The 57,671-nt window shown below is 52.6% G+C and carries 41 protein-coding genes (1 of these 41 cut by a window edge); 22 read left to right on the top strand and 19 right to left on the bottom strand.

Annotated elements, in window-relative coordinates; translation table 11 throughout:
• From AC23NW_RS28485 to AC23NW_RS28470, 4 genes are all read left to right on the top strand, one after another.
• Nucleotides 1-168, top strand: the 3' end of a protein-coding gene (locus AC23NW_RS28485; RefSeq protein ID WP_487453846.1) for an efflux RND transporter permease subunit. It extends 2,934 nt beyond the left edge of the window; only the last 168 of its 3,102 coding nucleotides appear in the window; its start codon lies off the left edge, out of view; the stop codon is at nucleotides 166-168.
• Nucleotides 161-1,522 (top strand): TolC family protein, encoded by a 1,362-nt coding sequence (locus AC23NW_RS28480; RefSeq protein ID WP_487453844.1) that lies wholly within the window; start codon nucleotides 161-163, stop codon nucleotides 1,520-1,522. Before AC23NW_RS28485 ends, AC23NW_RS28480 begins: the two co-directional genes overlap by 8 nt.
• A 277-nt stretch (nucleotides 1,523-1,799) precedes the next feature.
• On the top strand, nucleotides 1,800-3,167 hold the full coding sequence (locus AC23NW_RS28475) for a Gfo/Idh/MocA family protein (protein WP_487453842.1): 1,368 nt from the start codon (nucleotides 1,800-1,802) through the stop codon (nucleotides 3,165-3,167).
• 310 nt (nucleotides 3,168-3,477) lie between these two features.
• On the top strand, nucleotides 3,478-4,512 hold the full coding sequence (locus tag AC23NW_RS28470) for a glycoside hydrolase family 43 protein (protein ID WP_293841336.1): 1,035 nt from the start codon (nucleotides 3,478-3,480) through the stop codon (nucleotides 4,510-4,512).
• Between the two features lie 101 nt (nucleotides 4,513-4,613).
• Here the strand turns inward: AC23NW_RS28470 and AC23NW_RS28465 are convergent, their stop codons facing one another.
• Entirely contained in the window at nucleotides 4,614-6,476 is a 1,863-nt protein-coding gene (locus AC23NW_RS28465; RefSeq protein WP_487453840.1) for an outer membrane protein assembly factor BamB family protein, read from the bottom strand.
• Nucleotides 6,477-6,558: 82 nt separating this feature from the next.
• Between AC23NW_RS28465 and AC23NW_RS28460 the strand changes: the two genes are divergently transcribed.
• Together AC23NW_RS28460 and AC23NW_RS28455 are read left to right on the top strand one after the other, a co-directional pair.
• Entirely contained in the window at nucleotides 6,559-7,566 is a 1,008-nt protein-coding gene (locus AC23NW_RS28460) for a nucleoside hydrolase (RefSeq protein WP_487453839.1), read from the top strand.
• Between the two features lie 87 nt (nucleotides 7,567-7,653).
• Entirely contained in the window at nucleotides 7,654-8,469 is an 816-nt protein-coding gene (locus AC23NW_RS28455) for a hypothetical protein (protein WP_487453837.1), read from the top strand.
• Nucleotides 8,470-8,576: 107 nt separating this feature from the next.
• Here the strand turns inward: AC23NW_RS28455 and AC23NW_RS28450 are convergent, their stop codons facing one another.
• The gene (locus AC23NW_RS28450) at nucleotides 8,577-8,945 is read right to left on the bottom strand and encodes a winged helix-turn-helix transcriptional regulator (RefSeq protein ID WP_487453836.1); all 369 of its coding nucleotides are present in this window, start codon (nucleotides 8,943-8,945) and stop codon (nucleotides 8,577-8,579) included.
• 102 nt (nucleotides 8,946-9,047) lie between these two features.
• On the opposite strand from AC23NW_RS28450, the gene AC23NW_RS28445 reads away from it, so the two are divergent.
• The gene (locus tag AC23NW_RS28445) at nucleotides 9,048-9,971 is read left to right on the top strand and encodes an NADP-dependent oxidoreductase (RefSeq protein WP_487453834.1); all 924 of its coding nucleotides are present in this window, start codon (nucleotides 9,048-9,050) and stop codon (nucleotides 9,969-9,971) included.
• A gap of 272 nt (nucleotides 9,972-10,243) precedes the next feature.
• On the opposite strand, the gene AC23NW_RS28440 is transcribed toward AC23NW_RS28445, so the two are convergent.
• The 10 genes from AC23NW_RS28440 to AC23NW_RS28395 all read right to left on the bottom strand — a co-directional run bounded on the left by AC23NW_RS28440 (nucleotide 10,244) and on the right by AC23NW_RS28395 (nucleotide 18,432).
• Nucleotides 10,244-10,951, bottom strand: a complete 708-nt coding sequence (locus tag AC23NW_RS28440; protein ID WP_487453833.1) for a hypothetical protein — start codon at nucleotides 10,949-10,951, stop codon at nucleotides 10,244-10,246.
• Between the two features lie 92 nt (nucleotides 10,952-11,043).
• On the bottom strand, nucleotides 11,044-11,172 hold the full coding sequence (locus tag AC23NW_RS28435) for a lipid II flippase family protein (protein ID WP_487453858.1): 129 nt from the start codon (nucleotides 11,170-11,172) through the stop codon (nucleotides 11,044-11,046).
• Nucleotides 11,173-11,232: 60 nt separating this feature from the next.
• Nucleotides 11,233-12,303 carry a bile acid:sodium symporter family protein gene (locus AC23NW_RS28430; RefSeq protein WP_487453831.1) on the bottom strand — a complete coding sequence of 357 codons (1,071 nt, stop codon included), beginning with the start codon at nucleotides 12,301-12,303 and terminating at the stop codon, nucleotides 11,233-11,235.
• Nucleotides 12,304-12,378: 75 nt separating this feature from the next.
• Nucleotides 12,379-13,173 carry a class II aldolase/adducin family protein gene (locus AC23NW_RS28425; protein WP_487453830.1) on the bottom strand — a complete coding sequence of 265 codons (795 nt, stop codon included), beginning with the start codon at nucleotides 13,171-13,173 and terminating at the stop codon, nucleotides 12,379-12,381.
• Nucleotides 13,174-13,178: 5 nt separating this feature from the next.
• Complete coding sequence (locus AC23NW_RS28420) at nucleotides 13,179-13,610, bottom strand: MarR family winged helix-turn-helix transcriptional regulator (RefSeq protein WP_487453829.1); 432 nt, start codon at nucleotides 13,608-13,610, stop codon at nucleotides 13,179-13,181.
• Nucleotides 13,611-13,944: 334 nt separating this feature from the next.
• A complete protein-coding gene (locus AC23NW_RS28415; RefSeq protein WP_487453827.1) occupies nucleotides 13,945-14,196 on the bottom strand; it encodes a hypothetical protein in 252 nt (83 codons plus the stop codon).
• A gap of 168 nt (nucleotides 14,197-14,364) precedes the next feature.
• Nucleotides 14,365-15,165 carry a lipid II flippase Amj family protein gene (locus tag AC23NW_RS28410; protein WP_487453826.1) on the bottom strand — a complete coding sequence of 267 codons (801 nt, stop codon included), beginning with the start codon at nucleotides 15,163-15,165 and terminating at the stop codon, nucleotides 14,365-14,367.
• A gap of 382 nt (nucleotides 15,166-15,547) precedes the next feature.
• A complete protein-coding gene (locus AC23NW_RS28405) occupies nucleotides 15,548-16,036 on the bottom strand; it encodes a hypothetical protein (protein ID WP_487453824.1) in 489 nt (162 codons plus the stop codon).
• Between the two features lie 177 nt (nucleotides 16,037-16,213).
• Nucleotides 16,214-17,140, bottom strand: coding sequence for a serine aminopeptidase domain-containing protein (locus tag AC23NW_RS28400; protein WP_487453823.1), 927 nt, complete (start codon nucleotides 17,138-17,140; stop codon nucleotides 16,214-16,216).
• 347 nt (nucleotides 17,141-17,487) lie between these two features.
• On the bottom strand, nucleotides 17,488-18,432 hold the full coding sequence (locus tag AC23NW_RS28395; protein WP_487453822.1) for an SH3 domain-containing protein: 945 nt from the start codon (nucleotides 18,430-18,432) through the stop codon (nucleotides 17,488-17,490).
• A gap of 209 nt (nucleotides 18,433-18,641) precedes the next feature.
• Here AC23NW_RS28395 and AC23NW_RS28390 point away from each other — a divergent pair, with 209 nt between their 5' ends.
• From AC23NW_RS28390 to AC23NW_RS28345, 10 genes are all read left to right on the top strand, one after another.
• The gene (locus AC23NW_RS28390) at nucleotides 18,642-21,230 is read left to right on the top strand and encodes a glycosyl hydrolase (protein ID WP_487453820.1); all 2,589 of its coding nucleotides are present in this window, start codon (nucleotides 18,642-18,644) and stop codon (nucleotides 21,228-21,230) included.
• A 383-nt stretch (nucleotides 21,231-21,613) separates the two neighbouring features.
• A complete protein-coding gene (locus AC23NW_RS28385) occupies nucleotides 21,614-23,026 on the top strand; it encodes an FG-GAP repeat protein (protein ID WP_487453818.1) in 1,413 nt (470 codons plus the stop codon).
• Nucleotides 23,027-23,036: 10 nt separating this feature from the next.
• Nucleotides 23,037-27,029: a hypothetical protein gene (locus tag AC23NW_RS28380; RefSeq protein ID WP_487453817.1), complete on the top strand. Its 3,993-nt coding sequence runs from the start codon at nucleotides 23,037-23,039 to the stop codon at nucleotides 27,027-27,029.
• 65 nt (nucleotides 27,030-27,094) lie between these two features.
• Nucleotides 27,095-30,409 (top strand): fibronectin type III domain-containing protein, encoded by a 3,315-nt coding sequence (locus AC23NW_RS28375; RefSeq protein WP_487453815.1) that lies wholly within the window; start codon nucleotides 27,095-27,097, stop codon nucleotides 30,407-30,409.
• 217 nt (nucleotides 30,410-30,626) lie between these two features.
• Nucleotides 30,627-32,228, top strand: coding sequence for a hypothetical protein (locus AC23NW_RS28370; protein WP_487453814.1), 1,602 nt, complete (start codon nucleotides 30,627-30,629; stop codon nucleotides 32,226-32,228).
• A 73-nt stretch (nucleotides 32,229-32,301) separates the two neighbouring features.
• On the top strand, nucleotides 32,302-32,982 hold the full coding sequence (locus tag AC23NW_RS28365; RefSeq protein WP_293837610.1) for a response regulator transcription factor: 681 nt from the start codon (nucleotides 32,302-32,304) through the stop codon (nucleotides 32,980-32,982).
• Complete coding sequence (locus AC23NW_RS28360) at nucleotides 32,979-34,358, top strand: sensor histidine kinase (RefSeq protein ID WP_487453812.1); 1,380 nt, start codon at nucleotides 32,979-32,981, stop codon at nucleotides 34,356-34,358. The genes AC23NW_RS28365 and AC23NW_RS28360 overlap by 4 nt, the downstream gene beginning before the upstream one ends.
• 85 nt (nucleotides 34,359-34,443) lie before the next feature.
• Nucleotides 34,444-34,632: a LapA family protein gene (locus tag AC23NW_RS28355; RefSeq protein ID WP_487453811.1), complete on the top strand. Its 189-nt coding sequence runs from the start codon at nucleotides 34,444-34,446 to the stop codon at nucleotides 34,630-34,632.
• A 23-nt stretch (nucleotides 34,633-34,655) separates the two neighbouring features.
• Nucleotides 34,656-35,900: a cation:proton antiporter gene (locus AC23NW_RS28350; RefSeq protein WP_487453810.1), complete on the top strand. Its 1,245-nt coding sequence runs from the start codon at nucleotides 34,656-34,658 to the stop codon at nucleotides 35,898-35,900.
• A 111-nt stretch (nucleotides 35,901-36,011) separates the two neighbouring features.
• Nucleotides 36,012-37,385 carry a cytochrome-c peroxidase gene (locus AC23NW_RS28345; RefSeq protein WP_487453809.1) on the top strand — a complete coding sequence of 458 codons (1,374 nt, stop codon included), beginning with the start codon at nucleotides 36,012-36,014 and terminating at the stop codon, nucleotides 37,383-37,385.
• A gap of 47 nt (nucleotides 37,386-37,432) precedes the next feature.
• Here the strand turns inward: AC23NW_RS28345 and AC23NW_RS28340 are convergent, their stop codons facing one another.
• The 5 genes from AC23NW_RS28340 to AC23NW_RS28320 all read right to left on the bottom strand — a co-directional run bounded on the left by AC23NW_RS28340 (nucleotide 37,433) and on the right by AC23NW_RS28320 (nucleotide 46,269).
• Complete coding sequence (locus AC23NW_RS28340; protein WP_487453807.1) at nucleotides 37,433-39,763, bottom strand: hypothetical protein; 2,331 nt, start codon at nucleotides 39,761-39,763, stop codon at nucleotides 37,433-37,435.
• A gap of 30 nt (nucleotides 39,764-39,793) precedes the next feature.
• Nucleotides 39,794-41,176 (bottom strand): FGGY-family carbohydrate kinase, encoded by a 1,383-nt coding sequence (locus tag AC23NW_RS28335; RefSeq protein ID WP_487453806.1) that lies wholly within the window; start codon nucleotides 41,174-41,176, stop codon nucleotides 39,794-39,796.
• On the bottom strand, nucleotides 41,173-42,453 hold the full coding sequence (locus AC23NW_RS28330) for a sugar isomerase (RefSeq protein ID WP_293837617.1): 1,281 nt from the start codon (nucleotides 42,451-42,453) through the stop codon (nucleotides 41,173-41,175). Before AC23NW_RS28330 ends, AC23NW_RS28335 begins: the two co-directional genes overlap by 4 nt.
• Nucleotides 42,454-42,701: 248 nt before the next feature.
• On the bottom strand, nucleotides 42,702-43,793 hold the full coding sequence (locus tag AC23NW_RS28325; RefSeq protein WP_487453805.1) for a GntR family transcriptional regulator: 1,092 nt from the start codon (nucleotides 43,791-43,793) through the stop codon (nucleotides 42,702-42,704).
• A gap of 364 nt (nucleotides 43,794-44,157) precedes the next feature.
• Nucleotides 44,158-46,269 carry a bifunctional aldolase/short-chain dehydrogenase gene (locus AC23NW_RS28320; protein WP_487453804.1) on the bottom strand — a complete coding sequence of 704 codons (2,112 nt, stop codon included), beginning with the start codon at nucleotides 46,267-46,269 and terminating at the stop codon, nucleotides 44,158-44,160.
• A 377-nt stretch (nucleotides 46,270-46,646) separates the two neighbouring features.
• Between AC23NW_RS28320 and rhaT the strand changes: the two genes are divergently transcribed.
• Nucleotides 46,647-47,684, top strand: a complete 1,038-nt coding sequence (gene rhaT, locus AC23NW_RS28315; RefSeq protein ID WP_487453803.1) for an L-rhamnose/proton symporter RhaT — start codon at nucleotides 46,647-46,649, stop codon at nucleotides 47,682-47,684.
• 470 nt (nucleotides 47,685-48,154) lie between these two features.
• Here rhaT and guaA read toward each other — a convergent pair whose 3' ends face one another.
• A complete protein-coding gene (gene guaA, locus AC23NW_RS28310; protein WP_487453801.1) occupies nucleotides 48,155-49,687 on the bottom strand; it encodes a glutamine-hydrolyzing GMP synthase in 1,533 nt (510 codons plus the stop codon).
• Between the two features lie 311 nt (nucleotides 49,688-49,998).
• Between guaA and AC23NW_RS28305 the strand changes: the two genes are divergently transcribed.
• Together AC23NW_RS28305 and AC23NW_RS28300 are read left to right on the top strand one after the other, a co-directional pair.
• Entirely contained in the window at nucleotides 49,999-51,231 is a 1,233-nt protein-coding gene (locus tag AC23NW_RS28305) for an ABC transporter permease (RefSeq protein WP_293843151.1), read from the top strand.
• A gap of 71 nt (nucleotides 51,232-51,302) precedes the next feature.
• Nucleotides 51,303-54,605 carry a methylmalonyl-CoA mutase family protein gene (locus AC23NW_RS28300; RefSeq protein ID WP_487453798.1) on the top strand — a complete coding sequence of 1,101 codons (3,303 nt, stop codon included), beginning with the start codon at nucleotides 51,303-51,305 and terminating at the stop codon, nucleotides 54,603-54,605.
• Nucleotides 54,606-54,664: 59 nt separating this feature from the next.
• On the opposite strand, the gene AC23NW_RS28295 is transcribed toward AC23NW_RS28300, so the two are convergent.
• Nucleotides 54,665-55,462, bottom strand: coding sequence for an NIPSNAP family protein (locus AC23NW_RS28295; protein ID WP_487453796.1), 798 nt, complete (start codon nucleotides 55,460-55,462; stop codon nucleotides 54,665-54,667).
• Between the two features lie 173 nt (nucleotides 55,463-55,635).
• Between AC23NW_RS28295 and AC23NW_RS28290 the strand changes: the two genes are divergently transcribed.
• Nucleotides 55,636-56,982, top strand: coding sequence for a D-arabinono-1,4-lactone oxidase (locus tag AC23NW_RS28290; RefSeq protein ID WP_487453794.1), 1,347 nt, complete (start codon nucleotides 55,636-55,638; stop codon nucleotides 56,980-56,982).
• A 184-nt stretch (nucleotides 56,983-57,166) separates the two neighbouring features.
• Complete coding sequence (locus AC23NW_RS28285; protein ID WP_487453793.1) at nucleotides 57,167-57,472, top strand: rhodanese-like domain-containing protein; 306 nt, start codon at nucleotides 57,167-57,169, stop codon at nucleotides 57,470-57,472.
• Nucleotides 57,473-57,671: the final 199 nt, after the last annotated feature.

Genomic DNA, 57,671 nt, shown 5'->3' with positions numbered 1-57,671 from the left:
TCGGGGTCGCCGATGTGGAGCCCGCTGGCGAGCGTCATTGCCGTCGGGGTACTCTGGTCGATGGTCATGGCCCTGCTGACGGTGCCGGTTCTGTATATCGCCTGGGTTAAGCCGTCCGACAAGAAAGAGATCCTTGCTGCCCAAAAACAACCTGTTCACCATGTATAACACGTCGAAACTATATATCAGCCTCGGCATCATGGGGATGCTGACGGCCCATCCGGCCACCGCCCAGCAGGCGGGACGCCAGCCTGAACAGATCAGCTTACAGAAAGCGATTGATCTGGCGCTGCAAAATAACCGTGGTCTGGCGATCCGGAAACTGCAGGTTGCTGAAAAGCAGGCGAAACTGAAAGAGGACGAGGTCAAAAAGTACCCGTCGGTAACGGTCAACTCCACCTATCAGTACAATGCCAACACCGGTTCGCTGGTGATTGATCAGGGATCGTTCGGGGTGTTGCCGCTGAATGCGACCACGCAGGTGCCGTTGCCTAACGAAACAAAAACATTTAATCTGGGGCAACACCATACCATCAATGCGGGGATCATGGCCTACCAGCCGATTACCCAGCTGGGCAAGGTAAAAACCGGACTGGCCATTGATCAGACAGACATTCAGGTGTCGGAGCAGGAGCGGCGCAAGGCGGCCCTGCAAATCCGGCAGGCGGTGGAGCGGCTGTATTATGGTCTGCTGATCAATCAGCAGCAACAGACAGAAGCCGCGTCGAAACTCGATGTGGCAAAGCTGAAACTGTACGATGTGGAAAGTGCGTTGGGGTCGGGCAAAACCATCAACGTCAGCAAGGCCGGTTTGCAGGCCAACATTGCCGACGAGGAGCAGAACCTGCTGAAGCTGGCGATTCAGCGCGAAGACTACGAAACGGATTTGAAACGGCTGACCGGCATCAAAGCTGATTCGCTGGTACTGGCCGGTGTCGAGTTAACGCAGATCGCCGTGCCGTCACTGGACTCAGTGGCTATGTCGGCCCTGCGCAACAACGTCGATATTCAGCTGGCAACGCTGGGACAACAGAAAGCGCAGCTGGGGATTAAAGCCGCGCAACAGAGCTACCGGCCCGATGTGGGCGTACTGGCGGGGTATACCTACCAGCAGGGCAACCTGATTTTTCCGGTCAACAACCCGTATGTGGGCGTAAACCTGAAATGGAACCTGCAGGACCTCGTGGCCAACAAACAGGTGATGACCCAGCGCAATCTGATCCGGCAGCAGGCACAGGAAAACCTGCTGAATACGCAGGAGCAGGTGAGCAGCGATCTGGAGAAGGCCTACCGGAAAATAAGCCAGGCCAGGGCGCTGATCGACGTGGCGCAGAAAGCCGCCCGATACCGGACTGAAGAGCTCAAGGTACAGCAGGACCGGCAGGCCGCGGGCCTGAACCTGAAATCGGATTTGCTGACGGCTCAGTCGAATCTGGCCAAAGCGCAGGTTGACCTTCTGGCCGCGCAACTGAACTACCAGCTGGCGATTCTGGATGTGAATCTGCTGACGGGAACCCTGTAGAGACGCAATATCTTGCGTCTCATGGCTGACCATTGTGTTATAGTATAGTTTTGGGGTGATGTTGGTGTTGGAGACGCAAGATATTGCGTCTCTACCGCGACCATAGGGTTATATTATTGTTTTCGGGTAATGTTGGTGCTGGAGACGCAAGATATTGCGTCTCTACGTGTTGTGGCCAGCGTATTGGCAACGGCCCATAAGTAAGTAAATAAACGCTTCCGCTTTATTGATACGTATCGACGCACCGTTTCCGGGCGTCCAAACCCTTACTTACTTCATGGACCAGTTCAATCTTAATCGTCGTCAGTTTATTCAGGGGACGACCGCTTCCCTGGCGCTCACCGCCATGGGCGCACAGGCGACAGATGTTACAAAGCCGATGAAAACCTACCGCGTAGCCCTGATCGGGACCGGCTGGTACGGCAAAAGCGACCTGTTCCGCCTGATTCAGGTGGCCGATGTCGACGTTGTCGCGCTTTGTGATGTGGATAAAAATATGCTGGATGCAGCCGGTAAACTGGTGAGCCAGCGGCAGAAATCCGGAAAAGTCCCGAAACTGTACGGCGATTACAAAAAACTGCTCGCCGAAAATCAGCTGGATATTGTCCTCATCGGCTCGCCCGACCACTGGCATGCGCTGATGGCGATTGATGCGGTGAAGGCGGGTGCGCACGTATATGTGCAGAAGCCGATCAGCGTTGACGTGATGGAAGGTGAGGCGATGGTAGCTGCCGCCCGTAAATACAACAAGGTGGTGCAGGTCGGGACGCAGCGGAAAAGTACGCCGCACCTGATCGACGCCAAAAAGAACATCGTAGACGCCGGTTTGCTCGGCAAGGTGTCGCACGTCGAAATGTGCTGCTATTACCACATGCGCAATAACGGCAATCCGCCGGTGGTGGCTGTGCCGGATTTTCTGGATTACAACATGTGGACGGGTCCGGCCCCGCTGCGGCCCTACGACGGGCTGCCGCACATCCGTTGGTGGCGGACGTTTAAGGAGTATGGCAACGGCATCATGGGCGATATGTGTATCCACATGTTCGACACCGTGCGCTGGATGCTGAAGCTCAGCTGGCCGCAAAAAATCAGCTCAACGGGTGGTATTTATGTCCAGAAAGAAGGTAAGTCAAATATCGAAGACACACAGACGGCCATTTTCGAATATCCGGAGCTGAACTGCGTGTGGCAGCACCGCACCTGGGGAACCCCGAACAACCCGGATTATCCGTGGTCGTTTACGCTCTATGGCGAAAAAGGAACGCTATGGGCCAGTACGATGAGCTACGACTTTATCCCGCAGGGCAAAGGCGACAAGATCCACAAGGATGTTGTCTACGAAAAAGAGAAATATCCGGAAGACCTGACCGAAGAGCGGATTGAGCTGAACGCCGCTCCGGCCACCCGCCTGCACATGCTGAATTTCCTCGAAGCGATTGAAAAGAACGGCCGCCCCGTGGCTGACATCGAAGAAGGACACATTTCAACGGCAAGCTGTCTGCTCGCCAATCTGTCGATGCAGCTTGGCCGGCCGCTGGTCTATGACCCGCAGAAGCGCGAAATCGTCGGCGATAAAGAGGCAACCAAACTCCTGCAACGCCCGTACCGCGCGCCGTGGGTACACCCCGATCCGAAGAAGGTATAAATTTTTTTAAACCACAAAGACGGGAAGTCAGGAAGCGGCACAAAGAAAATTTCTTTAAAACTTGGTTCTCCTTTCCGACTTCGTGCCTTCGTGGCAGCTTTAAAAATATAACCACAAAGACGGGAAGTCAGGAAGCGGCACAAAGAAAATTTCTTTAAAACTTGGTTCTCCTTTCCGACTTCGTGCCTTCGTGGCAGCTTAAAAAAAATAACCACAAAGATGGGAAGTCGGGAAGCGGCACAAAGAAAATTTCTTTAAAACTTGGTGCACCTTCCCGACTTAGTGCCTTCGTGGCAGCTTAAAAAACGAAATGAAAAACCGAATTCTTTTCCTGCTGCTGTGGCTGGTAACCACCTCGCTGCATGCCCAGCGCACCTTTACAAATCCGGTCAAAAACTCAGGTCCTGACCCCTGGGTAGTGCAGAAAGACGGCTGGTATTACTACATGAATACCACCGGCCGCAACCTGACGCTCTGGAAAACCAAAAACATGGCCGATCTGGCCACGGCCGAACACAAGGTCATTTATACCCCGCCGCCCAAAGAGCAGTATTCCCGTGAGCTGTGGGCACCCGAAATTCACTTCATCCGCGGGAAATGGTATGTCTATTTCGCTGCCGACAGCGGCCGGAACGTGAACCACCGGATGTGGGTGGTCGAAAACGATTCGCCGGACCCGATGCAGGGAACCTGGGTACTGAAAGGCAAACTCACGGATCCGGGCGATCACTGGGCCATTGACCTGACCGTCAAAGAGTTTAAAGGCAAGCTGTACGCCGCCTGGTCGGGTTGGGAGGGGCCAATCAACGGCCGCCAGGATATTTACATCGCCGAACTCGAAAACCCGTGGACGATGAAAGGTGACCGCGTCCGGCTGTCGAAGCCGGATCTGCCGTGGGAAATGCACGGTGATGTACCGCAGGAATGGCAGAAAAACGGCGAAGTACCGAAGGTATTCGTCAACGAAGGCCCTGAGTTTCTGGAACACGACGGCAAGCTGTTCCTGATTTATTCGGCCAACGCCTGCTGGCTGGATTACTGCCTGGGCATGTTGCAGTATACCGGCAAAGGCAGTCTGACGGACCCGAAAAACTGGAAGAAATCGCAGACGCCTGTGTTTGTGCAGGCGCCTGAAAACAATGTCTGGGCACCGGGTCACGGGGGCTTCTTTACCTCGGCTGACGGCAAACAGAGCTGGATGATTTACCACGCCAATCCGTCGGCGACGGATGGCTGCGGCAACAAGCGGGCACCGCACATTCAGCCGTTTACGTGGAATGCCGATGGCACGCCGAACTTCGGCAAGCCCCTTGCCAAAGTACCGATGGCCGCACCGACAGAATAAAGGAGCTTTTGACAGGATTACAGGATGAACAGGACAGTCTATATCCTGTTCATCCTGTAATCCTGTCGACGTTTAAAATCAATAATTTATCCAGTCGTAAATTAATATTTCAGCCGCGCTATTTTGCCGTCCATGGTCGTAACCAGCAGTTCGCGTTTGCCCAGCGGCCAGATGCGGTTCACCATCGCATTCGACAGCTTGTGGACCCACGCCACCTGCTTCGTCGGCTTATCAATCGCATACACAGCCCCGTCGTCGGTCGGCACGTAGAGGAAGTTATCCAGCTCGGCTACCGGCGACGGACTGATTTCGTAGCCATACCGGCAATTGACGAACCAGCTGCCTTTGCCATCCATCGACGCGGTCGGAATGGCCCATACCGAATCCTGCATGCACTTCACATAAATCAGCGCCTTGTCGGCCGATACGCCGATGGACTCAAACCCCTTGTGCTCGCTGGTTTTCCAGATTTCCCTGCCCGTTTGTGCGTCGATGGCCGTTACGGTGCGGTCGGGTGTCTGGATAAACAGGCGGTTGTTGACGAGTACTGGTACACAGGCTGCCGGCGAAAAATTCCGGAGCTTGTTGTTGGTCCAGGTCCAGACCAGGTCACCGGTTGCCTTGTTGAGCGCATACAGGCTGGAGCCCCACGAACCGATGTAAACGTTGTGTTTGTCGGCCACCGGCACCGACTCGATAAATCCGTTGATGCCGCCGAACGCCCAGAGCGGCGATCCGTCTTTGAGCGACAGCGCGCGGAATTTCCCCTCCGAACTACCGATAAACACCCGTTTGCCATCAATCAATGGAGAAGCAACGATGGGTTTGCCGGTTTCCTGTTTCCAGATGAGGGTGCCGGATTTGCGGTTCAGGCAGTAGACAACCCCGTCGGTCGAGGCCACGACAACGTGGTTTCCGTCGATAGCGGGGGTGGAGTAGACCTTGCCGCCGGTCGCGAATTTCCAGACTGTATCGCCGGTTTTGGCCGACAGCGCCACAATGTAGCCCTGCGTGTTCGGGTAAATACAAAGCCCTTTCGCCTCCGTAATACCGGCTCCGACATCACTGCTATCCTGTTTCTCCCAGACTGCTTTAACGTTGCTGTACGTAGTGTTAGCCTGAAAGTCAGGGCGGGGGTAGGTTTTGGTTTCGTTGGCAAACCGGTGGTCACGCAACGGGATTGTCCGCCAGACCGGTTTGGTTTCGCCGCCCGGCGTCCGTTCCTCAAACGTCATGATGTCGTTCTGAATCGTCACCAGGTTATAACCGCCGACAGCGTCTTTGGCGCGGAGGTTCGACCGGCCCATCGTGCCCGGAATACCTTCATAGTCCATGGCGCGGTTGGCATGGCCGTGGCCGCACATGGCCGCCTGAATATTAGTCTTTTTCAGCTCGTCGATCATCAGGTACCAGTTGGCCAGCGATTCATCGAGCGGGTAATGGTTCATGAAAATAACCGGCTGGTTTGTCCCTTTCAGCTGCGCCACCTCCGACCGGAGCCAGAGCACGTCCTCACGGGCCACCAGCCCCGGCGACATCCGCATGTTGGGACCGCTGCCGCAGCCAATGAAGCGGTACTTACCGAAGGAAAACGAAAACCGCTCGGCCCCGAAGAACTTCCGGAAGCTGTTGCAGCCGTTTTCCGACCATTTGGTGTCGTGGTTGCCCGGAAAAATATACCACTTCTTGTTCAGTCCATCGATGATCTGTTTCGCCTGCCGGAACTCTTCGTCGGAGCCATAGTCGGTCACGTCACCGGTAAAGACCACAAAATCAATGTCGGTCATGTTGTTCAGGTCAGCCACGGTGCGTTGCAGGTCTTCAGCGGCGGTAACCGGTGCACCCACGTGCGTATCCGTCACAAAGGCAAAGCGGATGGGCCGTTCGGCCGGCGTCTGGGCCACCGACAAGCTGAGAGACAGGCAGAAAGATAGAAAAAGGAAAAGGAGTGCTTTGGTATGCATAACGCTTGATAAAGTAATTCACATGAGGCGGCTGATAAACGGTTTGTCACGTATATGCCCGATGTGGTTGCAAGTTAAGAAAATGCTGACCCGAATCCTTTTCTCTACGCTCATTCTGATGGCTGTCTGCACGGCGACGGCTACTGCTCAGCGCCGGCCGCCGGTGCGCCGGTCGCCGGTACCGGTTATTTTCGACACCGACATGGGGCCTGACTATGACGATGTGGGGGCTATTGCCCTGTTACATGCCCTCGCCGACAGCGGGCAGGCCCAAATTCTGGCGACCGTCGCCAGCACCACCTACCCGCGGGTGGCAGCGGTGCTGGATGTGTTCAACACGTATTTCAAGCGTCCGCGTATACCCATCGGCGTGCCCAAAGGCGCGGCGGTAAACGAAGGGGATTTTCAGCATTGGTCCGATACGCTGGTGGTTCGCTACCCGCACCGGATCACTCAAAACGAGCAAGCGGCCGATGCCGTAACCGTTTACCGGCAGGTACTGGCCCGGCAACCCGACCACAGCGTCACGATTGTCACCGTTGGCTTCCTGACCAATCTGGCTAACCTGCTGGCCTCGCCCGGCGACCGGTACTCACCGCTGACCGGACGGGAGCTGGTTGCGCGGAAAGTGGCCCGGCTGGTGAGTATGGCAGGATGGTTTCCCAACGGCCGCGAGTTTAACGTGCATAAGGATGCCGGTGCTTCTCAGCAGGTGTTCGGGCAGTGGCCGACGGAGATCATCCTGAGCGGGTTTGATATCGGGAAGGAAATAAAAACGGGCTTGCCGCTGGTGCAGAATCCGGCCATTAGGAACAGTCCGGTTAAGGATGTATTTGCCATTTGCCTGCCCAAAGCGGAAGGCGACCGCCATGGGCGCATGAGCTGGGATCAGACCGCCGTGCTGGTCGCCATTAAGGGCACCACGGGTTACTACACCCTGAAACCGGGGCGGATGCGGGTGGCCGCTGACGGATCAAATACCTGGGATGAGCAGGGGAAGGGCCATTTTTACCTTGTTCCTGCCATGCCGGTACCGCAGGTGACGGCCATCATTGACCGGTTGATGCAGCACCAGCCTGCCGGAAAATAGGAAACTGAACGAAGCTGGAGGCCAGTGGTTTAGGGGTAAACGCTGCCGGCTGGCAGTACAACACCAAAACCTTTTCCCTGTACCACTATGAAACGTATCTCAATCTGGGCACACCGCCATACCTTGCCGGCAATCGGCCTGATCATTCTGTTTGAAATCCTGAATGCGCTGCTCGGCGTGACAATCGGAGCCGGTGTCTGGGCCGCAGAACAACCGGCAGGGGGACTGTCGCCCTGGTTGCTGCACGGACTGGTGGTGGTGCTGGTCGGGATTGCCGCCGGCATGCAGGACTACGGAAAAATCGTCGGACCGTTGTCGCGCCGGATGAAGTATGCCGGTCTGTTCGGGGTATTTACGCTGAATTTATGCCTGTTTATGGCTTGTGGGGCGATTTGGGCAGAGCGTTCGCAGACCCTGCACCCGTCGGGCGGACTGGGCAGTTACAGCCGTATCGAAACCGCCGGCGATTCGGGGCGGACCGTTGGCGCTACGGAAAACGATTATATCCGTGAAAAGGCGTTGCGGCAGGAAACGAAGCACAACGTGTTCCGGAACAGGCTCCGCCGCGACGATACACCGGCCGGCCAGAACCTGACCGGTACCCGCATCGGCTACATTTTATTATTCCTATTGGGCCTTACGCTGGCCTATTTCTCGGTGCCGCTGGCCTGCGGGCTGCTCTGTGCCGAAAAAGCGTTTCTGGCCGCACTGGTGTTTTTATTGGGTACGGGCGTGCTTTCGGGCGGCATCTATTTCCTGATCCGCGCGCTGAAACCTGACCTGAAGCTATACCGCGACATGGCCCGCGACGAACGAAAACGCGAAGGCCGCCGCTATTTCCGGACCTGGCTGGCTACCCTTGGCGGCGTGGTATTACTGGGACTGCTGGCGTCGGTGTTGTAAAAAAGGATTGTGATAGGTCGACGAATGCCGTGACTAAGGATTTATCGTTTAGTGCCCGTCTGCCGGCGGTAGCTTAACCTACCGCCGGCAGAAAATACCTGGCAGCTTTACGTAGCATCGCAGTATCCTTTGTTGTCGGTTTTCATATTCTGAATACCCCATTGATACATACTGTCAATTATGGGCAATAAGGTTTTGCCATAGTCGGTAATGGTGTATTCGACTCTGGGGGGTATTTCGGGGAAAATTACTCTGTCAATAATGCCGTCCGCTTCCAGTTCTCTTAATTGGTTGGTCAACGTCTGTTTACTTATTTCGGTTATATTTTTCAGTAATATGCTATAGCGGTTTCTACCCGTTCTGATCATATGGATAATACTTGGCTTCCATTTTCCGCCAATAATATTCATACAATACACCACCGGACAATTACCGGGCATAAACTCTTTTGTCTTCCTGATTACTGTATTTTCCATTAGTCTATTATGTTAGCCTATACACATTAATATTGCCAATACAGGTTATGTAGGCAAAGGTACTAAGTTTGTATGATCAAACGATGTTAAATGAAAACGTACATGAAAGCGATACAATATCAAGGTTTTGGCTTGTCAGATGTGTTGACAATCAATGACATACCGCAACCGGAAATCAAAACAGCCGATGATGTTCTGATACAGGTAAAGGCAGCAAGTGTCAATCCGCTGGACATTAAAATCCGGATGGGTTATATGCAGCAAATGCGGCCGGTTCAGCTGCCGTTTGTGCCGGGGTTAGATGCGGCGGGAATTGTGGTCGCCGTGGGCGATAATGTTAAAAAGTTTGCCGTTGGCGATGAGGTAATAGCCGTAACCATGGCAAATGCCTATGCTGAATTTGTGGTTGCTAACCAGTACTTTGTTTCCCATAAGCCCGATAATCTGACCTTTGAAGAAGCCACGTCGCTGGCCGTAAACATTGGCACCGCCGAAAGTATTCTGTTTACCGAAGGTAAGTTAGAGGAAGGGCAAAAGGTGCTGATTCAAGGGGCTGCCGGATCAGTGGGAGCAACGATGGTACAACTGGCAAAAAACAAAGGGCTTTATGTATATGCCACCGCATCAGGCAGCGGCGTAGATCTGGTAAAAGCGTTAGGCGCGGACGAAGTTTTTGATTACAAAACAACGGATATTTCTGCACAGGGTATTACCGTCGATTTGGTAGCAGATTGTGCGGGAGGACCTGCACAAGCCAAACTATTTGAGGTACTGAAACAAGGTGGAAAGTTACTGAGCATTGCAGGAATGCCATCACCCGAATTAGCCCGGCAATATCAGGTAGACGCCCGGTTTGTTTCGTCAGACCTCAGTTCGGGAAACGTAGAGAACGGATTGCAACTGGTAAAAGAGGGCAAAATCAAACCTATTGTGTCTAAAATAGTGCCATTGGCCGAAGCGGCACAAGCTCAGGATTTGGTTTCGGCAGGTGGTGTAAACGGGAAGGTAGTGTTAGCGGTAAGTTAACCGACGTATTTCAAGAACGTTAGCGGCCTTTTACACGTATCAGATGAGGAATTCCGGGCATACATTTCTCATCTGATACGTATAATGTTTGCATAGGCATATTTGGGCACAAACGATACAAAACGGCTTTTTACAAGGAGTTTGTCAGTGCTTTCCAGTTTACGAGCATTTTACATTCAGGGGTAGCCTGCCATGTTTCCCGCGCTGTTTTCTGCTTATAAACACAATTGAAACTACGAGTACAATAATTTCTTCAAACATGATTGTGATTTTTACTCGTCCCGATAACTTGATACCTTCCCGGGTTTTGTGAATTTTATTCTTTCACCAGTCCAGGTTGTAATGTTACCTGATGCATCCATAAAGGAAAACTCCACTTCATAACGATTACTATCGTCAAAATCAAAGGCACCGGCACACATGTCGTGGCCTATTTTTAATTTGTCTCCCTCAGGTTCTACATAGTAGGTTGTTTCTTTACCTGACTTAATATTTTTAACGGTTGTCTTTACAATTAGTTCTGAGGCATCTTTTGCCGGACTACTAAAAACAACGTGAATAGAGGGACCGCAGCCAAAAAAGACAAGTGTCTTTTTTAAGACTTTTGGCTTTTGCAATAGCTGAGGTTTTTCAACATCTTTTCCTGAAATAACCGTATACGTTACCGGTTCATATTTTTGTGTTATTTTGTTGTATTTATTAAATCTCTCGTATTTTGGTAAGCTGTCAATATGCATTGTATAGCTAAGTCCGGCTTCTAATTCTGTTTCGGGTTTCAGTACTGCCTGAGTTAAATGAAATTGTCCATAATGTACTTCAGTTACAATGAGCTTGATTTTTTTATTTCTACTCTTAAGATAAATAGGATACTTTTTAGTAAGGCCTAAAATTATTTTTTGGCTTTCAGCATAGCCGTTAAGAATAAAAACTGAGTTTTGTTTAATTGTCTGTCCGCCCGGAAAAACCCAAAGTCCTGCCATTGTACATTCTGCAGATGCAGTAGCGGGAAATAGAAGGCAGATTAGTAGTAGTAGTCTTATAACGTTACTCATGGTGTTTCGGCATTTGCGTTCTAAATGCGTGTTGCCCTCCACGCTAATAGCTGCGCACCTGGTAAAAATAATACTTGCGCCAGCATTGTCCCGAACAGTCGGGCTATGGTCATATACACAATATATTTCCTGGTAGCTGCTTTTATCATGGAAAATAAAAAAGCAAAATAGGACTCTCTCATTTTACAAAGAGAAAGTCCCTGATTAGGCTATTCTTTATTTCGCCACCAATTTGCTAAGGATGTTCCTTCAATTGTAATCCAGGGAATAGAAATTACCGCCGCTAAGCCAACAGTAGCAACTTTACCCATTTGCAAAGCAAGAACTGAGGCAAGTGTCGAATTTTGAGTACCTACTTCCAATGAAATTGTTCGACATGTGGCCTCATCAAGACCTGTCAATCGTCCGCTCCAATAACCAAATAAGTAGCCGGTAGTATGGTGAATCATACAAGCCAAAAAGAGCAAAGGGCCTGTATTAAGTAAATTATCTCGACCAGATGATACAATTAAGAGAACTATCAACAGCATACCTAACATTGATAAAGTTGGTATGATTGATTGCAACCAAGAAACCCCGTTCCGAATTAATTTATTGACAACCAACCCTAATATCACAGGAGCTATAATAATTTCGAGAACGTGAAGCACCATTTTCATTAAATCAATTTCTATTAGTTGCCCAGCCAATATTTTCATTAATAGAGGCGTCATCAGGGGAGCAATCAACGTAGAAACTGTGGCAATTGTAATTGATAATGGTAAGTTTGCCTTAGCTATAAAAGCCATTACATTGGACGTAACCCCCGAAGGTACACAGCCAACCAGGATAAAACCTGCTGCTATTTCGGGTGGAAAACCAAAACTTTTTGCAATAATTACACCTACCATTGGCATAATTGTAAAATGACTTACCAAACCAATTATTACTGCTTTTGGTGTTTTTACTACCCCTTCAAAATCCTTCAAACTCATTTCAGTTCCCATGGAAAACATTATAATTTGAAGTAAAGGCACTACCAAAGTGTTCAGTTTAAAATCTCCAGCTTTTTGAAAATATTGTGGATAAAACATACCTAAAGCTACCACTGCAAATGTCCACGAAATAAACGTGGTTTGTTTAAGCTTAGAGTTATTCATTCCTCCAATGGCAAAACAAACCAAAGCGGCAATGATATAAGGACCAATATCTCCTCTATTATTACCCAAAATCAATATACTTAGGGAAATAAGTCCCAAAATGAAGGAGCAAACGAGCAATAGCCTGAATAAATTTTTCATTTGAAAACAATGATATACTTTCAAGGTAATTGTGTTACCCCTAGCATTTTGAGTCAATAAGGGTTAAATGAATAATTATTCGTACAGATTTGGAATAAGTCGTTCGATTTTTTGCAGAAGTGTATGAAAACTGAACATTCCAGCAAGCGGATAACCAGTATCTCGACGCACTTGAAGAGCTGTTTCACTATCAATTTTTATGGTTGGTGTATTCGTTGATTCAGCTAATATTTGAGCTTGACAACTGCGTTCCATTGTTACAAACCACCAGACAGCTTCTTCTACGCTTTGCCCAACTGTAATAAGTCCATGGTTTTGGAGAATGGCTGCTTTATTTTTACCTAATGCCTTTGCAATCCTTGCACCTTCATCTAATTCACCTGCAACACCTCCAAACTCAGTATAAATGGCATGGTCTTCAAAAAATGCACAGGCGTCTTGAGTAATGGGATCTAAGGTCTTGCCCAAACAAGAAAAAGCTTTACCATAAACAGAGTGGGCATGTGCGGCCGCAATAACATCTGGACGAGCTTTGTGTACATTAGAGTGTATGGCAAATGCTGCTTTATTAACCGAATATTTGCCTTCTACTACTTGCCCCGAATGATTAACCAATATTAAATCCGACAATTTAACACTCCCGAACTCTATACCAAAAGGATTTACCCAAAAATGGTCGGTATACTCGGGGTCACGAGCTGTTATATGTCCCGCAACTCCTTCATTAAAGCCAAATTTGTCAAAAATCCGGAACGATGCTATAAGCATTTTCTTGCGGTGTTCACGTGCATCTTCCATAGAATCAAATTCCAAACGAAGTGGAATGCCTTGGGGCATAGGTATTTGCGGAGGTAGATTTGACTTTTCCATTATTTTTAGTTTTTACAGTTGTTAATTATTTTATCTAGTTGAGCCTTTAAATTATTTATTTCTTCTAAATTAAAATCTGTTAATGCCTTTGCCCTATTTTCAATCACAATCGGGTAAATTTTTTCAATAATTTTATTTCCTTCTTCTGTAATATCCAAGACAAACTTTCTTCTATCGTTGCTGTTAATTGTACGTTGTATATATTTTTTTTTGGATAATAATTCGATTATTCTGGTAATAGATGCAAAGTCCTTGAATACCAGCTCTGCAATCTGATTTTGTGAAAGATTTTTATTCTCCTGCAAGGTTTTTAACACTAGCCATTGGTCAATCGTAATATCATAGCCATTTTTTAAGATTTGGTTTTGAGCATATTTTCGATAGACCTTAATTGACTTTTCTAAGGTGTAAAAAATTATTTCGTCTATTTTTTCCATGTTGAGTTATTTGTTTGATGCAAATATAATTGATATATCAATTAAAATCCAGAAAAACATTAAAATATAATTTTGGATGAGTATAGTTCAAAATTTAGCCCTGCAACTGGGCCTGTCCCCAAACACAAGCGATAACACAGTATCCGTAGCCGATACGACTAACTTCAAATAGTTGTTAGTCAGTCATTTAGTTTGCCAGTTTAAGGCTGTTGAAGCAGCCCTTACAGGATAAACTCGCCTTGCCGGGGGGCCTGACTGTTTATAAACAAGAGCCCGAAGTTGCTGAAAAACTGCCGGGCATTGAGGTGTATCAGGCTCAGGTATACCGGATTTGTCAGTATTTATCACAAGCCTTGCCAGATGACCAGTTTAACGTCCCCTCACCAGTTTTAAGGAAATACTTCTTTTCGTACAGATCATCGTCAAGGGTTTTCAACGTCTGAAGCCGGGTGTTAAGTTGCGTAAGGGCCTCGAAATGAAAATGAGCACTTAAAAACTCCTGCTGGTTTACAGCCTCGTTGATAAGTTGTTGAAGGCTTGCTTTCTCCTTCTCTAACGCTTTAATCAACGTTGTTAAGTTGTCCATACGGTATTCTGTTCAATAGCCTTAGTCGTTTTTGTGGATAGTACCGACTCAATTGCCGCTAACGGTTCAGGGCTTTATTTGGGTGGGTTCCGGAGTACAAGGGTGCGGGGGCGCACATTACTCCGCCTGAGGCCAACCCTGTGCCGGTCGTATGTCATTTCCTTCCGGCTATAGGTGTGTCGCTGTCCACGCTAATAGCTGAGCGCCTGGTAAAAATAATACTTGCGCCAGCATTGTCCCGAACAGTCGGGCTATCGTCATATACACGATATATTTCCTGAATGTTGTTTCTGAACATTGCCCCAATGTTACATCATCTGTCATGGCTGATAAATGCGGGTCTATAAAGGCAAACATCAGAATCGTCGCAAAACCATTTATGAACGCCGACAGGTTACTCGCTGTAGTTCTATACTCAGGGTTCAGATAGGAAGCGTAAACAGCAGATAAAACACCAATTGTCAGGATCGCAACGGCGAAAATGTTTAAAATGAAGATTCTCCAGGGGAATTCACTGTCGATTTTTAGTTGAGCGATATTGTCCTTGTGCGGAATCGTCAAATTGTCTTTAAAGTACAGAATACCTGTTTTAGAAAAGCCATGCAGTATCAGCTTTCCCATTGATTTATGAACGCTGAAATTAACGACTGCTTTCGACAAAATCCGTTGAAATGTCGGAATGAGAAAGGCTCCGATAAGTGTAGCCATGGTACAGGAAAGAATGATAAGCCGAAACGTCTCAATGTTGTCGTGCACACCTATTTTAATGTCATTCTCGACTGTCTTTGCCAGAAGCGGTGCCTGAAAACCGTTTGCTGTTCTCGATACAAGCACAAGAATATTAAACAAGGCAAAGGAAATAGCAATCCGTCCTGTCCGGATACCGACTATTCTAACCGAATACGATAGTGTCGTAATCAGGTTGATTACAAATGTCAGCAGTAATACGATTACGATTTGTGTCGTCATTGTTGGTGTCTGTTTGCCTTGTTGCTAACGGTTTGAGGCTACCCGAAGGGTGAAAATTTGACTAGAGAGCCCCATTTTTCATATTTTCTACATATTGGAGAGATGTTCTCTAATCCGTAAGTTAGATTGGCATGAATTATTAAATAGGTGGGAGCTGTCTACAACCGCGGGAGAACTGGGCATTGCCGCTAACGGTTTGCGGCTTGGCGAAGGTGGCAACTTTCACCACTAAACTTCAAACGAAGCACTAAATTTTGATTAACCACTTCACTGTCATAGAAGCACTTAACCCCCGCTTTTGCAAAACGGCTGTTAGCGGTTCGGCTTTCTATTATGGTTGTTTCGTTTATCATTTTACAGAATCAGTAGGCAATAATATTTGTCATTTTTTTTGCATATAGGTTGTCGGACTGCATTGGGCGAACTTTGTTTTAGCAGTTAGAGAAAATTTGTAGTCTGAGATAAAAACATTCAGTAATCTTTGAAATTCCTTTTCAATATTTTCAGCAGGTTTGTCTTCAGGTTTGCCAAGAAAATTGAACAGAAAATAATCTATTGTTCCGTCTGCGTTAAAGTATATTTTATTAAAGCACCTTGTCGGCTTTTCCCATTTAAAATTGTTCTCTGAAAGGAATTTACCAAAGTCCTGCAATAGTTTGATATATGCTTGCTGCATTGCTTCTTGTGCAGATTCAGTTTTGAAAACTGCGAGTGAAGTGTCAGTATGCACTGCACTCGTGTAGACACTGTCTAAATGCTTTATTGAAATTCCTTGTTTCTCTGCATTCTGAAAAGTTAATCCAAGATGTTGTCCAAATGTTTGGAATGAAATTGTCAGTAAAACCGTAATAATGACATTTGCTTTAATCATAGTTCTATTTTTTAAATTGTGTTATGTGTCTGTGTCCTCTTTAAGCTGACCGCTAACGTTTTGCAGCTTGCCGAAGGCGTGGATTTTGAAGCACCGACCTTTCAAGCTAGCACTAATGTTCATTCGGAGCCGAAAAGTTTCTGCCACCACGAACGCCCCGCTTTTGGCAAGGTACTGTTAGTGGTAGTTTTTTATTTTCTCTCCAATATAATTTAGTGCTTTGTCGTATGTTTCAATTCCGTGTCCTACGCTGTTGAATATTTTTGTTTCTATCAGTGTTTTAATCTGCCTTTTGGCATTGGCAACTGAGTTTTGATAAGGAAATAAAAGGTCTTTATCACCAACAAGTAAAAATGTCTCTGCTTTAACTTCTTCAAGTTGCCTGTTCATATAATAAGGTTTTTGCGTCCTATCCTTGTAGCGACTTATTGCGAAAACTTCATAGTCGACAAGCATTTTTTCTGAAAAGTCGGACAGCTTATGATGTGGTTTAGAAAAAATTGCCTTATCAAGAAATTTTGATACATTTATTTTAGTCGGTTTTATTATTGGCAGAATATTAAAATAGAGATTTTTAATGGTCAAGGAAAAGGGTTGTAGGCAACCAGGGTTTAATAAAAATGCTGCCTTTATTCTTTCTGGACTTACTATTCCCAATTTCATACAAATCAGTCCGCCAAATGAAGCTCCAGCAATAAAAGCATCTTTAATATTTAGTTTGTCAAAAACTTCGGTTGCCCAAATACCATAATCCAGTGATTTAATGTCTGGTGTTGAACCGTCACTTAAATTTGGAAGTCCATTCGTTTCAATCATAAAAATTCTCATTTTATGATTTAGGTTGTCAAGACCTTTGTCAAAGTCCCAAATTAATGAAGTGGTTCTTGCTCCTGGGAAAATTACTAATGTGTCCGAGTGTTCTTCTTTTGTGTGAATACCCCAAACTATTGTTTTACCAAGCGATGTTTCGATTTCGTAACGCTCATATTGCCTGCCGTTATTTTTTTCTAATTGTGATACCCAATTTTCAAAATAGTTTCGGTCAGTTTTTTCGTCTTTGAAGTGTGACTTACTGTATATTTTCATTGCTGTCTGTACTGTCATTTAAAATTACCACTAACTCCCAAATAGACGCAACTTGTGCCTATCTAAGACAAAAGTAAGAAATTGTCAAAGTTCTCCAAGAATTCAACTTATTTGCCACACAAACGGCTGATATAGAGGTGGATGAGGGCTGTTTGGCTTTAGGTAGTTAGCTTGTACAATACAAAATACGAATAGTGTATTCTGTATTGTCAGCAAGTTTACTGCTTTACGGACAATACAAAACACGTATGACTTTCATAGCCCGTTCATCGGCTTTGGGAATTCTTCAAACTCTCTGTGTAGCGTAATGGTAACCCCCCCCTCCAAAAAATCCGGGCCTCCCCAATCGGAGAGGCCCGCGACCGTTACTGCAACCGGAACTCGACGCGGCCCAGAAAGGCCTTGTCTGTAAAGAGCTCGGCCGAATAAATGCCTGACTTCAGGCGTTCGCTCAACTCATAGGGGAACGTTAGCCGCTTACCCGCTTTCGAGACGTCAACCACCTGGCTCATGTGGACGGTGACGGGGTTCATGATCCCCGGGGCATCGACCGTCACTTGCCGGCTGTCCTCGGCTTTCAGCGGGCGCTGGGCCATATCTTTCAGGCTGACATAAATCGTCTGTTTGCCAGCCGATGCGTCTGCCAGTTCGTCGGGAAGGTCAACAATAACCGCAATTTTGCGCACGCGGCGGGCCTTTACCGTCAGCTTGTCGCGGCGGCGGATGACTTCGACGCGCAGGGAGTTGGCCCGCAACACGGGTGCTTTCGGCTTTTCTTCGACCTTCTCCGGTTTGCTTTTAAGAATCTGATTTTCGACCAGCAACGCGTCGTTTTTCTCGCGGAGCTGCTGGTTTTCACTGGCGAGCCGCTGATTATCATTTGTCAGGGTATTGAGCTGTCCGGCCAGCGCTGCCCGCAGTTTCCGCAATTCGCTTACCTGCTTTTTCAGCGAACCCAGCGAGTTGTTTTCCTTTTTCAGCCGCGTCAGCACGCGGTCTTTTTCGGCCAGCGTATTGGTCAGACCGGCAAGGTTCTCGTTCAGCGATTTGTTTTCGTCCCGTACCGTTTCCAGCTGACCGGAGATGGTCCTGACTTCCTGCTCCAGCGTCTTTTTCGTGGTCAGCAATGAGTCGGCCTGTTTGGTCAGGGTGTTGTTGGCCGCTTTCAGTTCGGTCCCCTGGTTCCAGTGGTAAATGCCCCAGCCGAGGGAGCCGAGCAGGAGGAGCAGCAGGGCCAGCAGCGCATAGCGCTGGGAGCGTTTTTCGGGGGCTTGTTCTTCCTCCGTTTTTCGTTCGGTATAATAATCCATAGTGGTAAGGTTAGGGTTGACTGTGCTACAAGAATATAGAGTTGTGAGTAGATCAAACATACTCAGCGGCTTAGAAATATATTAAATTTTGATTTTTGTGTCAGTAATACTGCCCGGCGATGTACATGAAACTGCATAACAGTTTAGCCTCCGTATTGCATTATGTTTACACAAATTTTCAATTAACCCATCTTCATCAGGCGATTGCCATGGTTACGACCCGAATCCGAAAAAAGGCTGTTCTTTTCCTGTTTCTAGCGGGGTTTGCGTTTGTGCGACCCTTTACCCAACCCCTGACGGCGCAGCCGCTGAACACGGCCAAACCGTGGACCTACTGGTGGTGGATGGGCAGCGGCGTCACCCGCGAGGGCATTACAAGCCAGCTCGAACAGTTTGCCAAAGCGGGTCTGGGTGGCGTACACATCATTCCGATTTACGGGGTAAAAGGCTACGAAAACCAGTTTAAGCCGTTTCTCGGGCCGGAGTGGCTGGCTCATTTTCAGTTTACGGTGCAGGAAGCCAAACGTTTACGCCTTGGTGTTGACCTGACTACGGGGACCGGCTGGCCCTTCGGCGGGCCCAACGTGACACCGGCGATGGGGGCGAAGCAGTGGAAGCTGGCCGATGGCAAACTGACCAGCGTACCCACCCGGCAGCAGGTGAAACGCCCGGCACCCGGCGGGGCAGGTCTCGTGGTTGATCCGTTCGACAAACAAGCGGTGCGGCAGTACCTGACCCGCTTCGACTCGACCCTGATTCCGCTGGCCGAAAAGCCGCGGGCCATGTATAACGACTCCTATGAAATCTACGGCGCCAACTGGACCGACCAGTTCCTGCCCGAGTTCCGGAAGCGGCGCGGCTACGACCTCAACAGCCAGCAAGCTGCATTTCTGGATACGACCATAGCCGAGGCCAGCGTGCGGGTGCGGCAGGATTACTACCAGACCATTGCCGAGCTGCTGCTCGATCAGTTTACCACGACCTGGACCGGCTGGGCACGCCGGAACGGCTACCTGACCCGCAATCAGGCCCACGGCTCGCCGGGCAACCTGCTGGATCTGTATGCCCTGGCCGATATTCCGGAGACCGAATCGTTCGGCACCAGCAAATTCCCGATTCCCGGTCTGCGGGTCGATCCCGATTACGAACCCGACCGCTTCGGCAACCCCAGCGTACTGGCCATGAAACTGGCGTCGTCGCCCGCGCACCTGCTGGGCAAACCGCTGGTCAGCTCCGAAACCACGACCTGGCTGGCCAACCACTTCAAGGTGTCGCTGTCGCAGATAAAACCGCAGATCGATGAGCTGTTTACGGCGGGGATCAACCATATTTTTTACCACGGCACCACCTATTCGCCGCCCGGTGAGGCGTGGCCGGGCTGGCTTTTCTACGCCTCGACCAACTATAGCCCTTCGACCCACTTCTGGAACGAATACCCCGAACTGAATGCCTACGTGGAGCGTTCGCAGGCGCGGTTGCAGGCGAGCCGGCCCGACAACGATCTGCTGGTGTATTTCCCGATGCAGGACATCTGGGCGCTGCCGGGCAAGTCGCAGGGCGGCATTCAGCAGCTGGACGTACACCATGTGGAGCGGTGGCTGTCGCCGCAGCCGTTCGGCAAACTGTGTGAGCAATTCCGGCAGCAAGGCTTTACGTTCGATGCCGTTTCGGATGCACAGCTGACGGACCTACGGGTTGTCAACGGCCGGATTGTGTCGAAAGGCGGCAGCTACCGCATAATTGTGGTGCCCGACTGCCGGTATATGCCTGAAGGCACCATGCAGCAGCTGGCGCGGCTGGCAGGGCAGGGGGCTACGATTGTTTTTGAGAAAAACCTGCCGCAACTGGCGCCGGGTTTCCGCGATGCGGCCCGCCGGAATGCGTCGGTCAAAACAATAGGGCAGGCATTGGCCAAACGGCCGGGCGTTCGGGTGGCTGCCGATGTACCGGCCATGCTGACGGGGTTAAAGGTGCTGCCGGAAGCGTTAGGGGCGAACGGTCTGTCGTTTATCCGGAAAAAAGCCGATGACGCGGCCCTGTATTTCGTCGCTAACCTGAACAACCGGTTTACGGAAGGATGGGTGACGGTGAACCGGCCGGTGTCGCAGCGGTTTGATCCGCTGACCAACAAAACCGAAATGCTGATTACCCGCAAAAAAACAGACGGCAGCGATGAGGTCTGGCTGCGGCTGTTGCCGGGGCAGTCGTGTTTTCTGAGCAGCCTGGTGAGTTCAGATGCGTGGGGTTCGCCCTCCATTGTGCCGAAAGTGCAGAAGACGACCACCTTCCGTCCGCTGATGCAGCTGAGCGGCCCGTGGTCACTGTCGTTCGGTGCGGGCAAACCGGCGCTGTCGGGGACGCGTACGCTGGCGCAGCTGACGTCGTGGCCGGCCCTCGGCGACTCGGCGGTTTATTTCTCCGGCAAGGCGATGTATACCACCACGTTTGACCTGCCCGCCGCGCCGCAGGCCAAAACGACCTATCGCCTCGATTTGGGCGATGTCCGCGAAACGGCCCGCGTCTGGATCAACGGCCACGACGCCGGTCTTGCCTGGTCGATTCCGTTTGAGCTGGAAATACCGGCGGGCTGGCTGAAACAGACCGGCAACCAGCTGAAGATCGAGGTGACCAACCTGTCGGCCAATTACATGCGCCTGCGCGACAAACAGCAACCGGCCTGGAAGAAGTTTTACGACATTAACATTGTCGACATTACCTACAAGCCGTTCGATGCGGCCCGCTGGGAGCCGATGCCGTCGGGATTGCTCGGGCCGGTGCGCGTACTGGCCAATGACTAGATACCCCCTGCGACATCCGGACTGCTGACCAGGACCGGATGTCGCATTTTTACAATACCGGGCGATTTTGCACCCGTATGTTTGATTCCGCAACCAGACATACCCCGTGATGCAGACGTCCCTGACTACCGGCGTGGCCGGTCATTCCCCCCCCTCCCGATCCCCCCGCGTCCCTGACCACACGACACCTTGTGTGCAGGCGGCCTTTCCCGATTGCGTATTTGCCCGCAAAAACATGGAAAACCATGAGGCAAAATCATGGTTTTCCATGACCGGTTGGTTCGTGCCGCTTCCCCAATTTTACCAGCAAAAAAGATCTGGCTGTTTGTCGGTGATTAATACGTAAACCCGTTTTGTCTGGCGGTTAATTGAACACATCTCACATGAAACCCCTCAGTATTATCCTAATTACAATAGCCTTTGTCCTGACCGGCCGTGTGGCGTTCGCGCAGATTGGCATGGGAGGTACCCCTCATCCCTCAGCGGTGCTGGACCTGAAAAGCCCGGCTAATAACAAAGCCTTTTATCCGCCCCGGCTGACTTCGGCGCAGCGCCAGGCCATTGCCAATCCACAGGTAGGGGCCCTGGTGTTCGATCTGGATAAAGGTAAATTATATCTGTTTGACGGACAGAACTGGCTCCCTCTTTCCACCGATACGTACAACAATCCTGCTCCGATTGACCGGTTTGCCAGTGATGGGGAGCCGGGTGATTTTTTTGGCTTGAGTGTCTCGATTTCCGGAGATTACGCGCTGGTGGGAGCACCTAACGATAAAGTCGGGGGCATTAGCGTTCAGGGGTCGGCGTATGTATTTGTGCGTTCGGGGAGTACCTGGGTACAGCAAGCTAACCTTATTGCCAGTGATGGTGCCGCGGCTGATTTTTTCGGTGCCAGCGTGGCCATCTCGGGTGATTATGCCCTGATAGGTTCACGTGCGGACGATAACAGCAAAGGTTCGGCGTATGTGTTTGTGCGTTCGGGGAGTACCTGGATACAGCAGGCCAAACTCATTGCCAATGATGGTATGATCAATGATAACTTTGGGATGAGTGTCTCGATTTCCGGAGATTATGCCTTGATTGGTAGTTCAGGTGATGATATCGGTAATAATACTGATCAGGGTTCGGCATATGTGTTTGTGCGCTCGGGCAGTAGCTGGAATCAACAAGCTAAGCTTACCGCCAGCGATGGTGCAACCAATGATTTTTTTGGGTCGAGTGTCTCTGTTTCAGGGGATTATGTATTGGTTGGTGCTCCGTACAATGATGCGTCGGGCTTAATTGATGCCGGTTCGGCCTATGTATTCCTGCGATCTGGCAGTAGCTGGTCACAACAGGCTAAACTCGCTGACAACGAAAGTTCAGGGAAAAGCAACCTGGGTAGAAATGTTTTCATAACAGGTACGTATGCGGTCGTTGGGCAACCTGGACAGGGAACGAATACGGGACTGGCATTTGTATTCGTACGATCGGGAGTTAATTGGGTCTTACAAGCAGTACTCGCCGCCAGTGATGGGGAGCCGGGTAATAGTTTTGGCTTTAGTGTCTCGATTTCCGGAGATTATGTGCTGGTGGGTGCTCCCGGCGCTGCTGTGGGCGGCAGTACGAGACAGGGGGCAGCGTATGTGTTTGTACGCGCTGGCAGTAGCTGGACACAGCTTCGGAAAATAACCGGCAATGCACCGGCCACTACCCAAAACGGGTTTTCTGTTTGTTTGTCCAACGGCGTATTCATTATCGGCGGGCCGGGCTTTCAGAATTATAGAGGCAAGGTAGCATTCGGGACTGTGGAATGAGTTGTTGCACATGCATATAACCAATGTTGATCGTGCCATGCAGGATCGCCTGCTGTCCGGCCTTTCTCAGGAAATCTCTCAACGGTATAACCCTATATTCCGGCTTTCGCCTATGGTATTGCGTTGTTTACTGCTACTCTTGCTTCTGCCCTCCCTGCTTTACGGGCAAAGCATTACCTTTACCACCCCCGCACTGAATGTCACAACAGTATGTGCCGGTGGCAGTACCCAGATTGGGTATAATCTGACGGGCTTTCCGGCTGCCGATGTGCTTGTTGACGGATACCTGTCTGATGCCGGCGGCTCCTTTACCCGGCAACTGCGGGTGTTATACAGCAAAATCCGGTCAAACGGTACATACTATGACCTGATCGACCTGTCGGCGTGGAAGGATATGCTGCCGGCCGGAAACGGCTATCGGCTGAAAATCTGCGTTGGTAGTGTTTGCAGCCCGGTAAGCGCACCCTTTACCATTGCCTCGCCGGGTAGTATTCCCATCGTCGGGGAGTCGGAGTTCCGGGTAAAGCAACTGGATCTGGCAAGCAACGGGCAAGTGATTTGTCCCGGAAGCCCGGCGCGCTTTGAACTGAGAAACCGGGGACAGGCCGATCTGCAGTGGTTCAGCAACGGGCTTCCTGTCGCCGGTCAGACCGGAACGGTTTTTTCAACCACCCTGCCGGGTACGTTTACAGTGCGGGCAACCAAAAGCAGTTGTGCAACGATGGAAGACATCGGCTTTGCCCGGATTGGTAACGCCACCGCCGAAGCCGTTAACGTGAGCGGCAGCACCACCATCAACCAGAACCAGACCGCAACCATTACCCTTACCCGTCCGAATCCTGCTAGTAATACCTACGGGGGTATCAATGGCCTGGCGGTATATCTGTCTGATTTCGTGTACAACGGTTCGTCTCCGCTTATACTCGGTACCGCAACTCAGACGATTACTGTCCGGCCTGGTCAGACTACCCGCTATTTCGTTACGCGTGTATCATCGGACTGTGGCTTACAGAGCAATCCGGGCAGCGGCACGGCAACCGTGACGGTCAATACGGGGGGAAATAACCTACGGGTGGCACTCGGCGCCCTCCCGTCAGCCACGCTTTGTGCCGGTACCCGTATAACGGTGCCCTTCAGTACCACCGGTACGTTTCTGAATCAGAACGGTGACTATAACTTCCGGGTCGCCCTGACTGGTCCAACGGGACAGGGCGATCAGTGGGTAGATGGGTATGTGAGCAACGGGACTGTTACGTTCGATATGCCCCGCGACCTGTCGGGGACTGGTTTTCGGTTGCGGGTAATCAGTACCAGTCCATACGTAGCCAGTGATTACTCAGGCCCCCTGACCATCCGGCCGGGGATCGACAATACCACCCGCAACTTTATCGAACCTGACCGGTTGCCTGCCCTGTGTGTGGGTACGGGTGTCAATGCCGTGAAGCTTACGGCCCGGATTGTGCCCTATGGTCTTCCCGATCTGTCGCCCGCATCGCTCACCTACCAATGGTATCAGTACAATCCTGACTGGCAGGCAAATGGCCTGCCTGACCCGTGGACGGTGCTAAGCGGGGCAACCAGTCAGACTTATACGGCCACCCGGATCGGCCGGTACAGTGTACAGGTCAGTAACGGTTGCGGTACCATGGGTCCCAACGACAACGATCTCTTTATTAATGTGTACGGGGCTGAATCTAATCCTCAGCTTATACTGACGGGCCGCAACCCGATCTGCCAGTCTGAGCAGAGTTTTTACGACCGGCCGCAGATCAGGCTACCCGATCGGTTTTATGCTCCCGATGCACAGTATACGTGGACCCGGAATGGTCAGGCCTACACGCCGGGGAAAGTCACAGGATCAGCCATCCGTATGCTTGATCCGCTGGTGCCCACCGAATCGGGGCAGTATGGGCTTACCGTTGACCATCTGGGCTGTCCTGTTACCTTTCCGCCCGTTAGTATCAGCATCCTGCCTGTGCCCACGCTAACCATTACCCCACAACCATACCCCGCCAGTACAGGCAAAATCGTTAAGTGTGCTGCTGAGCCGGTTGTCCTGACGGGAAGCGTGAGCGGTACGGGCATTACCAGTGTAGCATGGTGGCGCACCGACTGGGATCAGGTCAGTACGACCAACAGTGTAACGGTTACCAATGCTAACCCGAACACGTATACGTTTAAGGCGTATCCTGTTCTGCCGGGGTGCACCAGACCCATTGAGAAAACGATTGATGTGGTGAGTACCACCCCGTCGGTGGCTACACTGACGGTCGCAAACGATAGTTACGACGCCTGGTCGCTGCGCCTGAGGGCCAGTAAGCCAATTGGTCTTACCAGTGACTATTTTACCATTCAATGGTACCGGAACGGACAGCCTTTTGATGCACTTACGACAATCTATGCTTCCTACAACGAAAATTTTCTCACGGCCACGCTACCCGTCAGTTCCTCAGGCACCTACACCGCCAGGGTGACCACGCTGTATTCCGAACAGTTCCCGACGGCAGGCTGTGCCGGCGAGCCATCGAACCCCGTTAGTGTTAGTACACATCCCGGTCTTACGTATTTCATCCCTGATTTTACGTACACGGTCAATGGGCTGACAGCCACATTTGCAACCAACCTGAATACCCCGATCTATTACCTTACGGATGTCCCGACGGTCGGCGCATCGACCCAAATTACATCGCCCTATACATTTGCGCAAAGTGGTACCTATCAAGTCATGGTTTCGGGTTTAGGTAGCGACGGGCAGTATTATTCGGTCAGTAAATGGGTCAACGTTAATACCTGTCCGGCCCTGTCATTTACGGTGAGTCCGGCCATGACCAGTAGTCAGCCACTACTGAAATGCACCAATGGCAGCCTGACCCTCAGCGTGCCATCGGGCCTGACCAGCTATACGTGGGTAAGTGACTTTTCTAACCTCACCGGGGCCAATAGTTTCAGCTACTCAGTAACTACTTCAGGGGCATATTGGGTGCAGGCCCTGGGCGCGAACGGCTGTCGCTATACGAGTAACCGGGTCATTGTACGGCTTAACGCTCCGCCGGGTGCGGGTGCGTCGCTGACCGTACAGCATTTGCCTTTCAAGTCACCCTATGACCGCATGCTTCATCCTGATCGGGGAGAATATGCTTATCTGAGGACGGCAATGGGTCAGTCGGGGTCGTTTTCAGCAACGGTTTTGCCCGGCCCGCTAACGACCTCCGCCACGCAGCGGCCTGACATTTGGGAGGCCCGTGTCAGTCCGGCCAAAACCACGACCTACAGCTTGGTGTCGGCCTTGAACGAGTGTGGCCGGACTACGTTTTCACCGGCCGTGACGGCTACGGTTGAGGTGCAGTCTGTTGATGTTAGTCTGGGCATACAGGCCGACCGGACCACCGCGACTGTGGGGCAGGATGTTGTGTTTACGGTTACGCTGACCAACCCACCAGGCTACAACACCGCTCAGGGGTATGTGGATGTGGTGCTTCCTGCCAATTTCAGTTTTGTGGGGAGTAATACCCTCCGGCTGGTAAACGGCCGGTTGAGCCACATTCCGCAATGGACAGTGGACAACACCGGAGATGCTACGATGCTTGACTATCTGCCCATCCTGCCGGGCAGCAGTGTGCCGTTATCGTTCACTGCCCGTGCTATCAGCAATGGTACGGGACTTGTTCAGGCGCAGGTGGCAGCCCCGTTGAATCCGTCATCGTATGTGTGGGATGTTGACTCTACGCCGAACTCCGGTTTCACCGATGGCGAAGACGATGCGGCCTCGGTGGTGGTAACCGTTGGTAGTTGTTCGTCCATGATCACCGTCAAGACCGGCAACTGGACCGATCCCGCCGTCTGGAGCTGCGGTCGTATTCCGGCGGCGGGTGATACGGTGACGATCGCTGCCGGCCATGTAATCACCATCGGCGCGGGCGCAACAGGTATATGCAAAACGGTGCAGCATCAGGGCCGCCTGGTGGTTGGCGCCACCGGGCGGCTGCGGCTGGGACAAAACTGATTAGACAACCGCCGGAACGTGTTAATGACTGCTGATAACGACTATACCACTAATCTGACAACCATATGCACCTGCTGAAACCGGGTCTGCTTGCAAGCGCCTTAACCTGTATGTTAGTTATTCTGACTGCCGGTATCGCCCGGACCCAAACCGTGGATCAACCTTGCGGTACCCGAAACATCCACAACGATAAACTACAGACGGACAGCGTTTACCGCCGGATGGTGAGGCGGGTCGATGAGCGGACGTTCGATAAAGCCGGTATGGATATGACGACGAACCACGTCATTCCGGTTATGTTTGTGGTCTATCACCTTGGGGAACCGGTTGGTAGCGGAACCAACGTATCGGAGGCAGACATTCAGGCACAGCTGACGCAGCTGAATAACCGGTTTGCCGGGGTCGGGGCTACTCCCGCCGGCACCAATGCCCGGTTGCAGTTTACGCTGGCGCAACGGACGCCCGCATGCCAGTCGTTCGGTGGAATCGTCCGGGTTAATGCCAGTGCCGTACCCGACTATGCCAGTACCGGTATTGTCTACGGTGACTTTACCGTGGAAAATCAGCTGCGTAAGCTCACGCCGGCCTACAGCAGCGGTACGGCCGATAGCCGGCAATTCATCACCATTCATCTGGTCAATAAAATGATCGGCGCATCGGCGTATGCATCATTTGGCGGGGATATAGTTTGCGACTACAGACAGATGGGCGCGCTGACGCACGAGATGGGCCATGTGTTTTTTCTATATCACACCTTTGAGGGCAGTGAGACCGATACGCCCGGCGTATTTGTCTGCCCGCCCAATGCCAATCCGGAAAAAGACGGCGACCGGGTAACCGATACCGCTCCCCATAAGCTGGACGATCAGTGCCAGGGTGGCGGTAACGATACCCACCTGAACACCTGCACCGGACAACCGTTTGGCAGTATCCTGTACAACTTCATGAGCTATTCCTGCGGCAACCGGTTTACGTTGGGGCAGCTGACCCGGATGCGGACGGCGCTTTATACCGTAATGCCCGGGCTGATAGGCTCGCCGTACCTGACACCGCCACAGCCTCAGGAAGTGCTGCGGCCCGTTAGTTGTTCCATCGCCACCGGACAGCCGACGGGGCAGTATACCACCGGCCTGTCGCGGGTGCGTTTTGGCAATCTGGACCATTCGTCGGGCGAAGCGCCGCTCCATGAAGGGCACTACACCGATTTTTCCTGTACGCGGAAAACCATCGTGACGGCGGGGGCTACGTATTCGCTTATCACTAACTCCCGCTCCGTCAACCGGAGGGCTTATCTGGATTATAACAACGACGGCGTATTTGATGAAAACACCGAGCGGATTCATACCGGAGCCAGCAACGGTAATTTCGGTGTTGAAGAGGTACGCGGGCTGGTGACCATTCCGGTTACGGCCGTACAGCATACTTACCTGCGGCTGCGTGTTGTGGCTGACCCTGGTACGTCCCTGCCCACTGCCTGCCTGTTGCCGGGCCATGCGGCCTACGGACCCGGTGAGGTAGAAGATTACGGCGTGATGATTCTGCCGGACAACCTGCCGGTGAGTCTCTCCATCACTGCCTGGCCAACACGAATGTTCTGCACGGGTAAAGCCGTAACGATTCCGGTGGCGACGAGCGGTGTGTTCGGACCGGCAAACCGCTTCCGGGTGTTGCTGTCTGATGCGGCCGGAAGTTTTGCGGCATCAACCACGCTGGCCGAAACGACCATCCTGCCGTTATCGGCCACAATTCCGGACAACCTGAACCTCGACGGAACCTACCGGATACGGATCGTGTCGACCAGCCCGGCACTGGTCAGCAACGATAGTCCGGTGCTGATGCTGGAACCGTCACCCACGGCGACGCTGACGGGTTCGCAAACAATTACGGCCGGCCAGCGGGTGACGCTCACGGCGACCATCACCGGCCGTGAGCCTTGGAAAGTCTATCTGTACGGCTCTGATTTCAGTAGTGTGTTTTTATATGATCTGTACAGTACGCCGGTCAGCCTGACGGTGGCCCCGACGGTAACAACCGTCTATACGCTGTCGGTGTCAAACGAGGTGTGCGGCATCGTATCGGCAGCACATACTGTTACGGTAACAGTACCTTGCCCAACCCCGCTTAACCTGGCAGAAGTTAATAAAACGCTCACTTCGGTGCAGCTCGACTGGAACCGGATTTATGGCAATACGTATGATATACAATGGAAGCCGGTTTCGGCTAGCACGTGGACGCAGATTAGCCGGCTTTACGTACAGCCTACACTGACAGACCTGGCGTATGGACAAACCTACCAATGGCAGATCCGGACGAACTGTCCGGACGGGCAGACCTCTGCCTGGTCGCCCGTGCGGACCTTTACTATGGATTGTGCGGTGCCGTTTGATCTCCGGGAGCTGACCGTCCCCACACAGGCAGATCTGCTCTGGGGCAGCCCCGGGGGGCTTGTGACCTACGACCTCCAATGGCGGAGACAGGGGGAGGCTACCTGGCAAACGCAGCCGGCATTAACTCTGAACAGCCTGCGGTTAACCGGACTTACTGCCGGTGGTGTATACGAGTGGCAGGTACAGAGCCGGTGTCCGGACAATAGCCAGTCGGCCTACAGTGCTCCGCGCACGTTCACGGCGCAATGCGGTATGCCGGTCAACCTGACAATGCTGGCGGCCAGCTCAACGGGGGCGCGAGTCGGCTGGACAGGATTGGCGGGCCTGACCTATCAGGTGCGGTGGCGCCTGAATATGACAACTACCTGGACCGAGGCGCCCGCATCAACCACCAACACCTATTATGATATTACGGGGCTGGGCAATAACCTGAGCTATCAATGGCAGGTACGGACAGTGTGCTCGCCGACGGAAAGCAGTGCCTACACCAACAGCGACTACATCTATACCACCTGTTCCGCACCGGCGATTCTGACATGGACGGTGTTATCTCCCACATCCGTCCGGCTCGAATGGTCGGAGGCGGGCCCCGACGTCAGCTACGAACTCCGGTGGCGACCTTACGGCGCGGCAGGATGGACCACCGTAGCAGCCCTGACCGGAGCCGCATACAGCCTGACCGGCCTGACAACCAACGTGTTTTATGAATGGCAGCTCCGGACGGTGTGTGCCGGAGGGCAGTCGTCGGAGTTTAGTTATTCCCGCTATTTCAGGCCGGTTTCCTGCACGGCCATGACGACACTGAAAGCCGGTAGCTGGCTGGATCCGGCGGTATGGTCCTGTAACCGGATTCCGGTGAGTACCGATGCGGTGGTGGTGGCGCATCCGGTTACGGTCCCTGTCAACGCCACGGCAACTATCCGCAAACTAAGCTACGGGACAGGGGGGAAGGTAAGCCTGGCAACCGGCTCCCGTTTGGTATTGCAGCCCTGAGGGAAGGCAATCAGACAAGGGTATTTATACGTTTCGTCGGCCCCGATTCCCGGAATGCTCTATCACAATTCAGCGCTCCGGACGAAAAACAGCTCATGCTCCGGTTGATCCGGAATTGGATGTATAAAAAGTAAATAACCGGTAATACAATACCCGTTAACAGGTACAGATAAATTGGTTAGTTTAACAGGACCACAAAGTCAAACCTTCTCAGGCTATGAAACGAATAATGTACAGACTTTTCCTGATGCTGGCGGTTGTTCATATAACGGCAGGCGTAACAATGGCCCAGAACAATCTCCGTATTGTCAGCCCCGTACTGGCTACGCCGGGCATGGACAACACAATGCTTGGTGTAGGCGCCGGTAATACAACCATGACCGGCTGGTTTAACACCCTCATTGGCCGGCAGTCAGGACAAGCAATGACCACCGGTACCGGCAATACGGCCCTCGGCTATGTTACAGCATTCAGTGCCACATCGGGCAGCTGGAATACTCTGGTCGGGTACGGGACAGGCAGCAGTATTGTAAGTGCTCAGGCGAACGTTTTTATGGGTGCTTTTGCGGGGGGGAGTACGCAGACAGGAGGCTTTAACACCATGCTGGGTTACTTTGCCGGTTACGATAATACGACGGGTACCTCCAATACCTTTGTCGGCCATGAAACCGGGGCCAACAACACAACGGGTTACAGCAACGTCCTGATTGGCGTAAGAGCGGGTTTAAGTAACACAACCGGCGATAACAATGTCATGGTCGGGGATTCGGCGGGGTACACGGCGACAACAAGCGTCGGGAACACCATGATTGGCAGTAAGGCCGGTTACCGGAATATCACCGGGGGAAATTCCTTTGTCGGCTATCAGGCCGGATACAACAACATTTCGGGTAATAATAACTCCTATATTGGCTATCAGGCTGGTTTCCGGAGTAGTTCCAACTTTGATAATGCCTATCTGGGCTATCAGGCAGGGTATAATCTCGATGGCGGCTGGAATACGATTGTCGGTGTGCAGGCTGGCTATGGCGTGGGGTCAGGGGTCCAGAACGCTCACAATGCCTTTGTCGGGAACCGGGCAGGCTACGCCATCACCACGGGTAGTTGGAATGCGTTTCTGGGGGCATCGGCCGGGGCCGCTACCTCTACGGGCGGTCAAAACGTGTATCTGGGCTATCAGGCCGGCGACGCCAATACCACGGGTTCGCGCAATACGCTGGTAGGCGCTTCGTCGGATGTACTGAGTCCGGGTCTGACCAATGCGGCCGCCATCGGCTATAACGCGCGGGTGGCCGTCAGCAATGCCATTGTCCTTGGGGACCCCGCGAATACCAGCCTGAATGTTGGTATCGGCACCGACTCGCCCCAGTACCCGCTCGATGTGAGAGGCATTATCAACGTTCGCGGGGCGGGCGGAAAACTTAAATTCAGCTCCCTGTCAAATACCCGTTACCGGCAGGGCTATACCGATCAGTTTCTGACTGTTGATGCTGAGGGCGAAACGGTTCTTGCCCGCTACCGGCTGCAACCGGCAACCACCGCCGAGTGGGCCGACCATGTCTTTACGCCGGGCTATCGGCTGCGGCCGCTCACAGAGGTGGCCGGATATGTAGAAACCCATCGCCACCTGCCGGGTATTCCGTCAGCGGCAACGATGACGGCCGAAGGAATCGATGCAACGCAGATGAGTGCGCGCCTCCTTGAGAAAATAGAAGAGCTTACCCTGTACATCATAGCGCAGAAACAGGATTACCAACAACAGATTGATGCACTGAAGGCCGAAAACCAGGCGATTAAACGCCGGTTGATGAAACGCTGATTCGGGGGATTATACCCCGGACAAACCTATTCACCGGTAACCGGGTTATAGTCGTATCCCATTTGCGCAACGTATGAAAATTCTGGTGGTTGAAGATGAACCCAAAACCCTCAATGCCATCCGGCAGGGGCTGGAGGAAAGTCAGTTTGAGGTCGATATTGCCTACGACGGCCTGATTGCCCAACGACTGGCGCTGAAAAACAACTATGCCCTGATTATTACCGATGTTATCCTGCCCGGCCTTAATGGCTTTGAGCTGATTAAAGCGCTGCGGAATAAGGGCCTGACCACGCCCATTCTGCTGCTGACGGCCCTGGGCGAAACCGACGATAAAATCACCGGCTTTGATGCCGGAGCCGATCAATACCTCACCAAACCGTTTCAGTTTGCCGAGCTGCTGGCGCGTGTCCGCTCCCTGACCAAGCGCAGCACGCAGGTGACCATGACGGCCCAGACCCTGAGTTATGCGGGCCTGGAAATGAACCTCGACGCCAAAACCGTCTCCCGCGACGGCCAGCCCATCGACCTGACCGCCCGTGAGTTTGCCCTGCTGGAATACCTTATGCGCAACCAGGGGCGGGTACTGTCTAAAATCGACATTGCCGAGCAGGTCTGGGACCTGAATTTCGATACCGGCACCAACGTTGTAGAGGTCTACATCAACTACCTGCGCAAAAAACTGGATCGGGACTTCCCGACCAAACTGATTCATACCCAGTTTGGTATGGGCTATGTGTTAAAAACAGACGAATGACAATCCGGACCCGGTTAACGCTGCGTTTTACGGGGCTGGTGACGGCCATCGTGGCGGTGTCATTTGCCTGTATCTACTGGTTTACGGCTTATTTTATCACCTCCGATTTCAACCGGCGGCTCGAAAAAAAAACGAAACCCTATGGCACCGCGCTGGTTATGCATGGCCATGATCATGAGGCGCTGAAAAAACTCAGCCTGCTCCATGCCGATCAGTTGCCCAGCCAGAAAATTACTATCTACGATTCGCAGAATACACCTTTCTTTACCAGTAATGACGGCCTGCGGCTAGGCATACCGGTTCGGGAAATGGCCAAAATCCGGAAGCAGGTCCGGCGGCTGTTCCGGTGGCGGTATTTTTACGTGGCCGCTGTGCGGTATGATACGCCGACGGGGCAGTATGTGGTGATGGCCAGTGCCGAAAACCTGTACGGCGATGATTTTCTGCGTACTATGCGCTGGGCACTGATCATTTTCTTCTTCCTGATCATCGCCCTGGTTGCTTTCTCGGGCTGGCTTTATGCCGGTGATGCTCTCCAGCCGATGAAACGGATATCAAAGCAGCTGAACGCTATTTTTCCGAAAAACCGCCACAAGCGGTTGCCGCTCAGCAAGGAAAACGACGAGATCGGCCGGCTCTCGGTGACGATCAACCAGCTGCTCGACCGTATCGACGAATCGTTCCGGTTACAACGGATGTTTGTGGCCAATGTCTCGCATGAACTGAAAAACCCGCTGACACAGATGCAGTCACAGCTCGAAGTGTCCCTGCTGAGCCGCCGTGAGCCGGAGCGGTATGTACAGACCATCCGGTCGGTGCTGGATGATGTCGGTGCGTTATCGGCCCTGACGCGGGCACTGCTTGAACTGTCAAAGATCAACGAAGAAGATGCCGACAGCCTGCTCACCGACAAGGTCCGGATGGATGAAGTAGTCTGGGATGTACGCGACATGGTTAAAGGCATTAATCCGCATTATCAGGTGCGGGTAACGTTTGATAACCTGCCCGACGAAGATTTTGAGCGTCTGACCATGACCGGTAATGCCTCATTGCTGCGGACGGCTCTGAAAAATCTGACGGAGAATGCCTGCAAGTTTTCGCCGGATCATACGGCTCTGATCAATGTGAGTGTAGGTGATAATTCGGTGCGGATTGCGGTGCAGAATCACGGCGAACCGATTCCGGCGCAGGATCTGCCCTATATTTTTGAGCCGTTTTACCGGAGTCAGCAAACCGCTCTGACCAGCGGCTATGGCATCGGTCTGTCGCTGGTGGAGCGGATTGTCCGCCTGCATCGGGGCTCCCTAACGGTTGAGTCAGCGCCGGAAAAGATGACGACCTTTGTTATTGAGTTTTTCTATCCCCCCTCGTTCTAATGAAATTCTAAGCCCTTGTTCAGGAGTGTCTAAGCTTGAGTATGGTGTTTTGCAGCAAGTCGTTCATCTACAGGCTGAAAACACCATGGAAAAGGAAGCTCAGACAGCACCGGTACGGGAGCTGGAAATCATATCAAAGGAGGATTCAAGCGAACAAAACACCGATCCGGTTGTTGTTCGTAAGCCGGATTGGCTGGTTATCTGGATTGTCTGCTTATTTTTACTGACGGCCCTGATTGCCTGGATTTCAGGCTTTTTCAGTTTGCCGGCCTGAATAACCTCTTACCTGACAGATCTATGGAGTTATTTCATTTACTGACCATTCTAATCGTTATCTCTGCCCTGTTTGCCTATGTTAATGTCCGGTTTCTGAAACTGCCCGATGCCATTGGCATTATGCTGGTATCGCTGTTTTTCTCCCTTATCGTACTCGGCGTAAACGAGGTAAAACCCACCTGGTTTGCGCTCACCCGCCAGACCATCCGCGACATTGATTTTCATTACGTTCTCTTTGATGTCATGCTTTGTTTTCTGCTCTTTGCCGGGGCTTACCATACCGACGCGGCAAAGCTGAAAGTAGAGCGGCGGTCGGTGATATTGTTTGCCCTGGTCGGTGTGGTGATCTGTACATTTCTGGTCGGGACGCTGCTGTATTATGCCGCAGGCTGGTTCGGCCTTTCTTTATCCTATACGCTTTGCCTGTTATTCGGCGCGCTTATCTCACCAACTGACCCGATTGCGGTACTGGGTATTCTGGCCAAATTCAAACTGCCGGAAAGTGTGAAAACAAATATTGTCGGCGAATCGCTATTCAACGATGGCGTTGGGGTGGTTGTGTTTGCGACCATTTATCAGGTTCTGATTAATGGTGCCGATTCGGTTGGGGCAGGGGATATTACGCTTATTTTTCTTCAGGAAGCGGGGGGAGGTCTGTTATTCGGGGCCCTGCTCGGTTACGGCATGTATTGGCTGCTTCGTTCGATTGACCATTATCAGACCGAGGTGCTGCTAACGCTGGCGGGTGTTATGGGCGGGTATTTGCTGGCTCATCAGCTACATGTATCGGGGCCGCTCGCGATGGTCGTAGCCGGTTTGTTTGTTGGCAACCGTGCGCGGCAAAGCGCCATGAGCGAGGAAACCGGCGAGTATGTTGACCGTTTCTGGGAGCTTCTCGACGTAATTCTGAACGCTATTCTGTTTGTGCTGATCGGTGTTGAACTACTGGTTATTGATTTTACGCCGACGAATCTGATCATCAGTGTTATTGCCATTGCGATTGTGCTGGTATCCCGTTATCTATCTATTCTGATTCCGTTTACGGTGGCCCGTCGCTGGCTCGATCTCGACAGCAAGGCCCCGCTTATGCTAACCTGGGGCGGGTTGCGGGGCGGGCTATCCATTGCCATGGCCCTGTCGATAGGGCAGGCTGTGCCAAACAGCGACCTGATCGTCAGCATTACCTATGCCGTTGTCCTGTTCTCGGTTGTCGGGCAGGGACTGACCATGGAGCTACTCATCAAACGGCTGTACCCGACCGGCTGACGCTACCGGCCTGCACAGTGGTGACGAATATCATAATGAGCATGGCATCATTCTTGTTTCCGGAATACAGGAAGGCTTATGCCTGCTATTTCCTCTAGATTCAACGGAACGATGAAAAGACGTTTACCACTTAGCGGAGCCGGTGTTTTAGGACTCGCTATTTTACTGGCTGGTTGTCAGCCATCCACTGATTTAACCCAAAAAGGCCCGCTGGATGATCAACTGGAAACCCTGATCGGTCAGGCATCATCCGGGCAGGGAAAAGCATTTTATGTGCTGCCGGAGAGTACGGATTATACCCGGATTCCGCAGGATCCGAAAAATCCGGTGACGGCGGAGAAGGTGGCGCTCGGAGAGCTGCTGTTCCATGAGACGGCCCTTTCGCAGCACCCGATGAAGGTGATCAGCTTCGGTACCTATTCCTGTGCGAGCTGCCACCATGCCAAAGCCGGTTTTCAGGCGTGTGTGCCGCAGGGTATCGGCGATGGCGGGGTGGGTTTTGGCCAGAACGGCGAAGCCCGGGCAATCAACAGCCAATATCAGGGGAGTGATGTCGATGTGCAGCCGGTGCGCAGCCCGTCGGCGCTCAATATCGCCTACCAGACAAATATCCTGTGGAACGGGCAGTTCGGGGCAACCGGCGTAAACACCGGCACTGAAGCGGCCTGGACGAAGGGAACGCCGAAGGAAAAAAATACGCTGGGTTTTCAGGGTGTAGAGACCCAGGCTATTGCCGGGCAGGATGTTCACCGGCTCAACATGAAAGCGTCAGCCTTCCAGGGTAATGCCACCTATAAAGAGCTGTTCAAAAAAGCCTTTAACGATAACTGGACGAACGATGCGCAAACGGCGATCAATGCCGGTATGGCGATTGCCGCCTACGAGCGGACGCTGTTATCGACACGGGCGCCGTTTCAGCGCTGGCTGAAAGGCGAAGCGGGGGCGTTATCATCCGACGAAAAAGAAGGCGCTATTCTCTTTTTCGGGAAAGCGGGGTGCGCACAGTGCCACAACGGTCCGGCGCTGAATGCAATGAAGTTCTATGCACTTGGTATGAACGATCTCACAAACGGGGCTCCAAGCGGTAATACAGTAGTTGTACAGGCAGACCCGGCGAAGGCGGAACACAAGGGTCGTGGCGGGTTTACGGGCAGGGCCGAAGACATGTATAAGTTCAAGGTACCGCAGCTGTATAACCTGAAAGACAGCCCGTTCTATGGACATGGTGCGTCGTTCCGTACGATTGACGAGGTGATCGCCTATAAAAATACAGCTGTGGCGCAGAATGCCAATGTGCCGAAAACGCAGCTGGCCGCGGAGTTCAAACCTTTGAACCTGTCAACGGCTGAGATTCAGAAACTGGTGTCGTTTATCCGCAACGGGCTCTACGATCCCGAGCTGATGCGGTATGTGCCCAAAGCCCTGCCGTCCGGTGCTGCCTTCCCGAACAACGATCCGGTCAGCCGTTCACAGCTTGGGTTTTGATAGCAAACTAGTGGTGGCATGACTATGAGTCATGCCACCACTCTGTGTTAAGGCATTTTCGCCAGATTTTCCCAGCGGACTTTCCATTTGCCGTTTTTCGGGAAGCCGGGAGCCGGTGTGCCTTTATCGCCGTCCCAGCCTTCGCACATCATTGCAATGGCCATCAGCAGACCGCCGTTGCCGGGCAGGTAAATACGCAGGTTATCGCGCTGGTAATTATGGCCGTTGTGCAGAAACGTGTTTTTCGTAACGTTCATCAGCAGTACGTCAACGGCCTGTTCCGGTTTGCCGAGGCGGGCGGCCGTCATCGCCACGAGCGGGTAGTCCCAGCCCCAGGTATTCTCCCACGACCAGACCTTCATCACCTTATCGAATGTCCGCTGCATGGTAGGCATATCGAGGTCGGGTGTGCCCGGCAGGTAGCCATAGGCGCCAAGCACCGTCGGGTGGTCGGTCATGTAAGGCGGATTGGTGTACGAGTCAGTAGCACTTTCGGCCGCCAGATACACACCGTCCTGCGCGGGCAGCGGCGACAACTCTTTAATCACCTGATCCCACTCCGGTTTTCGGCCCATGCCCAGCCGCTCGCGCCATTGCTGTGCCACTGACAGACCCCAGTACCAGTAGGCCAGCTCGAACGGCGGGTTGAACGTATCTTCAGCCTTGAAGCGCTCCTGCGCCGGAATCAGGCCCTTACCGAGAATATACTTGCCTTTTACTTTGTCGAAATAGGCGTAGGACGCCATAAAGTCGGCCGTCGCAAAGACGAGATCCTTGTACGTGTCGAGTGTCTTTTTATCCTTATGGTTCCGGTATGCCAGTTCGGCAAAGTACAGGAAGTGTGGCTGTTGCCAGATCAGGAACGGCGCGATGGGCGACGGGCTTTCGTTGCCCACATCGTCCACCATCTTAGGCCAGCGGATACCGGCAAAGCCCTGACGGTGCGCCAGTTCACGACCTTTATCGCTGATGGTCCGGTACCACGGTAAACTCCGTTCAAGCAGGGCGGGACGGTTCCAGAGCATGAAATGGGCAGCATGCCACCAGTGCATTTCGAGGTGGGGCTTGCCGTACCAGCTGTTATAGACCAGACCGGTTTCCTGAGGCGGAATAGTGCCGGAACAGTTGATCTTGGTCAGGTATTGTGAGAGCACAATCCGGCGTTCGAGTTCGCTGGCGCGGGGGTCGGTACTGCCACTGAGGTCAACAGCCCCGCCGGTTTGCCAGAAGCGTTCGTAATGCGATTTGTTAAGCGGCTGCACCACGGCAAAGGCGGCAACGGCTTTTGGGTTAGTCTGTTCCGAAAATAAAACGGCAAATTCCAGTACGTTGCTGTTCGCAGGCGTCAGCTCAAACTGATGGGGCGCCTTCTCCTGCATGCGGGCCTCACCGGTCCAGGCAACCGCCGCACTGTAGCGGGTCGTGTCAAGCTTCCGGTCGAGCACCACGCTCCGGCTACTGGTCGGCCGCAGGGTTGTGGTATGGTTGCCGGGCATATCCCAGCCGCCTTCGCCCTCCCAGTCGGTCGCGCCGTAGGGGAAGCGGAGCGAGACGGTCAGCCGGTTTTTCTGCACCAGCGGCGATTTCACCTGTACATTGATCTGGTCTAGCGACGGGTGGCAAATGGTGACCACATCTACCGGCTGGCCTTCGAGCTCAAAATGGCTGCGGATTTCGCCGGTCCAGAGGTCGAGGGTCTGCCGGATTTGCTTAAGATCCTGCCGGCCGGCCAGGCTACCATCGGCTTTTTTGAGCACAAAGCCAATGCGTCCCAGATCAAGCCGATGGGCGTTTTCGCGGAAATAGTTGGTGACTTCGCCCTTACGGCCTGTGTTGGCATTGAAGGCATAAGTATACGGAACCTTGCGTCCCTGAGCTTCATACTCCTTATAGACCTCCTCGATCCGGTAGTTGTTCGTATTCGGGACACTGTGCCAACCCCACTGCGACTGGGTGCCGAGCGGAACACCGCGCTGGTAATAGTCAGGGAAAGTCTGAAGGCCGGTCGCATCGACGGTATACGCAAATTCGCCGTTACCGACCGATACTGAACCGAGGGAATCGAAACGGGTATTTACCACGTTATGGCGGCTGACCAAGGCTTTTCGGTCAATTTTCTGCCCGAATGATGCCGTTGCCAGCAGCATCAGCATGCCCGGCAGTAAAGGTTTGAAAAGAAAATGCATGGCTGTATTGGCGACCGTACCTGGTTGCCCGGTTAACTTGTTTATTGGCGCGTCGGGTATTCGTCCGCGTACCTGTATGGGCGACCCCACGTGGTCGCCCACCTCCTGATGATGGTCCATTGTCTGTAATTGGGTGCCCACATTGGGGATGGGCGACCACATGGGGTCGCCCGTACGGGTCCACCACCACATCACAGAGCCCAAAGGGAGCCCGCATAGGCTTTATGTAAACAGCAGTCGTGTCTGTTTGTGGGCTTCGCCTTGTTCGAGATGCATCAGCGCGCCCAATGCAGTGGCCTGCGGTACTTCCAGCATCTGCACCCGTTTGGCGGGATAATGTTGCCGGAGTAGCTGCATGAACACACCGTTACGGGCAAATCCGCCGTCAACGTAGAAGAGGGATTCGTCGGTGGATACCAGATCAATAGACGTTTTCAGCAGCTCCATCAGTCCTGCCATCAGTACCTGATAAGCATCGGCAGCTGTGGCAAACCCATTGATATCCCAGGTCTGCGCCTCCCGCTCCGGGAAAGGCCCCGTACCGGCCATGCAGGAAGGCTGAAACGGGATTCCTGAACTCCCAGGCTCCGGTTTGCTGATCGCTTTGTAGAAGTCCGGCGAAATGTTGAAATGGCTGGCAATCCGCTCCACCTGATAATCATGCTCGCGGCCGAAAAAGACGCGGGAGGCCTTCGTCGCCTGCCCTTTGGGCGACATATAACTCAGGCAGTCGCGGCGAAGCATATCGGCCGACAACGCTTTGCCGTCGATAGTGATCTGGTTGAACGGGTTCAGGTTGATGCACCAGGTTCCGGTCGAGAGCAGCATAAACGGCTCGTCGCTCTGAAGCAGGTAAGGTACCAGGGCCGAGGAACTGTCGTGCAGGCCGACACCGATCATGATCCCATCGACAACCGACGCGATAGAGTCGCGGGTCAGCGGGGCCAGTTTTTCGTCGATACCCTCCCGGATTACCCAGTCGTGGTAGCGGTCCTGACCAAAGTTCCAGAGTGCTGTATGGCAACCTACCGAGGTATAATCGCTGAATTTTTCGCCTGTGATCAGATACGACAGGTACTGCGGTAAATGCAGGGACGTGTGAATCTGCCGGTACTGTTCCGGCCGCGCATATTTGAGCCAGTAAAGCTGCAACCCCGAGTTGAGCATGCCCAGCCGTGGCGAACAGGTAAGTGCCGCAAAGTCGTCGCGGTTTTCGGTCAGCGCATCATAAAATTGATAGGCGAGGGCCTCCGGAAACGGTTTCAGGTAATTGTAGAGCGGTAAAACCGGTTTACCGTCAACGCCCAGGTGCACAAAACTGGCACCATAGGCTGTAAAATTAACGCCCTTCAGCGCGTAATCCGGATCGTTTCGGAGGGTTTCCCAGGCGTCGAGTACCCAGGCAGTGAGCCGGTCAACGTCGTCACACGGAAAACCGTCCTCGTCTGTAATCTCCGGAAATACCTCCTGCCGTTCTTCGACCACCTGCCGTTTTTCGTCGAACAGAATGACCTTCTTGTTGGTCTTTCCGACGTCAAAAACGGCATAGATGGCTTTACGGCTGCTGCTCTGGGCTGAAACCGGCGGTGTTTCCGTCTGTATCATAGCCCTGTTGCGATGCTGCGCTTACCCCGTTTCTGAATCAACCCTTCGCGGATTTTCGCCGCCCGATATACTGCAATCGGATCAAGGGCGCCGCCTGCCTGCCGCATGGCTTCGGCGACCAGCGGACGAACGTCGGTCTGGAACGCGTCTTTCAGCAGTTCTTCGGCGACAACCACATCGTTGGCGTCCTGTGCCTGCGATAGCGCCACACGGTTAACGAGCAGTGCTTTGGTATACGTTGTCAGGATGCTCTGCACCGACTGGAGCAGGTCTTCGAGCGGGTCTTTGGTATTGTGACTGGCGTCGATCATCCACGCCAGTGGCGGGTTCTTTACCGCCGGATCGGTCATGCCATCAACGAGCTCGTTGAAAATCAGGAAGAACTGGTAAGGCTTGATGCTGCCGGTTGTCAGGTCGTCATCGCCATACATCGAGCCGTTGAAGTGGAAACCACCCAGCCGGCCGAAGTGTTGCAGGCGGCCTACGATCTGTTCGATATTGGTGTTGGGCAGGTGGTGGCCGAGGTCAACGAGTACCTGAGCGTTCTGCCCGACATACTGGCAAAGTGAATAGGAGGTACCCCAGTCAGGGATCACCATCGAATAGAAATGCGGCTCATACGGTTTGTACTCAATCAGCATCGTCCAGTCGGCCGGCATGGATTCATAGATCGACGCCAGTGATTCGGCCGTCCGCTGATAGGCGCGGCGGAAATGCTGCTGTCCGGGAAAGTTCGACCCGTCGGCAAGCCATATCGTGTGGGTTTTGGCGTCCAGCGCTTTGCCGTAGTTGATGCAGTCTATGTTATGCTGAATGGCCAGGTCACGGACGCTGGCATCTGTATGGCACAGTGAACCGAACTTGTAGGAAAACGGCTGATCGGGCTGATCCTGGAAGGTATTCGAGTTTACCGAGTCAATAGTCAGGCTGTTTTCGGCCAGTAGCTGCTTCAGGGCCGGCACGTCTTTCGGGATATCCCACGGAATGTGCAGTGATATAGAGTCAGACGAGCGGTTCAGCCGGTGGAGCAGGCCGATGTCTTCAATTTTTTCTTCGAGGTTCCGGGGTTCGCCACCTGCCGGAAAACGGCCGAAACGGGTTCCGCCGGTCCCTAATGCCCAGCTGGGAATGGCTACCTGAAAAGCGGCGACCTGATCAATAATTTCCTGAACCGCAATGCCACGCCGGTCGAGCCACTCGGCCAGAAAAGTAAAGCGGAACTGGTGGTCGTCCTGCAGCGAATGGTTAAGTTCCTGAATGCGTTGTTCGGAGATCATATACGTTACTTCAAGTTTCAGGGTTAAAAAATCCGTACGTCTATGCGTTTCCGGCGGCTAGCGTCAATCAGACTGTTGTGGTACAAATAAGCCCATTAGATAATCTAATGGGCTTACTACTAACCTACCTATGATGAAACTACATATTGAGAAGCAAGTTACGACCGGATTCTACTTAAACTCTTCTGGTCTCTCCTGCATTAATTCGGGATATTATAGGAATTAGTCTTTTCTCCGGACCGGTCTGGCTACAAACTGCCGCGGCGGATCATGTAAAACGGGTTCTTAACTTTTACCCGCTGCTTTTCCAGCAACAGCGTGGCGGCGGTCCGGCCCATGTACTCAAAATCAGTCGTGATGACCGTAATACCCAGCAAATCCTTAAGCGTGGTTTCGTTGAACGAAATCAGCCCGATTTCGCGGCCCAGCAGAAAGCTCGACTGACGGACTTTCTTCACCAGCTCGGCCAGATCGGTTTCTTCGACGGTGACGTACGCCGTTGAGGCTTCGAGTGCTTCATCCATGGCGTTTTCCTTGACGGCAAACTGTTTGTCGTGAACGATGCAGAACGACCGGAAACCACGGGCAATTTCGTCGGGGTAGTTGCCGTCGCCGGGCAGAATCAGCACCATGCGCTTGTAACGGTTCAGCAGGTCCTGTGCCGTTTCGAGGGCATTGAAAATGTCTTTTTCAAAATTCTGGAATACGCTCAGGCAGTTGCCGGACAGATCAGGGATGTCTTTGTCGAGCAGCACCAGCTCATTGGCCGGAATCGTTTCAAGAACCTCCATGTAGTCAGCCTTGTCCAGATCCTGGGTAAAATGCGGCATCACCACGTAATAGTTGTATTTGCCCAGATTCTTTTCGATGATGTCTTTGAAGTGACGGGCATTATAGTGGTGAATCTGGAGGTCTACCGTTGCCTGATCGCCGAGGGCATTGATAAACGCGTAATAAATCAGCTTTTTGTAGGAGCTGAGTTTATTGAATATCAGCAGCACCTTGATCTTGTTGGTGTCATTGGTCTGGATGTAGTAGCCTTTGCCCTGCACCGATGTTATGTAGCCGCGTTCCCGCAGTTCCCGGTACGCCTTTTCGACAGTATCACGGGCCAGATAGTACTCCACACTTAATTCACTGATCGAAGGCAGCTGATCGCCTTTTTTCAGTACCCCGCGCTCAATGTCCGTAATCACAGACTGTACAATCTGCTTGTACTTAGGGGTTTTGTCGAAGGGGTTAAACTGTAACTTATACATTCCGACCGATGGATTGTATGTATCGACAAAACCGACTGTCTGGTTCCGACTCCGACCTGTATGTGTTGGCTTGGCAATCATGGGTAGCTGAGTTCTGGATTTTTTGAGGATTTAGTTTTGCTGCACTGTTTTTTTGACGAAAATCAGATACCATAAGCTTACACAATTTGAGGATTAAGTTGGCCGATTCGGAGGTAGTTTATTTATGCAATCGTTATCGGGAACGTTGCCAAAAAAGCACAAATTTCAGATAAGGTTAAATAAAAGGGGGAAAAAGATAATAGAGAGATAAGGCATACCGGCTGTTTTCGTGAGAATCATACAGAATTATGGGAAAATAGTACAACGTTAAATTGTATTTAAGACAGGAGGTATAGACAAGAAAAAGCCCCCGCTCAGACTCCGGAGAGTACGAGAAGGGGCTCAGGTTGGTTGTTGGTATTGGTTAGCGTACGAAGGCTACGGCTACACCGCCGTCGACATTCAGTACGTTTCCGGTTGATTTGCCGAGGCTGCCGTCAACGAAAACAAGTACGGCTTTGGCGATGTCTTCCGGCAGGATTTCTTCGTTCAGTAACGTCCGTTTCGCGTAGTGCGAAGGCAGATCTTCCATCGCAATGCCATAGGCTTTTGCACGGCCTTCGGCCCAGCCGCTTTCCCAGATTTTACTGCCGCGTAATACGGCATCCGGGTTAACGGTGTTCACACGGATTTTTTCAGGCCCCAGCTCGGCTGCCAGCAGGCGGCTCATGTGCAGCTGCGCGGCTTTGGCCGTACCGTAACCAACGTTGTTTGGTCCGGCAAAAAGAGCATTCTTACTGGCAATGTTCACGATGTCGCCATCCAGCTTCTGCTTGCGCAGAATCTCAACAGCTTTCTGCGTTACGAGGAACTGGCCTTTTACCAGTACATCTTGGAGAATATCCCAGTCTTTCTCAGTATGCTCGGCCAGCGGCTTCGAAATCGACAGACCGGCGCAGTTAACGACAATGTCCACACCACCAAACTGCAATGCCGATTGCTTCAGCGACTCCGCAATTACGTCGGTGCTGGTTACGTCAATGGCTGCGGTAATGGCGCTGTCTTTGCCGTATTGTTTGCGTAATTCAGCCTGTACCTCGTCCAGCCGGTCGCGGTCAGCGGCAACCACGCAGGCACCGTTCTGCAACAGCACTTCACAGATCGCCTTACCGATTCCACCCGTCCCGCCGGTCACGAACGCAATCCGGCCCGAGAGCGATTTCGGCTTCGGCATACGCTGTAACTTAGCTTCTTCGAGGAGCCAGTACTCAATATCAAACGCTTCCTGCTCCGGCAGCCCAACGTATTCCGAAACGGCCTCCGCGCCTTTCATGACGTTGATGGCGTTGATGTAGAATTCGCTGGCAACGCGGGCCGTCTGCTTGTCTTTCGAGAAGGTAAACATACCCACCTGCGGCCACAGAATCACGACCGGATTCGGGTCGCGCATGGCCGGGCTGTTGTCATGTTTGCAACGCTCGTAATAAGCTGCGTAGTCAGCGCGGTAAGCTTCGAACTGCTCAATCAGGTATGTTTTCAGTTCGTCGGCAGATTTCAGCGTCAGGGTGTCGGCCGGTTCCAGTACCAGCGGCCGGATCTTCGTACGCAGGAAGTGGTCAGGGCAGCTCGTTCCCAGCGGAGCCAGTTTGTCCAGATCGTTTGAATTGACGAACTCCAGTACGCGGGCATCGTCGGTGAAATGGCCCAGCATCCGGCGGTAGCTCGACGCTAAGCCGCGCAGGGTAGGGATCAGTTCAGCGGCGCGCGCCTTGCGGGTTTCAGCATCGGTATTTTCCAGTTTCTGCCCGCCAAAAACAGCGCGTTTTTTGCCGTAGTTTGCGTTCAGGTATTCCGACGCCTGCTCGATTACTTCGAGTGTATTGATGTATGATTCGTATGAGGTACTGCCCCACGTAAACAGACCGTGGCCGCCGAGGATGATACCACGCAGGTTCGGATTGTCGGTAACGGCTTTTTCCAGCTGCAGACCCAGATCGAAGCCCGGGCGCTGCCACGGAATCCAGGCCATTTGGTCACCCCAGATTTCTTTCATGATGGCTTCCCCGTCCTTGCTGGCGGCAATGGCGATCAGGGCATCCGGGTGCAGGTGGTCGATGTGCTTGTAAGGCAACAGGCCGTGCAGCGGCGTATCGATAGAAGGAGCCGCACACTTCGGATCGAACAGACAGTGATTGAACAACTCAACCATTTCGTCTTCAAATTCGAGGCCGCGGTACCGGTTTTTCAGCGCTTTCAGTCGGTCGACGTATAGATTGGCACAACCGGCTTTAGTGAGCGTACCAATATCGCCACCGGAACCTTTTACCCACATTACCTCTACCGGTTGCCCCGTCAGCGGATCGGTTTCGGTGATTTTAACCGACGTATTCCCACCCGCATAGTTTGTCAGCCGCAGGTCGGCACCGAGCAGGTTAGAACGGTAAATGAACAAATCGACTTCGTTGCCGGCCAGTTCGAGGGCTTTGGCTTCGTCCCACAGGTAGCTGACGTGACGAAAGGTTTGTGTTGTATTCATGCGACAATAATTATCGGTCAGAGTCCTGATTTTTTGGCAAAGTACGGATGAATCCTACAGTTGGGCATCATGTACTATCCTGTGATTAGTTATATTTTTATGAAAAGTGCTTTAGCATACAGAGCCGTTACGGTACATGCTGTAAGCCTGATGCCGGCCTTTTCAGAAAAAGCTGAGGTCATTCCGGAATTACTCTTTCCCTTGAAACATAACTAACTGAGAGTCAATTTGTACTTTGTATTGTACTATTTTTCAGGAGAGAGCAGGAGAGTTGGCCGGTATTTATAAAGCAGATTTGTTGATGGTTGTCAGCGAACATAAACCGCCGGCAATAATCTGACCCGGAATCATCAGTCACGAAAAACAGAAAAAGTCAAATGGGAGTAATTTGGGGCGTCGTCCTGCACGCATTAGGAGGCTTTGCTTCCGGTAGTTTTTACCTTCCGTATCAAAAAGTAAAGGGCTGGTCCTGGGAGAGTTACTGGCTGACAGGCGGTATTTTTTCGTGGGTGATTGCCCCGCTGGTCCTGGGATCTATTACAGTACCTGGCCTCTTCGATGTGCTGGCGAATGCACCGTCTGAAACCAAATGGTGGACCTATTTCTGGGGTGTTCTCTGGGGATTCGGTGGCTTAACGTTCGGGCTGGCCATGCGTTACCTGGGTCTTTCGCTCGGGATGGCGGTGGCGCTTGGTCTGTGCGCGGTCTTCGGTACGCTGGTACCGCCGATCTGGGCCGGTGAGTTTGGTAAGTTAATCAGCACTACATCGGGGCAGGTGATTGTCCTGGGCGTGGCGGTTTGCGTGCTGGGCATTTCGATCTGCGGCATTGCCGGGATGATGAAGGAAAAAGACTTGCCGGAAGAAGCGAAAAAAGCGAATATCGCGGAATTTGATCTGAAAAAGGGCCTGACGGTGGCCATCTTCTCAGGCGTCATGAGTGCCTGCTTTTCTTTTGGCCTGACGGCCGGTCAGCCGATTGCGGAGCTGGCGTTGCAGAACGGTACCGATCCGCTATATGCTAATAACGCCCCGCTGGTGATTGTGCTGCTCGGTGGCCTGACCACTAACGCCATCTGGACGATTTACCTCAACATTAAAAACAAATCCTATACCGACTATACCAACATCTCGACGCCGATTGTGGCCAATATCATTTTCTGTGCGCTGGCCGGCGTAACGTGGTATTTCCAGTTTTTCTTTTACGGCATGGGCGACAGCAAAATGGGCGAGTACCGCTTTTCGGGCTGGACGCTGCACATGGCTTTCATCATTGCTTTCAGTAGTTTCTGGGGCCTGTACCTGAACGAGTGGAAAGGGTCGAGCCGGTCGACGATGCGTACGATTTCGCTGGGCATCATGACGGTGGTGTTGTCGTCGGTCATTGTCGGCATCGGCAATTATTTAGCCGGGTAGGGGCGACCCCACGTGGTCGCCCAATATCCCAACATATGGATGTGGTCGCCCAAAGCACAGACGTGGTCGCCCTTGATTGATGTCTCGAAGCAGTGTGGTCGCTCTTGATCGGTGTTCCGAAGCGGCGTGGTCGGTGTCTCCAAGCCGTGTGGCCGCCACTGCGAGGTGCTGCACAGGGCGGTGCCCTGTGTTACAGATACAGCCCCGTTGGGGCAAAAAGAAGGGGGAACGTTTTACGTTCCCCCTTCTTTTTGCCATATGTAGGTTCAATTCCGTGCGTTGGATGACCATGCCGCATATTGGGCGACTATATCCATATATTGGGCGACCACGTCTGTGCTTTGGGCGACCACATCCATATATTGGGCGACCACGTCTGTGCTTTGGGCGACCACGTACATATATTGGGCGACCACGTTTGTGCTTTGGATGACCACATCTATATATTGGGCGACCACGTGGGGTCGCCCCTACTCCCACTCGATGGTGGCTGGTGGCTTCGAGGAGATGTCGTACACGACGCGGTTAACGCCTTTGACCTTGTTGATGATCTCGTTTGAGATATCGGCGAGGAAGGTGTACGGCAGGTGAGCCCAGTCGGCGGTCATGCCGTCGACACTGGTAACGGCCCGTAAGGCCACAACACGCTCATACGTCCGTTCGTCGCCCATAACGCCTACCGACTGTACCGGCAACAGCATTGCGCCTGCCTGCCATACCTGATCGTAAAGGCCTTCGCGCTTCAGACCGCTGATAAACAGCGCATCAACTTCCTGCAGGATCTGTACTTTTTCGGCCGTGATGTCGCCCAGAATCCGGATCGCGAGGCCAGGGCCCGGGAACGGATGGCGCTTCAGGATGTGGTCGGGCAAGCCTAAGGTCCGGCCAACGGCACGTACTTCATCCTTGAAGAGTGTATTCAGTGGTTCAACAATTTTCAGCTTCATGAAGTCCGGCAGACCACCGACATTGTGGTGCGACTTAATGGTAGCCGACGGGCCTTTTACCGATACCGATTCGATAACGTCCGGGTAAATAGTCCCCTGACCCAGCCAGACGACATCTTCAATCAGGTGTGATTCCTGATCAAACACGTCGATGAAGGTTTTGCCGATGGCTTTCCGTTTGGCTTCCGGATCGGTCAGCCCTTCGAGTGCGTGGTAGAACTGATCTTTCGAGTCAACACCTTTGATGTTGAGGCCAAGGTGTTTGTATGATTCGAGAACGTTTTCGTACTCGTCTTTGCGCAACAGACCGTTATCAACGAAGATGCAGAACAGGTTCTGACCGACGGCACGGTGTACAAGCATCGCCGCCACGGATGAATCAACGCCACCCGACAGCGCCATAACCACTTTATCGTTACCCAGCTTTTCTTTCAGGCCGGCCACGGTGCTTTCGACGAATGACTCCGACGTCCAGTCCTGTGAGCAGCCGCAGATGTCGACCACAAAGTTCTGCAGCAGGTGTTTGCCTTGTAGCGAGTGGGTCACCTCAGGGTGGAACTGAATACCGTAGGTTTGTTCGCCTTCTACCTGGAACGCAGCAACCCGTACCGATTCGGTCGAGGCAATGATCCGGAAGTTATCAGGAATCTGGGTGATGGTATCCCCGTGCGACATCCATACCTGCGAGTGCTGGTCAATGCCCTGCATCAGCGGGCTTTCCGCATCAACGGTACCGAGTTTGGCGCGGCCGTATTCGCGGTGTGCCGAAGGCAGTACCTCGCCGCCGCTGGTATGGGCCAGCAGCTGAGCGCCGTAACAAACGCCTAGAACAGGCAGCTTATGACGGAAGGCGGCCAGATGAACCATTGGCGCATCCTGGTCGCGTACAGAGCACGGACTGCCGGAAAGAATGATACCCTTAACCTCGGGCGTAATCGCAGGAATGTGATTGTAGGGATGAATCTCGCAGTAAACGTTCAGTTCGCGTACCCGGCGAGCAATGAGTTGGGTATATTGCGAACCGAAATCAAGAATCAGAATTTGTTCGGTTGCCATGACAGGTCTTCAAAACGCAAAGTTCTGCATTTTGAACGAGGTGGGCAAGTTATTTTTGAAAGTAGGGTAGCAAGGAGCTGGTTTTGCCAAGTGACGGGCAGCAAAAGCAGCAGTACCGGGCAGGAGATCAACTGCGCTTCACTAGCCGCCCGTCTAGTGGCAGGGCACGTCTGTCCACAACCGCTAGCCGGGCGAAATCAACACAAGAAATGCCGTCTGCAAATCATTTCGCCTGCCAAATCCGTTATTTTTACGGCGCTGTTTGGATATGGCCCGGTGCCAGCCCACAACAAACAAACGGTTTTGATCCCTTGAACGTCCCTTTTTTTCTTGCCCGACGCATCCGTCATGCTCCCGTTGCCAGCTTTTCGGCGACCGTCACCAAAGTCGGTATCGCCAGTATCGCTATTGGATTAGGGGTAATGATTATTGCCTTTGCGGTTCTTTTTGGCTTTAAACAAACCATCGCTCAGAAGGTCTTTCTGTTTGGTGCACATCTGCAGGTCGCTAAATTTTCGCTTAACCGCTCCTATGAAGGCAGTCCGCTACCGCTGCATACGAAGGTCTATGATCAGGCCGCTAAAATCCCCGGTGTGGGCCACATTCAGGCCGTGGCGATGAAGGCCGGTATCCTGAAAGCCCCCGACGAGCTGGCGGGCGTGGTCCTGAAAGGTGTCGGCAAGGACTACGACTGGTCGATGCTGAAAGAGTCGCTGGTAGCGGGTAGTGTGCCCGATTTTTCGAAGGATACAGCCTATTCAACCGGTATCCTGCTCAGCAAAAAGATTGCTGATCAGCTGCGGCTGAAAACGGGCAACAACGTCATCATGTACTTTCTGGGTGGTGAAACCAACGCCCCGCGCCCGCGTAAGCTGACCGTGTCAGGAATCTATGAGACGGGGCTGGAAGAGTTTGATAATACGGTGTTGATGGGCGATATCCGGATGATTCAGCGGCTGAACAACTGGGGCGCCGATACCGTGGCGTCTTACGAAATCTTTGTTAAAGACTTTGATAAACTCGATGAAACGTATCGGGAAGTGATGAACGTAATCACCCCGGAGATGCGGCTCAGTAAGGTCACCGACGACTACCGGGCGCTGTTCGACTGGATGCTGATGATTGACACCAATACCGCCGTTTTTCTGGTTCTGATCCTGTTTGTGGCCAGTTTTAACATGGTTTCGGTACTGCTTGTCCTGATGATGGAGCGCACCCCGATGATCGGCCTGCTGAAAGCCTTTGGCGGCACCAACGGGCTGCTGCGGCGCATGTTCCTGTATGTCGGCCTGAACATGGTGGTCTGGGGACTGGTACTGGGTAATGTGATCGGGCTGGGACTTTGCTGGCTTCAGGATACGTTCCGGATCATTCCGCTCGACCCTAAAAGCTATTACATGAGCTATGTGCCTATCGTCTGGAACTGGCCGTTTATTCTGATCCTGAATGTCGGTACAATCCTGGTCATTGCTGCGGTGCTGTGGCTGCCCACGTTTGTGATTAACCGCATCCAGCCGATTAAAGCCCTCGTATTTAAAGCCTGATGCTGCTTACTTTTGTGCTGATCCGATGATTAACTTTGATTTTTCAAAGCTTCATCAGCATAGACTTATTCATGAAACCATCGTATAACCATAAAATCCGGCTTGTTACGGCAGCCTCGCTGTTTGACGGGCACGATGCGGCCATCAACCTGATGCGCCGGCTCATGCAGGCATCCGGTGCCGAAATCATTCACCTGGGACATAACCGGTCCGTGGCCGAAATTGTCGATTGCGCCATTCAGGAAGACGTGCAGGGCATTGCCATTACCAGCTACCAGGGCGGGCACCTTGAATTTTTCAAGTACATGTATGACCTCCTGCACGAACGCGGGGCCGGCCATATAAAAATATTCGGCGGGGGCGGGGGCACCATCCTGCCGTCGGAAATCGCCGAGCTGCACGCCTATGGCATCACCCGCATCTATTCGCCCGACGATGGCCGCGAAATGGGGTTGCAGGGCATGATCGACGATCTGCTCCGGCACTGCGACTATGAACTACCGGCCGCCATAATGGCTGCAGAGGTCTGCCCGAAGGTCATTCCGCGGCTCATTACAACGGCCGAAAATGCTCCCGAACAGTTTACACAGGTCTTTACTGCCCCGGTTGGCAGTCCGTCGGTGGTGTTAGGCATTACCGGAACGGGCGGTGCCGGTAAGTCGTCGCTGGTCGATGAGCTGGTGCTGCGTTTCCTGCGGACCTATGCCGATAAGACCATGGCCATTATTTCGGTTGATCCGTCGAAGCGGAAAACCGGCGGGGCGTTGCTCGGCGACCGGATCCGCATGAATGCGATCCATCCGGCGGCCAGCGGCGGGCGGGTCTACATGCGCTCCCTGGCCACGCGACAGTCCAATCTGGCCCTGAGCCGGTACGTGCAGGATGCCGTTGATGTCTGCAAAGCGGCCCGGTTTGATCTGATTATTGTGGAGACCTCGGGCATCGGGCAATCCGACACCGAAATTACGGAGCATGCCGATGTGAGTCTGTACGTGATGACGGCCGAATACGGAGCGGCTACCCAGCTCGAAAAAATCGATATGCTGGATTATGCCGATGTCATTGCCATCAACAAGTTTGACAAACGCGGTTCGCTGGATGCGCTGCGGGATGTGCGCAAACAGTATCGCCGTAACCATACTGACTGGACAACTGCCGACGAAGAACTGCCGATTATCGGTACGATTGCCGCCCAGTTCAACGACGCAGGAATGAACCGGCTCTTTACGGTGCTGATGCAGAAAGTGGGCTTTGACCTTGCCGAAGGCGACCGTATCGGGCAGGGCGGAACGGTATCGCAGCCGGTTATGCCGGCCGAACGGGTCCGCTACCTGGCCGAGATCGTGGAAGAAAGCCGCCGGTACGATGCACTGGTGCGCGATCAGGCAGCGATTGCCCGTCAGTTGTACCAGATTGATGGCACGATAAACACCCTGACTGCACCGGAACAGGCGTCGCTCCGGGAGCAGTTACAGGCTGTTTATAGCCAGCTGGAAGCCCGGTTGTTGCCGGATTGCCGGGAACTGCTGAAGCGATGGCCTGCCATGCAGACGCAGTATGCGGCTGATTTTTACGAATTTAAAGTGCGGGAAAAGGTTATCCGGCAGCCGCTGTTTACCGAAACACTTTCGCATCTCCGTGTTCCGAAAGTCAGTCTGCCTAAATACCATGACTGGGGCGATGTGCTGCGGTGGCTGATGACCGAAAACGTGCCGGGCGAGTTCCCGTATGCGGCCGGTGTATTTCCGCTGAAGCGCGAAGGCGAAGACCCGACGCGGATGTTTGCCGGTGAGGGCGGACCGGAGCGGACCAACCGCCGGTTCCATTACGTGTCGAAAGGGATGCCCGCCAAACGGCTCTCGACGGCCTTTGACTCAGTGACGCTCTACGGCGAAAATCCGGACTACCGGCCGGATATTTACGGCAAAGTAGGCAATTCGGGCGTAAACATCTGCACGCTCGATGATGCCAAAAAACTCTACAGTGGCTTTAATCTCTGCGATCCGGCTACGTCGGTGTCGATGACCATCAATGGGCCCGCGCCGATGCTGCTGGGCTTTTTCCTGAATGCGGCCATTGATCAGCAGTGCGAACTCTATATACGGCAGCATACCCTGCCGCTTCCGCAACAGGCAGGTCCCCAACCGGCCTACAACGGCGAACTGCCCGACGGAAACGACGGCCTGGGTCTGCTGCTGCTCGGCACAACCGGCGACAAGGTACTGCCCCGCGACGTTTACGAAAAAATCAAAGCGGATACGCTCCGGCGGGTGCGGGGGACGGTTCAGGCCGATATTCTCAAGGAAGATCAGGCGCAGAATACCTGTATTTTCTCGACCGAATTTGCCCTCCGCATGATGGGCGATATTCAGGCATATTTCATTGAGCAGCAGGTGCGTAACTTTTATTCGGTGTCGATTTCGGGCTATCACATTGCCGAGGCGGGCGCCAATCCGGTTTCGCAGCTGGCCTTTACGCTCTCCAACGGCTTTACGTTTGTCGAATATTACCTCAGCCGCGGGATGCACATCGACGATTTTGCCCCGAACCTGTCGTTCTTTTTTTCCAACGGCATGGACCCTGAATATACGGTGCTGGGACGTGTGGCGCGGCGCATCTGGGCCAAGGCCATGAAACACAAGTACGGGGCCAACGACCGGTCGCAGAAACTGAAATACCACATCCAGACCTCGGGCCGTAGCCTGCACGCCCAGGAGATTGCCTTCAACGATATCCGGACCACCTTACAGGCCCTGCTGGCCATTTATGATAACTGCAACTCCCTGCATACCAACGCCTATGACGAAGCCATCACAACCCCTACCGAAGAGTCGGTGCGGCGGGCAATGGCCATTCAGCTGGTGATTAACCGTGAGTTTGGGCTGACGAAAAACGAAAATCCGCTGCAAGGGTCGTTTGTGGTCGAAGAGCTGACGGATCTGGTGGAAGAAGCGGTATATCAGGAGTTTCTGTCGTTGAATGAGCGCGGTGGCGTGCTGGGTGCGATGGAACGGATGTACCAGCGGAGTAAGATTCAGGAAGAGTCGATGTACTACGAAACGCTGAAGCACAACGGTCAGCTGCCGATTATCGGCGTGAATACGTTTCTTGATCCGGCCGGTTCGCCGACGATTGTGCCGGCCGAGGTGATTCGTTCGACAACGGATGAAAAAACGTTTCAGGTGGAGGCATGCCGGGCCTATGAGGAGCAGCACCGCGATGAAGCCGTACCCGCACTTTCGGTTCTGCAACAGACGGCGCTCGAAAACGGCAATGTCTTCGCCGCGCTGATGGAGGCCACCAAGGTCTGTACGCTGGGCCAATTGTCGAATGCGCTGTATGCGGTCGGCGGGCAATACCGGCGGAACATGTAGCGAAAAAACAAAGCGGGAACCGGTACAAAACCGATTCCCGCTTTGCTAATGAATACCCCTTATTTAATTTTTGAATAATCGGTTGGGGTCATGTACGTTGATTCGACTTTCACCGTCAGCGAACCGTTCTTCTCGGATTCGCCTTTGGCTTTAACCCAGTCCGGATCGGCCCGGAAGGCGTCAAAAGCTTTTTTACCGGCTGCGTCGCCCGGGCCAGGGTGCGCCAGCAGATACACCAACCGCTGCTGACCCGAATCGTCGGGTTTGGTTGGGTCGGTCGTGATCCAGTAGGCAATGTTTTCCATGCCGTGCTTTTTAAACAGCTTCATCGTATGGTTTTCGAAGCGCGACAGCAGGTCCGGAAGTTTGCCGGGGCTTGCCGTATAGGTCCGCAGCTCAAACGTACGGTTCGGCGTTTTCTCCTTTAACTTCAGCTTTGGCGAGTGCTCCCATTCGGTCATAAATACCTGATCAACTTTTGACACCAGGCGGCCGTTTGCTTCTGTTTTGGCAACGACAGCCTTCCATTCCGGATCGGCTCCGAAGGCTTTCCAGGAAGCGTCGCGGGCTTCGCGGCTCGGGTAAGCCAGGATGTAAATGATTTCGTGGCGGCTGGTATCGGTCGGTAACCAGTAACCGATGTTTTCCATGCCGTGTTTCTCGAAAATCTTAGTCGTGTACTGCCGGAAACGGTCAACGATAGCGTCGAATTTGCCGGGAGCAGCGTGGTACACACGGATTTCGTAAAACTTGGCCGTAGCGGCCGGGCGTTCTGGCCGGGACTTCGCGAACAGCGTTTGTACGCCCAGGGTTGCCCCGAGGCATACGGTGAGCAGGATCGACTTGGTAAGGTTCATGTATTCTTCTGACTAGTAAAGCTGACGGAATCGCGTCAATGTGCTAAAATAAGCGAAAAAAGGGCAGTTTTTACTATCTTCTTTTTTTAGGAGCTATCAAGGATTATTGCTGTCAGGGAATGTGTATTTTCATACTAATCCTTACTTTTATGCAGTAACTGAACCCCTTAACCATGCACAAACGAACCTTTTTAAAACTCTCTTCTGCCATGCTGGCGGTTCCTCTGCTTTCCCCTTTATCGGCCTGGAGTGCCGGTGAAAAACTAAAAAATTGGGCCGGTAACCTGACGTACAGCACCGACCGGCTGACAACGGCTAAATCACTTGATCAGGCGAAGGCGTTTGTGAAACAGCACGCTAAATTCAAAGTGCTGGGGACACGCCACTGCTTCAATACCATTGCTGATACGCCAACCGAGCTGCTGTCGCTGAAAGACATGCACGAGGTGATTTCGCTGGATGCGAAGGCCAAAAAGGTAACAATTCAGGCGGGTATGAACTATGGACAGTTGTCGCCGTATCTGCACAGCAAGGGGTTCGCGGTCCATAACCTGGCCTCGCTGCCGCATATTTCGGTGGCCGGTGCCTGCGCGACGGCGACGCACGGATCAGGTAATAAAAACGGTAACCTGGCCACGGCGGTTTCGGGGCTCGAAATCATCAATGCTAAAGGTGATGTTGTTCAGTTGTCGAAAGAAAAAGACGGTGATACGTTCAACGGGGCCGTGGTCAACCTCGGTGCGCTGGGGGTAATCACCAAAGTGACCCTTGACATTGAGCCGACGTTTTCGGTGCGCCAGTATGTGTACGAAAACCTGCCGCTGGATCAGCTGAAGGCTCATTTTGACGAAATTACCGGAAGTGCCTACAGCGTCAGCCTCTTTACGGACTGGAAAAACAAACGGTTCAATGAGGTCTGGATTAAAAGCCGCGTTGGCAAGGACAAGCCGTTTGAGGCTAAGGCTGAGTTTTACGGCGCCAAAAAATCGGCTAAGAACCTGCACCCGATTGCCGAATTGTCGGCCGAAAACTGTACGGAGCAGCTGGGCGTGGCCGGCCCGTGGTTTGAGCGGTTGCCGCACTTCAAGATGGGCTTCACGCCAAGCAGCGGCAAGGAATTACAGTCCGAATATTTTGTGCCGAGGCGGAACGCGGTTGATGCGATTCTGGCGGTAGAGCGCCTGCACGCTCAAATCAGTCCGCACCTGATGATCACCGAAATCCGGACGATTGCGGCCGATACCCTCTGGATGAGTCCTTGCTACAAACAGGACAGTGTGGCCATTCACTTTACCTGGCAGCAGGATTGGCCGGCCGTCAGCAAGATATTGCCGCAGATCGAAAAGGCGCTGGCCCCGTATAATGTCCGGCCGCACTGGGGCAAACTGTTCAGTGTTGCGCCGTCGGTGCTGCAATCCCGCTACGAGCGTTTAGATGACTTTAAAAAACTGGTCCAGACCTACGACCCGCAAGGTAAATTCCGCAACGACTTTCTCAGTAAGAATCTGTACGGGAAATGATGTTAAGCGTTGCTGAGTTGCTGGTTGTTCTGGTCGTTCGATTATGAGTTGCTGGCCCTGCCGTCGAAATGATAATTAAAGAAGCGATGACGCCGGCAATAAAAAAAGTGGTTCGTGATATTTGTCACGGAATCACGGGATTCGGAACGCTAGTTTTACAGCATCATTTTAAACACGTACGACCATGATGAATCTATTGAAATCCGTATTCGGTGGTGGATCTGACAATACAAAAATCAGCGAGGTAATCGCGCAGGGTGCCGTTATTATTGATGTTCGTTCAGCCGGGGAATTTGCCGGTGGTCACGCTAAGGGTGCGGTAAACATTCCGCTTGATCAGCTGGAGGCTAAACTGGCTCAGATCAAAGCCTATAAAAAGCCAATCGTTGTGTGTTGTGCATCCGGCATGCGCAGTGCCCGTGCCAAGGGTTTTCTGGCCGGTCAGGGCATCGCCGATCTGCACGACGCAGGCAGCTGGCGGAATATTTAAAGAGCGAAAGAGTGAAAGAGTGAGTGGTGGCACGACTCTAACAGGGCCGCCTGGCGGTCGTACCACCACTTTTTTATGCCAATCGGGAACTCAAAAGGCCCACCGCCACTTTCCAGCAACCACCAGCAACCACCAGCAACCACCAGCAACCACCAGCAACCACCAGCAACCACCAGCAACCACCAGCAACCACCAGCAA

It is taken from the genome of Arsenicibacter sp. R0_47 (assembly GCF_057652235.1).
Note: the sequence above shows the minus strand (reverse complement) of the source record. Positions and strands in the feature narration are given on the sequence as shown.

Coding starts and splice junctions, on each gene's coding strand:
- AC23NW_RS28480 (WP_487453844.1), top strand. CDS start 161: ATGTATAACACGTCGAAACTATATATCAGCCTCGGCATCATGGGGATG.
- AC23NW_RS28475 (WP_487453842.1), top strand. CDS start 1,800: ATGGACCAGTTCAATCTTAATCGTCGTCAGTTTATTCAGGGGACGACC.
- AC23NW_RS28470 (WP_293841336.1), top strand. CDS start 3,478: ATGAAAAACCGAATTCTTTTCCTGCTGCTGTGGCTGGTAACCACCTCG.
- AC23NW_RS28465 (WP_487453840.1), bottom strand. CDS start 6,476: ATGCATACCAAAGCACTCCTTTTCCTTTTTCTATCTTTCTGCCTGTCT.
- AC23NW_RS28460 (WP_487453839.1), top strand. CDS start 6,559: ATGCTGACCCGAATCCTTTTCTCTACGCTCATTCTGATGGCTGTCTGC.
- AC23NW_RS28455 (WP_487453837.1), top strand. CDS start 7,654: ATGAAACGTATCTCAATCTGGGCACACCGCCATACCTTGCCGGCAATC.
- AC23NW_RS28450 (WP_487453836.1), bottom strand. CDS start 8,945: ATGGAAAATACAGTAATCAGGAAGACAAAAGAGTTTATGCCCGGTAAT.
- AC23NW_RS28445 (WP_487453834.1), top strand. CDS start 9,048: ATGAAAGCGATACAATATCAAGGTTTTGGCTTGTCAGATGTGTTGACA.
- AC23NW_RS28440 (WP_487453833.1), bottom strand. CDS start 10,951: ATGGCAGGACTTTGGGTTTTTCCGGGCGGACAGACAATTAAACAAAAC.
- AC23NW_RS28435 (WP_487453858.1), bottom strand. CDS start 11,172: ATGATAAAAGCAGCTACCAGGAAATATATTGTGTATATGACCATAGCC.
- AC23NW_RS28430 (WP_487453831.1), bottom strand. CDS start 12,303: ATGAAAAATTTATTCAGGCTATTGCTCGTTTGCTCCTTCATTTTGGGA.
- AC23NW_RS28425 (WP_487453830.1), bottom strand. CDS start 13,173: ATGGAAAAGTCAAATCTACCTCCGCAAATACCTATGCCCCAAGGCATT.
- AC23NW_RS28420 (WP_487453829.1), bottom strand. CDS start 13,610: ATGGAAAAAATAGACGAAATAATTTTTTACACCTTAGAAAAGTCAATT.
- AC23NW_RS28415 (WP_487453827.1), bottom strand. CDS start 14,196: ATGGACAACTTAACAACGTTGATTAAAGCGTTAGAGAAGGAGAAAGCA.
- AC23NW_RS28410 (WP_487453826.1), bottom strand. CDS start 15,165: ATGACGACACAAATCGTAATCGTATTACTGCTGACATTTGTAATCAAC.
- AC23NW_RS28405 (WP_487453824.1), bottom strand. CDS start 16,036: ATGATTAAAGCAAATGTCATTATTACGGTTTTACTGACAATTTCATTC.
- AC23NW_RS28400 (WP_487453823.1), bottom strand. CDS start 17,140: ATGACAGTACAGACAGCAATGAAAATATACAGTAAGTCACACTTCAAA.
- AC23NW_RS28395 (WP_487453822.1), bottom strand. CDS start 18,432: ATGGATTATTATACCGAACGAAAAACGGAGGAAGAACAAGCCCCCGAA.
- AC23NW_RS28390 (WP_487453820.1), top strand. CDS start 18,642: ATGGTTACGACCCGAATCCGAAAAAAGGCTGTTCTTTTCCTGTTTCTA.
- AC23NW_RS28385 (WP_487453818.1), top strand. CDS start 21,614: ATGAAACCCCTCAGTATTATCCTAATTACAATAGCCTTTGTCCTGACC.
- AC23NW_RS28380 (WP_487453817.1), top strand. CDS start 23,037: ATGCATATAACCAATGTTGATCGTGCCATGCAGGATCGCCTGCTGTCC.
- AC23NW_RS28375 (WP_487453815.1), top strand. CDS start 27,095: ATGCACCTGCTGAAACCGGGTCTGCTTGCAAGCGCCTTAACCTGTATG.
- AC23NW_RS28370 (WP_487453814.1), top strand. CDS start 30,627: ATGAAACGAATAATGTACAGACTTTTCCTGATGCTGGCGGTTGTTCAT.
- AC23NW_RS28365 (WP_293837610.1), top strand. CDS start 32,302: ATGAAAATTCTGGTGGTTGAAGATGAACCCAAAACCCTCAATGCCATC.
- AC23NW_RS28360 (WP_487453812.1), top strand. CDS start 32,979: ATGACAATCCGGACCCGGTTAACGCTGCGTTTTACGGGGCTGGTGACG.
- AC23NW_RS28355 (WP_487453811.1), top strand. CDS start 34,444: ATGGAAAAGGAAGCTCAGACAGCACCGGTACGGGAGCTGGAAATCATA.
- AC23NW_RS28350 (WP_487453810.1), top strand. CDS start 34,656: ATGGAGTTATTTCATTTACTGACCATTCTAATCGTTATCTCTGCCCTG.
- AC23NW_RS28345 (WP_487453809.1), top strand. CDS start 36,012: ATGAAAAGACGTTTACCACTTAGCGGAGCCGGTGTTTTAGGACTCGCT.
- AC23NW_RS28340 (WP_487453807.1), bottom strand. CDS start 39,763: ATGTGGTGGTGGACCCGTACGGGCGACCCCATGTGGTCGCCCATCCCC.
- AC23NW_RS28335 (WP_487453806.1), bottom strand. CDS start 41,176: ATGATACAGACGGAAACACCGCCGGTTTCAGCCCAGAGCAGCAGCCGT.
- AC23NW_RS28330 (WP_293837617.1), bottom strand. CDS start 42,453: ATGATCTCCGAACAACGCATTCAGGAACTTAACCATTCGCTGCAGGAC.
- AC23NW_RS28325 (WP_487453805.1), bottom strand. CDS start 43,793: ATGATTGCCAAGCCAACACATACAGGTCGGAGTCGGAACCAGACAGTC.
- AC23NW_RS28320 (WP_487453804.1), bottom strand. CDS start 46,269: ATGAATACAACACAAACCTTTCGTCACGTCAGCTACCTGTGGGACGAA.
- rhaT (WP_487453803.1), top strand. CDS start 46,647: ATGGGAGTAATTTGGGGCGTCGTCCTGCACGCATTAGGAGGCTTTGCT.
- guaA (WP_487453801.1), bottom strand. CDS start 49,687: ATGGCAACCGAACAAATTCTGATTCTTGATTTCGGTTCGCAATATACC.
- AC23NW_RS28300 (WP_487453798.1), top strand. CDS start 51,303: ATGAAACCATCGTATAACCATAAAATCCGGCTTGTTACGGCAGCCTCG.
- AC23NW_RS28295 (WP_487453796.1), bottom strand. CDS start 55,462: ATGAACCTTACCAAGTCGATCCTGCTCACCGTATGCCTCGGGGCAACC.
- AC23NW_RS28290 (WP_487453794.1), top strand. CDS start 55,636: ATGCACAAACGAACCTTTTTAAAACTCTCTTCTGCCATGCTGGCGGTT.
- AC23NW_RS28285 (WP_487453793.1), top strand. CDS start 57,167: ATGATGAATCTATTGAAATCCGTATTCGGTGGTGGATCTGACAATACA.